The sequence below is a fragment of the Chitinimonas sp. BJYL2 genome, assembly GCF_027257935.1.
Lineage (GTDB): Bacteria > Pseudomonadota > Gammaproteobacteria > Burkholderiales > Chitinimonadaceae > Chitinimonas.
The window spans coordinates 111570-165518 of the sequence record NZ_JANZKW010000005.1 but is presented as its reverse complement, the minus strand read 5'-3'; the positions used below and the strand labels follow the sequence as shown (position 1 = coordinate 165518).

The following is a 53949-nucleotide window of genomic DNA, read 5'->3' as shown; positions in this document are numbered from 1 at the left end:
CTAATGATAGGGGCGGCCCATGTCCATTTCAAGAGCAGGGGATCGTTGGTGGATGAATATTGATGAATAAGCGCAGGGTCCAAGTGGTACGCGCTCAGTTGCCGTCGGCGCGGTGGCGCCAGCCAGCCAGTGCCAGGCAGGCCCAGCCAGCCAGAAAGGCCAGGCCGCCGAGCGGGGTGATGGCGCCGAGCGGTCGAATACCGGTCAGCGCCAGCAGGTAAAGACTGCCCGAAAACAGCACGATGCCTGCAGCAAAGGCATGCCCTGCCCAGTGGCCGTATTTGCCCAGCGGGCTGCCGGCCAGGCCCAGGGCAAGGAGGGCCAAACTATGCAATAGCTGGTAGTGCGTGCCGGTCTGGAAGACGGGCAGCATATCGGGGGGGAGGCTGTGCTTGAGGCCGTGGGCGGCAAACGCGCCGAGTGCAACGCCACTAAAGCCGCCGAGGGCGGCAAACAGGATCAGAGGGCGATTCACGGTGGATTCCGGTTGCGGGACAGGGGGAGAGCCTAAGCCAGATCGGCTTATTGGTGGTAAGGGTGCGACACCGTGGCGGCAAAGCTTTACAGCCCGAGGCAAGCCACGTACAAGCGCTCCCCACCGCAGCATTGGCTGACACAGACAGGTTCACTGCAGCATGAGTTCGCGTAACGACGAGTGGCTTGCCCGCAGCCGACAGGCCGTGTGGCACCCCTGTACCCAGATGAAGCGCCATGAAAGTCTGCCCATCGTGCCGGTGTCGCGCGGCGAAGGTGTGTGGCTGGAGGATTTTGAGGGCCATCGTTTTCTGGACGGCGTGAGCAGCTGGTGGGTCAACCTGTTCGGCCATGCCAATCCGCGTATCAACGCGGCATTGGTGGATCAGCTCGGCAAGCTGGAGCACGTGATACTGGCGGGCTTTACCCAGCAGCCTGTTGTCGAGCTATCGGAAAAGCTCGCTCGCCTGACAGGGCTGGGGCATGCGTTCTACGGTTCGGATGGCGCCAGCGCGACCGAAATCGCGCTCAAGATGAGTTACCACTATTGGCGCAACCGCGGCCAGGATCACAAGACGGGCTTTGTGAGCCTGCAGAACAGCTATCACGGCGAGACCCTCGGTGCACTCAGCGTGACCGATGTGCCCTTGTTCAGCGCCACCTACGCCCCCTTGCTGCGCGCAACGCACCGCGTGATGTCACCTGACTGGCGCCTGGCCGACGCAGGCGAGAGCGCCGAAGCCTATGCGCTGCGGGCGGCCGACGATCTGGAGAGGTTGTTCCAGCGGCAAGCCGGCGAGCTGGCCGCATTGATTGTCGAGCCCCTGTGCCAGGGCGCTGCCGGCATGGCGATGTACCACCCAGCCTATCTGCGTCGTGCGCGCGCACTGTGCGATGAATACGGCGTACACCTGATTGCCGATGAGATCGCCATGGGCTTTGGCCGTACGGGGACGATGTTCGCGTGCGAGCAAGCAAGCATCCGCGCGGATTTCATCTGCCTGTCCAAGGGCATTACCGGCGGCTACCTGCCTTTGTCGGCCGTGCTGACGACAGATGAGGTCTACGCAGCGTTTTACGACGACGATGTGACGCGCGGCTTCCTGCACAGCCATAGTTATACCGGTAACGCATTGGCCTGCCGTGCCGCGCTCGAAGTGCTGGCGATCTTTGCAGACGATGACGTGCTGGTGCAGAACCGCCAGACTGCCGCCGCCGTGGCGACGGACTTTGCCCGGCTGGCTGCGCACCCTGATGTGCGGCACCCGCGCCAGCTGGGGATGATCTGGGCCTATGAGGTTGCCAATGCGGAGCCGGGCTTTGCCGGCCGCTGGTTCAGCACAGCACTGGCGCGCGGCTTGCTGTTGCGACCGGTGGGCAATACGGTCTACCTGATGCCCCCTTATGTCATTACTCCCGCACAATTACGACAGGCCTTTGCCGTGATGCAGGATTTGCTCGATCAGGGGCTGCGCTAGCTCGCCTAGGGCGACGACTTGGGCTATGAACAATACAGGTATGCCATCGCGAATCTTATGACGCTCGAACTCACTGTGCCGGAGCCGATCAGCGGCTCGGCCATTTCGGTTGAAACCAACCCCAAGGCCGTGAAGGCCTGGCTGGTCTCCTTGCCGCCGGCCAATGTGCTGGAGACGGCACGGGCGATCTATGACGCTTTGACGACACTGAACCGGATCAAGCTCGATCAGGACGCGCGCTTCAAGCTGGTCGAGCACTATCAGGTTGCCATCGATCTGCTCGATGCGCCGCTGGAGGGTACCTATGCCTCCGCCGCGGCACCCGCCAAGGAGAAGGCCCGACAGGCGGCTGCGCTGGCGCGCAATCTGCGCCTCGAACTTTTGAATGCCTACAAGCTGATCCTGCGCGATCGTCTGTCGGCGCGGTTCAGCCTGGGTAACAAGCAGATTCCCGAGCTGATCCTGTCGCTGTTCACCAATCACAACAAGCTGCTGTGGGTGTGTGCGCGTAGCTACCTGCCAGTACCACCCGGCGTCTGGTATGAGATACACGCGCTCTTCCGCTACGTGATCCAGCACAAGCTCATTGATTTGCCCGAGAGTGCCGATCACCCGATCAAGACCATCGGCGGCATGTACAAACAGATGCTGCTGTTGGCGCTGGTGGACCCGTACCGTTTTCATCCGCTAGAGCATGAAAAGATCCAGGATCTGATCAAGAGCTACGGTGCCATGGCGAGCTTTCAGCCCATGAGCACCACGCCCAGCCCGGCAGGCTGCTTTTTGATCCGCCTGGAAAGCGATATGGCCCCGGAGTTCGTGGGTCAGCGGCCGCTGGAGGTGGATCGCAGCAATGCGATCCTGCTCGATACGGTAGAAATGGCCCGGCAGCTGCACAAAGCCATGGCCTCGGTGGAACAGAAGCTGCCCACCGTGAATGATCGCGCCAAGGCGCAGACCTGGATCGACCTGCTGCGGCGTGTATCACGGCAGTGGAGTATTCCCCCCAAGCGTACGTTTCCTCGCATCCGCGCCAATGCCAAGGTGGAGATGACGGGGGGCATGCGGATGACAGCCTTCTATCTGAATGGCTCGCAACCCTTGCTGCAACCGGTGGTGTTGGGTGATGAAATCGAAATCACCGAATCCGGCCCGCAAAGTGTGGCCGGCACCGTCTATGGGGCGCCGGACGCCTGGATGGTCATCAACGAAAGCCCCGGTGGCTATGCGCTGCGCTTGCAGCCCTTGCCCCAGCACGGCGGTTACCGTGTCGGGGATATCGTCGGCCTGCGTGCGCATCCCGGCGAGGCCTGGCTGGTGGGTTGCATCCGCTGGCTGCAGGCGATGGAGGATGCCGATACGGTGGAGGTGGGCGTACAGATACTGGCACCGGGTGGCGAGCCGGGCATGCTGCGCCCCACCATTGCTCATGCCGGTGCCACCTTCCAGCCCTGTCTGATCCTGCCCGAGGTGGCGCCACTCAAACAGCCGCCCTTGATTGTGGCCGCGCGTGGCTCCTTCGGCCCCATGCGCGAGCTGCTGATCTACACGGAATCCGGCGAGCGCACAGTGCGAGCCATGCGCCTGCATGAGCAGGCGGTGGGCTTTGAGTCCTTCGAGTTCGTGAGTTAGGCGTCAGCCTGACCGCGCTGCTTGCGGGCCAGCTCGGCCAGCGTGGTGTCCAGCGTCATGTCGATCTGCTGGAAGCGCTCGCTGAGTAGCTCATGCAGACTATCGCTGGCGCGAGGGGGGGCCACCGGGCGGGTCACCAGCAGGTGGTAGAGCTCAGCCAGGGTGATGCGTTCCAGTGCGGTGGCCAGCACCCAGCCATCTTGTCGGGTGGGCTGGGTCCAGCCTTTCTCGGCCAGCTTCTCCAGCAAGGCAAACAGTTCGTCCTGCCCCAGCGACAGGGCACGGCGCAGGCGGTGCACGCTCAGCGTCTTGCCATCGCGGCGGGCGTCGTCCAGTTTGAGCAGCAGGCGGGTTGCGTCATAGAGCTGCTGGCCCGGATGCGGCCGGCGTCGCCAGGCTTCACCGTGCCAGTAGGAGAGTGCCGCACTGAGTACCGCGCCCGCGAGCACGATCACCCAGATCAGGTAGAGCCAGATCAGGAAGATGGGCAGGCTGGCGAAGGCGCCGTAGATCAGCTTGAACGAGGCAAATTTCTTCACGTACAGCCCGAACAGTGCCTTCATTGCCATCAGCGCGCCGGTCGTGAATGTGGCGCCTGCCAAGGCATGCGAGGTCGGGACCGGGCAGTTGGGCACCATGCGGTACAGCAAGGTAAAGCCCGCCAGTGCCAGAAAGATGCCGCCGCTGCTGAGCACGAAGGCCAGCCCGGTGTTATCCACCTGTTCCGAGAGCCAGCCCGCCAGCGTCAGCCCCACGCCCAGCAGCAGGGGGCCCAGGGTCAACATGGCCCAGTAGGTCAGTGTCTTGGTCAGCCAGGGACGCGAGCGCTCGATGCGCCATATCCGGTTGAAGCTGCGATCGATGGTGTTGATCATCGCCAGCGCCGTGAGTCCCAGCGTGGCCATGCCCACGGCGGTTAGCTTGCCGGTGTTCTCGGTGAACTGGCGCATATACACGGTGATGATGCGCCCGGCCGAATCCGGCACCAGATTGGTCAGCAGGAAAATCTTGAAGCGCGTGGAGACATCTTCGAACATCGGGAAGGCGGCGATGGTCGTCAGCGCAATCGTCAGGAACGGCACCAGGGCCAGCAGGGTGGTAAAGGTGAGGCTGCCGGCGGCATCCAGACAGCGGGCTTCGCGCAGGCGCCGGAACAGGAACAGGGCGAAATCCAGCGGCGCAGGCAGATTGCTGATCAGTTGGCGGCGGTAGTCGGACAGGCTGGGCATGAGGCGGATCGGGCTTTCAGGAGCGGCACAAGGAAACAGGCAGCGCTGCGCTGTATCGTGCCGGGGCCCCTATAATAGCGCACCGTCCCAGAGAGACCTGACGCATGGCTGATCTGCTCGTCCTGTATTACTCGCGTCACGGCGCCACCCGTGAGCTGGCCCAACTGATCGCTCGCGGCATTGAATCCGTGCCGGGCTGCCAGGCGCGCTTACGCACCGTGCCGGCCGTGTCCACGGTGACGGAAGCCACCGCGCCGGCCGTGCCTGATGATGGCGCGCCCTATGTGGAACTGACGGACCTGCACGAATGCATCGGTCTCGCCTTGGGTAGCCCGACGCGCTTCGGCAATATGGCGGCACCGCTCAAGTATTTTCTCGATGGCACCAGCCGTGACTGGCTGGCGGGGACACTGGCGGGCAAACCGGCTGCCGTCTTCACCTCCACCAGCAGCCTGCACGGCGGCAATGAAGCGACCCTGTTGACCATGATGCTACCGCTGTTGCACCACGGCATGACGCTGGTCGGCATTCCCTACAGTGAACCGGGCCTGACGCTGACCCAGGGCGGTGGTACGCCCTATGGCGCCAGTCACCATGCCGGCCACGATGGCCGTCGCCCGGTCGACGAACATGAGAAAGCCTTGGCGATCGCCTTGGGCAAGCGCCTTGCCGAAACCGCACTCAAGCTGGCCAAACCCCTGTGAATGCCGCAATGAACACACAAAACCTGATCCGCCTGAGCCGTGATCTCACGGTGGCCAGCCTGCTGGCCCTGATTGCCCTGTGCATCCTGTGGGAAGCCTGGCTTGCCCCGTTGCGGCCGGGTTCGCTTTTGTGGATCAAGGGCTTGCCCTTGCTGCTGCCACTGCCCGGCGTGTTGCGTGGCCGCCGCTACACCTACCAATGGCTCAGTATGTTCGTGCTGGCCTGGTTTATCGAGGGCGTGATGCGGGCCTGGAGCGATGTGGGCACGATCCGTTATCTGGCGGTGCTGGAAATCATTCTCTCCGTGCTGGTGTTCGTGGGTACGGTGGTGTTTTCCCGCCTTACGCGTCAACCCGCCCAGCCCGCATGAACCCGTTCCCGCTGCTCAAACTGCTCGACGCCAGCCGCTTTCGCTCTGGTACCGAGCTGGCGGCCGAGCTAGGCATCTCGCGCGCCAGTGTGTCGCTGGCCTTGGGCGCGGCCGCGGAGCAGGGGGCGGCCATCCAGACGGTGAAAGGCCGTGGCTATCGGCTGGAGCGCGCGATCGACTGGCTGGATGAGGCCACGGTGGCGCAGGCGCTGGGTGGGGCAGCGTGCTATTTCGATCTGCAGGTCCACACCGAAATCGATTCCACCAATTCGGCCTTGCTCAAGGCGGCCCAGCACGGGGCGCCCAGCGGGCTGGTGTACGCCGCGGAGCGGCAGACCCAGGGGCGCGGCCGCCGTGGCCGGCGCTGGCAGGGGGAGTTGGGTGATGCACTGATGTTCTCCCTGCTATGGCGCTTCAACCTGGGTGTGGCCGATCTGTCAGGGCTCAGTCTGGCTGTGGGACTAGCCGTCGCACGAGCGCTGGAAGGCTTGGGTGTGGCGGATGCACGCCTCAAGTGGCCCAACGATATCGTGACCCTTCAGGGCGACAAGCTGGGTGGCATCCTGATTGAATTGTCGGGGGAGTCTGAGGGGCCGTCCGCAGTGGTGATCGGCATAGGCCTGAACCTGCGTTTGTCCGAGGCGGTGCGTGCCTCGCTGGACCAACCAGCCCAATCACTGACCTTGCTGGGTTACTCGGGGGGGCGTAATCGCCTGCTGGCGGCCGTGCTGGCCGAGCTGGCGCGGACCCTGCCGGCCTTTGAAGCCCAGGGGTTTGCCCCGCTGGTTGATGAGTGGGAGCGCCGGCACCTGATGCAGGGTGGCCCGGCACGATTGCTGCAAACGAATGGCGAGGTAATCGACGGCGTGGCATTGGGGGTGGCGCCGGATGGTGCGCTGCGCTTTGCGTGTGCCGGGGGCGAGCGCCGGGTGCATGCCGGTGAAGTGAGCCTGAGGCGGGTGGCATGAGCGGCGCCGCCACCTTGCTGCTCGATGCGGGCAACACCCGCCTCAAATGGGCACTCCAGCAGGGCGCTGTCCGTTTGCATCAGGGGGTGGCGGATTACGCCGATCTGTCCGCTTGGCAGGCCGGATTGGCCGCCTTGCCGGCACCGGCCAAGGCGGTGGGCTGCAATGTTGCCGGGCCTGCGCGCGCAGCGGCATTGGCCGCTTTGCTCGCCCCGCTGCCCATCGTCTGGTTGCAAGCGGCTGCAGAGCAAGGCGGCCTGCGTAACCATTACCGCGAACCAGCCCGCTTGGGCGCCGATCGGTGGGCGGCCCTGCTGGGTGCGCGTCGCCATCACACTGGCGATACGGTCGTCGTCATGGCCGGTACCGCCATGACTGTGGATGCGCTGAGCCGCGAGGGGGATTTTCTTGGTGGCATCATCGTCCCCGGTTTTCGTCTCATGCGAGCCGCCCTGGCCCAAGGCACGGCAGATCTGGGTTTGCCCGAGGGCGACGCCGTCGACTTTCCCCGATCCACGGGTGAGGCCATCGTGAATGGCGCCCTGCTGGCGCTGACCGGCGCCATCCTGCAGATGCAGCAGCGCCTGTCGCAGCGCACCGGTCGCACCGCCACCGTATTGTTGTCCGGTGGCGACGCCGACGTCTTGGCGCCCCAATTGCAAGCAGCACTGGCCGTGCCCTTGATCGCCGTTGATAATCTGGTGCTGGATGGTCTGGCGCAGCTTGGCGCCGGCGACATGCCCGAACAGGACGCCTGAATCCATGAAGTGGTTATTTCTGCTGCTGATCCTCGCCAATCTGCTGTTCTTTGGCTACACCCGGCTGGTAGAGCCCCCGCCGCCGGTGGACTGGCAATCCCGCCTCGTCAAGGCCGAGCAGGTCCGGATCGTCGTTCCGGCGCCGCCCAAGGTGGCGACCACGCCGGAGCTGACACCGCCCGGCACCGAGGACGCATTCCCCGATACCCCGGTGCCGGACGAGATCCCCGTGGACGCCGCCGCGACGCCGCCCGCATTGGCCTGCTTTGATTGGCGCGGTGTGTTGCCCGAAGACCTGCCCAATGTGCGAAAACAGCTGGCGGCACTCAAGCTCGGTGGTGAAATCAAGGTGCAGGCTGCGGAACCGGATAGTCCCAAACGTTACTGGGTGTTTATCCCGCAGCGCCCCAATCTGGCCGACGCCCAGAAGAAGGCCGATGAGCTCAAAGCCTTGGGCGTGGAGGACTTCTTCGTGGTCAACGATGGCAGCCGCTGGAATCATGCGATTTCACTCGGACTCTTTTCCAGCGAGGAGGCCGCCAAGCGGCGACTCGACGTGATTCGCGGCAAGGGTGTACGCTCGGCGATTGTCCGTGAGCGTGGTGACACACAGGGCAAGATCGTGCAGATCCGTCAGGTGCCCGCATCGGCCAAGGCCGCTCTGAGCAAGGCTGCAACCGGATTCAAGGGAAGCTCGGTGACCGCGGTTGATTGCTGATACGGCCCCCCCGTGGGCGCAACCCAACAAAAACGGCGCCAAGTGCGCCGTTTTGTTTTCTAGTCGCCGGTTCTCAGCGGCGGGTAAACATCAGGTCCCACACGCCATGGCCCAGATTCAGGCCGCGCTGCTCGAACTTGGTCAGCGGCCGCCACTCGGGGCGCGGTGCGTAGCCCTCGGCGGTGTTCTGCAGATCCGGATTGGCCGACAGCACCTCCAGCATCTGCACCGCGTAGTCTTCCCAGTCGGTGGCCATATGGATGTAAGCACCGGGCTTGAGCTTGCGCACAATGCCGGCCAGGAAGTCGGGCTGCACCAGGCGGCGCTTGTGATGGCGCTTCTTGGGCCAGGGGTCGGGGAAGTACAGATGGAAGCCGTCCAGTGAGCCATCGGCAATCATGTGCGAGAGCACCTCGACCGCATCGTGACGAATCACGCGGATATTGCTGAGCTGCTTTTCCTCGATCAGCTTGTACATATTGCCCACGCCGGGGCCATGTACCTCGATGCCGAGAAAATCCGTATCCGGCCTCGCCGCCGCTATCTCGGATGTAGCCCCACCCATGCCGAAGCCGATCTCCAGCACCTTGGGTGCGCTGCGACCGAAAGCGGTGTCCAGGTTCAATATTTCGTGCCGGTACTCAATGCCCCAACGCGGCGCACCCTCTTCCATGGCGCGGGTCTGCGCTTCGGAGAAATGGCCCTGGCGCAGCACGAAGCTGCGGATATGGCGATGGATGGGGTTTTCCATGGGTGATTCTTTCAATGTGCTGCGAGTCTTCGAGGTCAGCAATCAACAGACCGGGATCTAGATCAGCAGGCGGATGAACAGTGTAATCAATGCGGCGCTGAGCAAGCTGCCAACCATTAGGGTAAATAACCAAGCCAGGAGGCTGTCACCCCATATCCGCAGCAAGTGGAACAGACCATAGGCAAGCATGCTAGCCAGCGGTGCGGCGAGCAGGCCAGCGAGCAGGTGTCCCTTCAGGAACAACTGCCCGGCACTGAAAATGGCCACTATCAGCGGTGCATCCAAGCGACGATCCAGATGCTGGTCAAGTTTGGCCATGCCGAGCATTACCAACGCCAAGTACAGCATGGCCTTAGCCGATCATGCCGCCCGTGGGCGAACTTGGCGCACCGGCATACAGCTTGCGCGGCATGCGGCCGGCCAGGAAGGCTTCGCGGCCTGCTTCCACGCCCAGCTTCATGGCGCGGGCCATGCGGATTGGGTCTTGTGCGGCGGCAATCGCGGTGTTCATCAATACGCCGTCGCAACCCAGTTCCATGGCGATGGCGGCATCCGAGGCCGTGCCGACGCCGGCGTCCACGATGACCGGTACCTTGCTCTGGTCGATGATGAGCTTGAGGTTCCACGGATTGAGAATGCCCATGCCGGAGCCGATCAGGCTGGCCAGCGGCATGATGGCGCAGCAGCCGATGTCTTCGAGCTGCTTGGCGACGATGGGATCGTCGGACGTATAAACCATCACATCGAAACCATCCTTGACCAGCGTTTCGGCGGCTTTGAGGGTTTCGATCACGTTCGGGTAGAGCGTGTGCGGGTCGCCCAGGACTTCCAGCTTTACCAGCTTGTGGCCATCGAGCAGCTCGCGCGCCAGACGCAGGGTGCGCACCGCGTCGTCGGCGCTATAGCAGCCGGCGGTGTTGGGCAGGTAGGTGAATTCGCTGGCCGGCAGGTAATCGAGCAGGCTCGGTACGTTCGGGTCCTGACCCAGGTTCACGCGGCGGATGGCCACGGTGACGATCTCGGCGCCGGAGGCATCAATGGCGGCACGGGTTTCGGTGAAATCCTTGTACTTGCCGGTGCCAACCAGCAGGCGCGAGCCGTACTCAATACCGGCAATGGTGAGGGAGGTCGTCATGGGGAGGTCCGCTGTTCCGGGTTGGGGCGCTGTTTGGGCGCCATGATCAGGGTAGTGCAGTAATCGAGGAAGCCGACCGAGCGCCAGAAGGCCAGTGCGCGCTCATTGCGGGTGGGGACGTCCACACTGAGGCGCTTGTCGGCTGGCCAGTAGTCGCTGAACAGCAGGGCCAGCGCGCGGCGGCCGAGGCCGTGGCGGCGGCGATCGCCGGCCACAAAGAACTGGCGCAGATTGATGGAGGCGGCCTGCTCGCGATAGAGCGCGTAGGCGACGGTCTGACCCTGGTGGTCGAACAGGACGGCAGCGTATTCGCCACTGGCCAGCCAGTCGTGCAGGCGGGCTTGTAGTTGCTTCAGGCTGGCGATGGTGCCGTGGCCTTCGTCGTGATTGAACTGCTGGTTGAGTTCGGCCAGCAGCGGCACATCGGCCAGCGTGGCGCGGCGGCTATGCAGGGTGGTGTCGACCACGTTCAGCCCCCGCCCACTGCGACCACGATTTCCAGTTTGTCGCCCTCGGCCAAGTGGGTCGCGGCGTACTGGCTCTTGGGCACGATCTCGCCATTGCGCTCAATCGCGATTCGGCGACCAGCATGACCCAGCTCGATCACAAGCTGATCCAGCGGCAGGCCGGCAGGGAGCTGGCGGGCTTCGCCATTGATGCTGAGGGTAATCATCGGGGTGGGTAAACGAGGGAACAGGCGGGATTTTACAACGTTGCGGCGGATGTCGCGGCAGATCAGGACGGGATCAGGATTTGAGCCGGTTGATGCGGACCACGCTTTCCAGGCTGCGCAGTGATTGCATCACTTTGGCCAGATGCTGACGGTTTTCGACCTGAACGGTAAAGCTGATCTCGGTGTAGCGGTCGGCCTCGTTATCCATGCGTACGTTCTCGATATTGGCGGCGGCTTCGGAGATGGCGGCGGCAATCTGGGCCAGTACGCCGCGCTCATGCATGGCCAGTACCTTGATCTGCACATCGAACAGCTTGCCGGCGGGGACGTCCCACTCGACTTCGAGCAGCTTGTCAGGGTCGAGCTTATAACCGCGCCCGCTGACCTGCGGGCAGTCGTGGGTATGGATGACCAGACCCTGGCCTTGTTTGATCAGGCCGATGATGGGGTCGCCCGGTATCGGGTTGCAGCAGCGCGCGAACTGTACCGCCACGCCTTCGGTGCCACGAATCAGGATAGGGCCGGACTTGGCCTCGCCCACGGCAAACAGGCCGGCCAGCGTCAGCAGGCGTTGCGCCACTACCAGCCCCAGACGCTTGCCCAGGCCGATATCGGCGAGGATTTCCTCGCGCTTGCTGGGCGCGTTCTCGCGCAGGTAGCGATCCCAGGCTTCCTCGGGCAGATCGGTGGACTGGTTCATGAGGGCGCGAGCGGCCTGAGCCAGCAGGCGCTCACCCAGATGCACGGCTTCCTCATACCGCATGGTTTTGAGGAAGTGGCGGATATGCGAGCGTGCCTTGCCGGTGACGACAAAGTTGAGCCAGTTCGGATTGGGCCGTGCCGTGGTGGCGGTGATGATCTCGACCTGATCGCCGGTCTTGAGCACCGTGCGCAGCGGCATCAGGTCGTAATTGATGCGGGCGGCGATGCAGCGGTTGCCGACATCCGAGTGGACGGCATAGGCAAAGTCCACCGTGGTGGCGCCTTGGGGCAGGGTGAGGATCTTGCCCTTGGGGGTGAAGACATAGACTTCACCGGGGAAGAGATCGACCTTGATGTGTTCAAGAAACTCGACCGAATCCCCTGACATGGACTGGATTTCCAGCAGCGATTGCAGCCACTGGTGGGTCTTTTGCTGCACATCGCCAAAGCTTTCGTCGCCGGACTTGTACATCCAGTGCGATGCCACGCCGGCTTGCGCCACCTTGTGCATGTCGTGAGTGCGGATCTGTACCTCGATCGGGGTGCCGTAGGGGCCGGTCAGTGCCGTGTGCAGACTCTGGTAGCCGTTGGGCTTGGGGATGGCGATGTAATCCTTGAAGGCGCCGGGACGCGGCTTGTACAGCCCGTGCAGTGCCCCCAGTGCCAGATAGCAGGTGGAGACATCGTCCACAATCACGCGGAAGCCGTAGATATCGAGCACTTCGGAAAAGCTCAGATGCTTTTCGTGCATCTTTTTGTGGATGCTGGCGAGGTGCTTTTCGCGGCCATATACGGTGGCGTTGATCTTGGCGTCCGCGAGTTTCTGCTTGATCGCATCGAGTATCTTGCCGACCACCTCACGGCGGTTGCCGCGCGCCGACTTGAGCGCCTTGTTGAGCACCTCGTAGCGCTTGGGGTGCAGGTAGCGGAAGCCCCAGTCTTCCAGCTCCTGGTAGATGGCATGCAGGCCGATGCGGTTGGCGATGGGCGCGTAGATTTCCAGCGTTTCGGCGGCGATACGCTTTTGCTTGTCTTCCCGCACGGCATCGAGCGTGCGCATATTGTGCAGACGGTCGGCCAGCTTCACGAGGATGACGCGTACGTCGCGCGCCATGGCCATCAGCATCTTGCGGAAGTTCTCTGCCTGCGCTTCTTCCTTGCTCTGGAATTCCAGCTTTTCGAGCTTGGAGAGGCCGTCGACCAGTTCGGCCACATGCTTGCCGAAGCGGTCGCTGAGTTCGAGCTTGGTAACGCCGGTGTCCTCCATCGTGTCGTGGAGGAAGGCGGCCATCAGCGCCTGGGTGTCGAGATGGTGGTCGGCCAGGATGTCGGCTACGGCCAACGGGTGGGTGATATAGGGCTCACCGCTCTGGCGGAACTGGGTCTGGTGGCATTCGGCGCTGAAGCGGAATGCTGCCTCCAGCAGGGGGATATCCTCGGCCTTGAGGTAAGCAGAGGCCTTGGCGAGCAGGATGTTCGCATCCCGCGCCACTTGCTGGGCGTAGGCTTCGGGTACGGGCAGGTCGGCGGCTTCGACCATGGTGGGCAATCCGGGTGGGCAAGAGGCAAAAAAGCGGGCCAGGGGCCCGCTTTGCCTGCTGCCCCGCGCAATCAGCTGCGGGTGCGTTGCAGGATTTCGATGCCGATCTTGCCGGCGGCGATCTCGCGCAGGGCCAGCACGGTGGGCTTGTCACGGCCCACTTCATCTACCAGCGGCGTGGAGCCGTTGGCGATCTGGCGGGCGCGGTAGGCAGCCGACAGGGTCAGGTCAAAACGGTTCTGGATGCGATCCAGACAATCTTCAACGGTAATACGGGCCATGATGCTTTACTCCGGTGATATCCGGCCGACTGTTGCCGGCCGTGGTACTGAATGGTGTTCGGTGAGGCGTTCGGTGACGGCGGGTCGCCGTGCTAACCCTTCTGCAGGGCGTTGATCAGGGCGTTGTGGCGCACGGCCTGAGAGGCAAAGTGGCAGCGCTCGGCACGGACGATGCCGATGATGTCGCGCACGGCCTGATCGATGTGTTCATTGATGATCACGTAATTGAACTCGCCGACATGGCTGATCTCTTCGCGTGCATTGGCCAGCCGGCGCAGGATGGCCTCTTCGCTCTCGGTACCGCGGTTGCGCAGGCGCTGCTCCAGCACTTCGGCGCTCGGTGGCAGGATGAAGATGCCGACCGCCTCCGCGAAGTGGCGACGGACCTGTTGGGCGCCTTGCACGTCGATCTCCAGCAGGATGTCCTGGCCCTTGGCGATGACCTCGTTGATCCAGGTTTGCGAGGTGCCGTAGAGATTGCCATGTACTTCGGCGTGCTCAAGGAAGTCGCCGTGATCCACCATGGCGAGAAAGGTCTCGCGGCTGACAAAATGGTAGTCGCGGCCGTCTGCTTCACCTTCGCGTGGGGCACGCGTGGTGAACGAGATCGACAGCTGCACGTTCGAGTCGGCGGCCAGCAGTGCGCGTACAAGGGTGGCCTTGCCCGCGCCCGAGGGGCCCGCAACGATGAAAAGCTTGCCTTTGCTCATGGGGATCATCCCGTCGGTTCGCACTGCTGTTCAGGTTATCACAATGGTCAAGGGCATTCAGCCGCCTTGAGGCAGATTACTCGATGTTCTGCACCTGTTCGCGCATCTGCTCGATCAGGACCTTGAGTTCCAGCGAAGCCTGCGAGGTTTCGCTGGCGGCCGATTTGGCGCCCAGGGTGTTGGCTTCGCGGTGCAGCTCCTGCATCAGGAAGTCCAGCCGCTTGCCCACGGCACCGCCCTGCTTGAGGATGCGGCGCACTTCCTTGGTATGGGTGCCGAGGCGGGTGATTTCTTCGGCGATATCGATCTTCTGTGCAAACAGGGCGACTTCCTGACGTACCCGGTCGTCATCCAGTGAGCCCAGCGCATCGATCAGGCGCTGTTTGATCTTGTCATCGTAGGCCGCCACGATGGCGGGCAGGCGGGGCTGCACCTCGGCGACGATGGCGTCGATCTTGTCGAGACGTTCGATCATCGAGGCGGCCAGCTTTTCACCTTCGCGGCCACGCGTGGCGGTGAAATCGTCGAGCGCGATATCGAGCAGCTCCATAGCCGTGGCTTGCAGGGCATCCGGGCTGACCGAGTCGGTAATCAGCACGCCGGGCCAGCGCAGCAGCTCACCCATGCGCAGCTCGCCCGCCTGCGGTGCAATGGCGCGGGCCTCGTGGGTCAGCACCAGCAGTTGTTGCAGCAGAATGGTGTTGAGCTGCAGCTTGGGCTGGGTTTCGGCTCGGGTGGAGAAGCCGATCCGGCACTCAAGCTTGCCGCGCGATACGCGCCCGGCGAGCCGTTCGCGCAGCTGGTTTTCGAGCACGCGCAACTCGTCCGGCATGCGTAGCGTCAGATCAAGAAAGCGGTGATTGACGGCGCGCAGTTCCACACTCAGGAGGCCGCCGGCCAGTTCGCGGTTGGCAACGGCATAGCCGGTCATGCTCAGGATCATTCGGGGGCTCCGGGTGAGGTGGGCGGGCATCCAGGGGGCTGAACACCACAGCCGGCATGGCATCGCTTTGACTTTGTGGCACGGCAAAACCACAATGCGCCACAGACCAGCCAAATGTCATAAGCCGTGCTTTGGCCATTGGCAGTCCAAGAATCTTAACACACCGCGCCAAGCGCCCTGATGCCGCCGCCCAGCAACCAACCCCTCGCACGGGGCTATCAACTGCTCAACTACACTGTCGTCAAGCAATTGTCGGCGGGCGGCTTTTCCATCGTTTACCTCGCGCATGACGAGGCCGATCAGCCGGTTGCGATCAAGGAGTACTTGCCTAATGCGCTGGTGCTGCGCAACGAAGGCGACAAGGTCATGGCCACTTCGGCCGAGAACATGGCCTTGTTCCGACATGGCATGAAATGCTTCTTCGAAGAAGGCAAGACGCTGGCGCAGATCCGCCATCCCAATATCGTTCGCGTGGTCAATTTCTTCCGCGCTAACGATACCGTTTACATGGTGATGGAGTACGAGCGCGGCCGTACCCTGCAGAAGGAAATCCAGCTCACCGATGGCGGCGTGAAGGAGAACATGATCCTTTACGTGTTTGCTCACCTGCTCAATGGTCTGCGCGAAGTGCATCTGCACAAGATGCTGCATCTCGATATCAAGCCGGCCAATATCTATATCCGCCGCGATGGCAGCCCGGTGCTGCTGGACTTCGGTTCCGCGCGGGATGCGCTGTCTCCCTCGATCAAGAACTTCACGCCCATGTACACGCCGGGCTTTGCCTCGCCCGAGCAGTATGGCGATCGCGACAAGCTCGGCCCGTGGAGCGATATCTACGCGGTGGGGGCCAGCATCTTTGCCTGCATGAGCGGCATGGCACCGCAGGCGGCGGATGCGCGACAGCGCGAGGACAAATACCAGTCCGTGAAGAAACTCTGGGCCGGGCGCTATTCACCACGCCTGCTGGAGCTGGTGGACTGGTGCCTTGCACTCGATCACCTGCAACGCCCGCAAAGCGTGCGTGAAGTACAGAAAGCGCTGGTAGAGATTGCCAGCGAGCCCCTGCCCAAGCCGGGCGTGCTATCGGGCTACAAGAACAAACTGGTACAGCTGGGCAAGATGGAAATTCGCCTTGGCGGCAAGGGAGGGCAAAAATGAAATTCACCATCTATCAGGAAACCCGCCGCGGCGCGCGCCAGTACAACCAGGATCGCATGTGCTACTCCTACAGCCGCGATTCGCTGCTGATGGTGGTGGCCGATGGCATGGGTGGCCATTTGCATGGTGAAGTCGCCGCGCAGATCACCGTGGAGCTGATGGCCGAGCTGTTCCAGAAGAAGGCTCGCCCCACCATCCAGAACCCGCACCAGTTCCTTACCGATGGCTTCAACAAGTGTCACGACGCCATCCTCAACTACGCGGCCAACCACAGCTTGCTGGAAACACCACGCACCACCGTGGTGGCGGCCATCATCCAGGATGGCCTGGGTTACTGGGCGCATGTAGGGGATTCGCGGCTCTACCATGTGCGCGCCGGCAAGGTGCTGAGCCGCACGCGCGATCACTCCAAGGTGCAGCAGATGGTCGATCTGGGTCAGCTCACCCCGGAGCAGGCCGAGCGCCATCCCGAGAAGAACAAGATCTACAACTGCCTGGGCTCGATTTTCCCGCCCGATGTGGAAACCGGCGGCAAGGTGCCGCTGCTCGACGGTGATTCGGTACTGCTGTGTACCGACGGCCTGTGGGGCCATATGGAGAGCGACGAGCTGGCGCAGATGCTGACCGGCTATCCCGCCCTGTACTCGCTGCCCCAGATGCTGGACCGGGCCGAATCACGGGGCGGCGCGCATGGCGATAACCTGACCGGTGTGGCCATCAACTGGCACGAGGACGACGATGCCAGCAGCAACGACAGCCTCTCGACCAACAAGCTCGCCGACGGCGAAATCACCTTGCGCCTGAGCACTCTGGCGGCCGACAAGACGCTCAAGGAAAGCAAGGAAATCACCGAGTCGGATATCGAGGCTGCGATCCGCGAGATTCAGGACACCATCAACAAGTATTCGAAGTAGGGTTGGACCTGGATCGTAGGGTGCATGCACCCTGCGCCTGGATCGGCGTGTCCTCACTCTCCGGCCCTGCTTGACGCCTGCGGTATACTTAGCGCCTTGATTTTGCAAAGGTATCGCCATGCGCCCCTCCGGCCGTGAAACCCAGCAGCTCCGCGCTGTCCGCATCACCCGCCAGTTCACCCGTCATGCCGAAGGCTCAGTCCTGATCGAGATGGGTGACACCAAGGTCATCTGCACCGCTTCGGTGGAAGAAAGCGTACCGCCCTTTCTCAAGGGCAAGGGCGAAGGCTGGGTCACCGCCGAATACGGCATGTTGCCGCGTTCCACCAACAGCCGCATGAAGCGCGAAGCCGCCAGCGGCAAGCAGAGCGGCCGTACCCAGGAAATCCAGCGCCTGATCGGCCGCAGCCTGCGCGCCGTGGTCGATATGAAAGCGCTGGGCGAGCGCCAGATCACCATTGATTGCGATGTGATCCAGGCCGACGGCGGCACCCGCTGCGCCAGTATTACCGGCGCGTTCGTGGCGCTGCACGACGCCATCAGCGGTCTGCTGCGCGAGGGCAAGCTGGCGGCCAACCCGATCCGTGAGCATGTGGCTGCGGTGTCGGTCGGCGTCGTCAACGGCCAGACCGTGCTGGATCTCGATTACATCGAAGACAGTGGCTGCGATACCGACATGAATGTGGTGATGACCGGCTCGGGTGGTTTCGTGGAGCTGCAAGGCACGGCCGAGGGCACGCCGTTCAGCCGCGACGAGATGAATGCGCTGCTGGCGCTGGCCGAGGCAGGTATCAATGAGTTGGTCGCGATCCAGAAAGCCGCTCTGGCGGGTTGAGCATGAGCGTCTCACCTTCCCGCCGCGTGTGTCTGGCCCCGATGCTGGACTGGACCGATCGGCACTACCGCTATTTCCTGCGCCAGATCACGCGCCATACCTGGCTGTACACCGAGATGGTGACGACGGGGGCGATCATCCATGGTGATCAGCGCCGTTTTCTGGATTTTTCGGATTGCGAGCACCCGGTCGCCTTGCAGCTCGGCGGGTCGGAGCCGACCGATCTGGCCACCTGCGCCAAACTGGCGGCCGACTGGGGCTATGACGAGGTCAACCTCAACGTCGGCTGCCCCAGCGAGCGCGTCCAAAACGGCTCCTTCGGCGCCTGCCTGATGGCCGAGCCGCAGCTGGTGGCCGATTGCGTGAAAGCCATGCGCGATGCGGTGAGCATTCCGGTCACGGTCAAGCATCGCATCGGCATCAACGAGATCGAGCATTACGAATACCTGCGCGATTTTGTCGGCGCGGTGGCGGAGGCCGGCTGCGAGGTGTTCATCGTGCACGCCCGCAATGCCATCCTCAAGGGCCTCTCGCCCAAGGAAAACCGAGAGATTCCGCCGCTCAAGTATGACTATGTGCACCGCCTCAAGCGCGATTTCCCGCAGCTGGAAATCATCCTCAATGGCGGTCTGGCCGACTGGAATGAGGTCGATGCCCAACTGGCGCATGTGGATGGCGTGATGATCGGCCGCATGGCATATCACGACCCTTACCAATTCGCCGAAGTGGACGCGCGTTACTACGGTGACGACAGCCCGGTGCGCAGCCGCGCCGAGGTCGCCATGGCGCTCAAGCCCTACATAGCCGAGCGCATGATGGATGGGCGCAGCCTGCCCAAGCATATCCTCCGCCACGTGCTGGGGCTGTACCAGGGCAAGCCGGGTGCGCGGAGCTGGCGGCGAGTGCTCAGCGACAGCAAGCTGCTGGCCGCCAACGATATCGGCATCCTCGACGCGGCGCTGGCCGAGGTCGAAAACCCGCGCCATCTGATCCAGGCCTGACACCATGCGCACTTTGCTTGCCCTGCTGATGAGCCTGCCGCTATTCGCGGCCGAACCGGTGTTGTTGGCCACCATGGGCAACAAGGCCTCGGTCTCGTTTGGTGACAAGCCGGTGACCATGGTGGTCGGCAGCAGCCGCGAGGGCGTGAAGCTGATTTCGGTGAGCGCTGATGCGGCCGTATTCGAGATTCTTGGCAAGCGAAAGACGGTGGCGCTGGGCCAAAGCTTCTTCGCGCCCGGTGGTGGTGAGGGCGGCAGTGTGCGCGAGGCCGTGCTTTACGATGCAGGCGGCGGGCATTTCATCGCCCAGGTCAGCATCAATGGCGGTGGCGTGCGCGGCCTGATTGATACGGGCGCCACCTTCCTGTCGCTATCGTCGGTGCACGCGGCCTCCTTGGGTATCAAACCGGATCGCCGCCAGCCCGTGACGCTGAGCACAGCACAGGGCGTCAGGCAGGCTTGGCGTATGAAGGTTGATCTGGTTCGCATTGAAGGGATTCCGCTCTACAACGTGGACGCGGTCATCACAGACGGTAACTTCCCGGCGGTGGCGCTGGTGGGCATGAGCGTGCTCAGTCAGCTGCATGTCCAGCACGAGGGCGACCGGATGAAACTGAGGAAAAAATACTGATGCGGCAAACCGCCAACGCCCTGAGCCAGTGGTCGGTCTGGCCGCCGGCCCTGGCCGTGGTTGTCTTGCTGGTACTGGGCGGCTGGGCCGTGCAGCGCTGGCTGGGGCAGCCTTGGTCCTGGGTGTACCTGCTATGCCTGCCCTTGCCGGGCTGGTGGCTGCTGCCACGCTTTGCTTACCGCCTGTGGGTGGCCGAAGGCGCACTGTACTGGCGCTGGGGGCAAGGTCATCTGGGTCGCACGGGTTCGTTACCCTTGGACCAGATTGCCAGTGCCGAGGTACTGCCCTTGCCGGATCAGCCCCGCCGGCCTTATCGCACCCTGGCCGAGGGCGAGGTCCATGGCGGCAGCTTCAATCCGGGCTTCAATCGCGGCATCAAGGTGGTCAGTACCTCGGGCGAGGTGCGCTGGTTCGGCCTGCCCAAGCCCGATGAGTTTGCCGCTGCATTAAAGGCGGCGCGCCCCGCCGAGTCTTCCGCTTCTACGCAGGAACAACCATGAAAAAACTCGTCCTCGCCAGCAATAACGCCGGCAAGCTCAAGGAATTCGGCCGCCTGCTGGCCACGGTAGATATCGAAGTCATCCCGCAGAGCCAGCTTGGCGTGAGCGAGGCGGACGAGCCGCACGCGACCTTTGTCGAGAACGCGCTGGCCAAGGCACGCCACGCCGCGCGCGCAACCGGCCTGCCGGCCCTGGCGGACGATTCGGGCATCTGCGTGCCGGTCCTCGGTGGCGCACCGGGCGTGTACTCGGCCCGCTATGCGGGCGAACCCAAGTCCGACGCCAATAACAACGCCAAATTGATCCATGATCTGGCGGCACATAGCGACAAGCGCGCGTTCTATTACGCCGTGCTGGTGCTGGTCCGTCACGCTGACGACCCGCGGCCGCTGATCGCCGAGGGCCGCTTCGATGGTGAAGTGATTGCCGAGGCGCGCGGCAGCGAAGGCTTCGGTTACGACCCGCACTTCTGGGTGCCGGCGCTGGGCAAAACTGTGGCCGAGCTGACGCCTGACGAGAAGAACCCCATCAGCCATCGCGGCCGCGCACTGGCGGCGCTGCTGGCCAAGTTGCGGGAAGACGGACTATGAGCAGCCCCTGGCCCAAATGGCTCAAGGACGACGGCGCCGTGGTGAGCTGCTTCGAGAAGGTCAAGGTCATGGAAGAGAATCTCGACGAGATTCGCCAGATGACGCAGGACGCCTTCGAGGATGGCCTGTTGATGGAAGTGAACGAAGCGCAGATGCGCGAGGCGCTGCACCGCATGGTGGACGAGCTGATCAACCCCTACGGCAAGCCCTGAGTACCTTATGAGCATCCCGATCCAGCAGCTGCCGGCCGGCAAGCCCACGCCCGCCTTGCAACCGGTCAGCCGCAGCAACTGGGGCCTCACGGCGCTGCCGCCGCTGGCGCTGTATATCCATTTCCCCTGGTGTGTGCGCAAATGCCCTTATTGCGATTTCAACTCGCACGAAGCCAAGGGTGGGCTGGACGAAGCCGGCTATGTGGAAGCGCTGCTGCGCGATCTCGAACACAGCCTGCCGCTGTTCTGGGGCCGGCCCATCCACACGATTTTCATGGGTGGCGGCACACCCAGCCTGTTTTCGCCGGAGGCCATGGACACACTGCTGGCCGGCATCCGCGCGCGTGTCAAACTACTGCCCGATGCCGAGATCACGCTCGAAGCCAACCCGGGCACGGTGGAGGCCGACAAGTTCAAGGGTTACCGTGCCGCCGGCATCAACCGGCTGTCGATCGGGATCCAGAGCTTCAATGCCGAACACCTCAAGGCCATCGGCCGCATCCACGATGCCGACGAAGCACGCCGCGCCGCTGCGCTGGCTGCCGAGACCTTCGATACCTTCAACCTCGACCTGATGTTTGCGCTGCCGGGCCAGAGCATCGAACAGGCCTTAGCTGATGTGGACACCGCACTGAGCTTCGCGCCTACGCACCTGAGCTGCTACCACCTGACGCTGGAACCGAATACCTGGTTCTACCGCTACCCGCCCGAACTGCCCGATGACGACACCGCCGCCAGCATGCACGACGCCATCGAGGCTCGCCTGCTCGCCGCCGGTTTCGACCACTATGAAACCAGCGCCTACGCCCGCCCCGGCCACCGTGCGCGGCATAACGTCAATTACTGGCAGTTTGGCGATTACGTGGGTATCGGTGCCGGCGCGCACGGCAAGCTGAGCTTTCCCGACAAGGTGATCCGTCAGGCGCGCTACAAGCAGCCGGCGGCCTATCTCAAGGCCGTGGCCGAAGGTAACGCCGCGCAGATCGATGAAGCGGTCGACCTGGCTGAGCTGCCGTTTGAATTCATGCTCAACGCGCTACGCCTGAGCGATGGCTTCCCGGTGGCGCTATTCAGTGAACGCACCGGCTTGCCGCTGAACACGATGGAAACTGCACTCAACGAAGCCGAACGCCTTGGCCTGATCACGCGCGACTTCCGCGAGATCAAACCGACCGAGCAGGGGCGGCGTTACCAGAACCAGTTGTTGCAGCTGTTTCTGGGCTGAGGCCGCGGCGTTCAGTACAGCGTGGCTTTGCTGACCATCAGCCAGTACACCACCATCAAGCCCCCAAACGCGGGGAAGCCCAGCGCGGTCCAGATGCGTTCATAACGCCAGTAGCGTGCGGGCAGGGCTGTGCCATCGCGTGCGGCGATCTGGGCCATATCGCGCATGCGTAGTTGCAGCCAGACCACGGGCAGCCAGCAGGCGCCAGCCAGTGCATACAACGCCAGCGATACGGTGATCCAGCTGCTGCTGCTGGTGGGCCAGCCCGCCAGATGCGCCATCCACAGCCCCGATATCGGCTGGAAGATCACTGACGGCGTGGTGAACCACCAGTCGGCCCGCACCACCCAGCGGCTGACGACGGCAATGGCTTGCACATTGCCGCTGCGGTTGGTGACGAACAGATAGAAAGCCGTGCCAAAGCCAGTGCCGACCATGAGGGTGGCCGAGAGGATGTGCAGCCACTTGAGCAGGAGATATTCCATCGTCAGCGTGCCTTGCTGGGGGTGGGAGAGAGGGCGATCAGCACACCCAGCAGCGCCAGGATAGGCAGGTTCTTGCTGATCGGGCCGAAAGGGTGCAGCCACTGGTCTGGCAGGGTCAGGCTGATATAGACCGTGTAGGCGAGCACGAGGCCCAGTTGCACCTGCCAGAGTCGTCGGCTCGGGTGGGTGAGTGTCAGCACGCCCAGCAGGAAATCCAGACCGATGCCGGCGTAGAGTGCGGGCCCTTGCCAGCCGGCGGGCAGCCCGGCGTCTGCCAGCAGTTGCAAGCCGATCGGGCTGGAGCGCCAGGATGCCCAGACCGTCCATAACCATACAAAGGCCAGCGAGGCGATCAGCAGCCACTGCCAGGTGGCGATCACGGCGCCGCCGCGCAGGTGCGGTCGGGCAAAGTGGGCGGCGGGCTGCAGCGGTCGGGCGAGCAGCTGCGCACAAGGCTGGGGATTGGCAGCACGCGCGTGGCGCAGCATGTGCAGGCTTTGCGGGCTGAGCAGGCTGTGTGCTGGTGCCAGTCTGACGGCGAGCGCGCAACACCAAGCGGGTACGGACCAGACCCGTGCCGGTCGCATGCCCATGCCCTTGCGTAGGGCTTGCAGGTAATCCGCCAGCGGTAAAGACGCTGCGCCCACCGCATCGATGATCCGCCGGCCGGGTTGGGCGGGGTCGATAAGCGCGAGTAGCAGAGCGATCAGGTCATCCAGGTGGATCGGTTGCACCGGGCCTGCTCCGGCGGGCACCGCCAGTATGGGCAAGGTGGCAAGCTGGCGGAACAGCTGGCTGCTTGCGCCGTGATCGGCGTACACCAATGAAGGGCGTACGATCAGCCAGTCAACGGGCAGGGCCATCAAGCGGGCGTCGGCCTCGCCCTTGCTACGCCAGTAATCCACAGCGGCGTGCGAGTCAGCACCCAGCGCCGACACCTGGAGGATGCGGCGTATGCCGGCTTCGCTGGCTGCGGTAAACAGCGCCAGCGGTGCCGCGACATGGAGGGCGGCGAAGGATTGCCCTGGTGACTCGGTGAACAGACCGGCTGTGTTGATCACACAGTCGACGCCATCGAGCAGTGGTACCCAATCGGCCACCGCGCAGTGGGTCTGCAGGTCGACGGCCCGCCACTGCAGGTTTGGGTGGGGCTGGGCTGGCGGGTGCCGGCACACGGCCCGCACCCGGTGACCCTGTTCCAGCAGCCGCGCCAGCAAGGCGGTACCGATCAGGCCGCTGGCGCCGGTGAGCAGGATGTTCATGCGCTGGCACCGGGGAGTGGCGATACCGCGACCAAGCGCCGCCAGACTGTACGTGCCAGCACCAGCAGAGCCGCACAGTGACCGATCAGCATCCACAGGAAAGCTTGCTTGAGTTCGACGGCCAGATTGGCGTGCGGATTCAGGTCGGCTCGCCAGACCACCAGCATCAGCGGTGCCATGAACTGCAGGAGCGCCAGGATCTTGATCCAGAAGGCGCCGCCGGTGCGGGGGCAGGCCTCGGCCAGTAGTGCCTGCAGCACATCACGCAGATAGACCACCACGAGCAGACTCAGCAGCAGCGAGGCGATGATTTCAATCGCAAACACGGTCAAGGCATGCATGATATTCTCCTGCGGTTATTTCTGTAAGAACAGAAAGTAATGGCTAAAAAGCATCAGCGATAGCGTGCACTGCATACACCGTCCGGACAGCGATAACCCAGCCATCGGCTCGCCCGGTAACGGTTGCGTGCAAACCAGCGATAGGCTGCCTGCCACGCGGGGCGGGCAAACGGCAGGCGTAGTGGCCATACCAGCCAGGCCTTGCCAACCGCGGTGTAGGCGGCGGCGATGCAATCAATGCCAATGAGCATGCGGCCATCGTCGCGCAGGCCATGCAGTTCTGCATCCATGGCCGCCCAAGTGGTGCCGTAGTCCGCCGCATCAAAGCCCGCCGCCTGCATATCGATGAAGGCCAGTCGGCCGAGGCGATCGGCCCGGCGCAGCCGTGTCATTTCGGCATCGCACAGCGGGCAAAGGCTGTCGTAGAACAGGGTCAGTACGGGTGCGGCAGGCATGACGGTCTCCTAGTGATTCAGCCGGGTTCGTCGGTAAGGAAGCGGGCGACTTTGCCCCCCATCTTGAGAAAGCGCTGCAAGGTTGCCGGGGGCAGACCTTTGAAGTCATCGTAGGCGTGCATCAGCAGCTCCAGGAACATGAGGACTTCGTCCATGCGGGCGCGGGTTGCGGCATCGAGTTGCTGATCGCTGCCTGCATCCAGCGAGCATTCGCGCAGCACGGTCAATGTCGGGTCGAGCTCCCGCTTCTTGCGCTCTTCCATGATGATGCGGAAGATTTCCCAGACATCCTGCAGAGCGCTGAAATGATCGCGGCGATCGCCCAGTACATGGTGCACGCGGATCAGCCCCCAGCTTTGCAGCTCTTTGAGACTGGTGCTGACATTGGAGCGGGCCACACCCAGGGTGTCGGCGATTTCTTCGGCATGCAGGGCGGTGTTGCTGAGGAACAGCAGGGCATGGATCTGCGCCACTGTCCGGTTGACGCCCCAGCGGGTGCCCATTTCGCCCCAGTGGAGGATGTATTTCTGCATGGTCGGGCCGAGTTGCATGATGCTGTTTCCGTTATTTCTGTCGTTACTGAAATTAAAGTATCAATCTTCTATGGCGTCAAGCGATGGCTCGCCTTCATCTTGATCTGGCCGACGTACGGTGGACCACTTTGCAGGCTCGGGCCGAACCGGGACAATAGCGGGCATGGGTCCACCCGCACTCGTCAGATGGCCGGGCGAGCAGGCGCAGGGCGATGGACCAGATCCGGGTTGATATCAAGGCCCCTACCTTTTCCCGAGCGAGCACATCATGACCAAACAGATCATCCATACCGACCACGCCCCCAAGGCCGTGGGTACCTATTCGCAAGCTGTAAAGGTGGGTAACACCGTTTACTTGTCGGGCCAGATCGGTCTGGAGCCGACCTCGGGTGAAATGCTCGAAGGCTTCGAGGCGCAGGCGCACCGCGTGTTCGAGAACCTGCGCGCGGTATGCCGTGCTTCGGGCGGCGACCTCAAGGACATCGTCAAGCTGGGCGTGTTCGTGACCGATCTGAGCAACTTTGCGCTGCTCAACGAAATCATGGGCCAGTACTTCCACGCGCCTTACCCCGCCCGCGCGGCGATCCAGGCGGCTGCGCTGCCCAAGGGCGCGCTGGTGGAAGCGGATGCGGTGATGGTGCTGGGCTGATATCTCGCGTTACGCCAATGAAAAAGGGGATGCTCAGGCATCCCCTTTTTCTTGCTTGGTCCAATCAGGCAGATCGGCGCTGTGCTTCAGCTTGTGGCTGCGCTGCCGCTGCCTCGGGTTTCACCAGCCAGCCGAATACCATCGTGGCGGCCATTGCGCCGGCCAGTTGCGCGATGATGAACAGGGGCGCATCGATGGGTCGAATGCCGGCAAAGGTATCGCTGGCAGCTCGAGCCAAGGTCACCGCCGGGTTGGCAAACGAGGTGGAGGCGGTAAACCAGTAGGCGGCGACGATGTAGCCCGCCACCGCGTAGGGCACGGCCGCGGGTCGCTGCTGGGCTGTGCCGAAGATGACCGCCAGCAGGCCGAAGGTGGCCACAAACTCGCTCCACCACTGGCTGATACCGGTGCGTGCATGCTGCGAAGCGAACACCGCGGGCTCACCGAACATGGCATGGGCGGCAATGACCCCCGCAAAGGCACCGATGACCTGTGCGCCGACATACAGCAGCAGCTCACGGCCCTCAAGCTCGCGCCGCCACCACAGGCTCAGCGAGACTGCCGGGTTGAAATGCGCGCCCGAGATACCGCCGAACGCAAGGATCAGCGCAATCAAGCCGCCGCCTGTCGCGATGGCATTGGCCAGCAGTGCCAAGGCGGTGTTCCCGCCTGACAGGCGCTCGGCCATGATGCCTGAACCCACCACGCAGGCCAGCAGGAAGGCGGTGCCCAGCGCCTCGGCGACAAGGCGACGAGAGAGGCTGTAGCTCACGATTGCGCCAGCCGCTGCAACTCGGCCTTGAGTGCCAATTTGTCGAGCTTGTCGATCGGCAGGCTGGTGAACAGGCGCAGACGGTTGCTGATCAGGCTGGCCGTGTGAGCAAAGGCGGCCAGCTTGGCGGCATCGTCGCCCTCGGTGGCCGAGGGGTCGGCAAAGCCCCAGTGTGCCGTGGTCGGGTGGCCGGGCCAGATCGGGCAGACTTCGCCGGCGGCGTTATCGCAGACGGTGAAGATGAAGTCCATCTGCGGTGCCCCGGCTTCGGCAAACTCATCCCACGTCTTGCTGCGCATGCCGGTGGTGTCGATACCCAGCTTCTCCAGCGTGGCCAATGCAAACGGGTTGACCTTGCCCGAGGGCATGCTGCCGGCGCTGTATGCCTTGAAGCGGCCTTGGCCGATCTGGTTCAGCAGGCCTTCGGAGAGAATGCTGCGCGCCGAGTTGTGCGTGCACAGGAACAGTACGTTGTAGATTTTGTCGCTCATGGTCTTGGGCTTGGGGCTAGGTGGGAAATCGGGTTCAACAGCAACCAGTGCCTGTGCTGCAACTGGCTTCGCCGAGTTTGATGCGCGGCTTGGCTGCCGGGGCGCAGCAGCTGTCGCCGGTTTCGGGGGTGTTGCCGTAGACGGCGACCTCCCCCATCGAGTGGAAGGCCTCCCAGACCACCCCTTGGGGGTCGGTGATCCAGTGTTTGTTCGATTGCGCGTAGCAGCACTGGGCGCCAGGTTCGGCGATGGCGTGTAGCTGGCCTTGTTGCGCGCGCGCGGCGATCTCGTCCAGCTCCTCAGCGCTATCGACCTGGATGCCGAGATGGTTGACGCCGTGCTTGGCCGAGCGCGTCGAGATCGCGAAATTCACGCGCGGATCATCGAGCATCCATTTGGCGTAGTCGGGCTTGCTGACCGTAGGCTCGGCAGCGAACAGGGCGTTGTAGAAGCGGATGCTGGCGGTGAGGTCGTCAACCGAGATGTGAACATGCAGGCGTTTCATGGTGATGTCCTTTCGGGTTCAGCAGCAGGTTTTTGCGTTGGCGTCGGTATCGCACTGACTACCGGCACAGCAGTTTTCGGTCAGGAAACCCAGCAGGGCATTGATGGCGGCAAAGTCGGCCGAGTAGTAAATGAAGCGGCCTTCCTGGCGTGCCTGTGCAAGCCCGGCGTGGCTCAGTTCCTTGAGGTGGAATGAGAGCGTGGCGGGTGCGAGATCGAGCTGCTCGCCGATCTTGCCGGCTGGCAGGCCATTCGGGCCTTGCTGCACCAGCAGGCGGAAGATGGCGAGGCGGGTTTCCTGGGCCAGGGCGCCAAGCAGATTGACGGCAGTTTTGTTTTCCATAATTCCAAATTAATGGAAATGTGGAATTAATGCAAGCAGCGGTGATGGTTTTCTGCTTGAAACAGGGATGGATGCGCCTTGCAATCTGCCAGTTGGTGCTGGGTTCTACTTGTTTGTGAAAGCGGTTTCATTACAATGAGTGTCTCCATAAAAACCAGATAGAGAGACAACCATGCACCCGCCCAAGTCCACTGCTGTATATGTCCTGAGCCTGCTGCTGGCGGGCTGTGCCGATGGCGGCACCTCCGCCCCCGTCGTACCTGCGCCCGTTCCGGCACCTGCACCGACACCGCTGACCGTGCCGGCCAACTATCAGCTGGTCTGGGCGGATGAGTTCGATGTACCAGGTCTGCCGGATGCCAGCCGCTGGGATTACGACACGGGCCGCAATGCACTGGGTTGGCATAACCGCGAGCTGCAGTATTACAGCCGCGCGCGGGCGGAGAACAGCGTGGTGCGTGATGGCAAGCTGATCATCACGGCGCGCAAGGAAAGCCTGACGACGATGCCCGATTACGGTGGCCAGAAATACAGCTCGGCACGCCTGTTTACCCAAGGCAAGGCGCAGTGGACTTATGGTTTTGTGGAGGTGCGTGCCAAGCTGCCTTGCGGCAAGGGCAGCTGGCCGGCGATCTGGATGCTGGGCAATGGTGAGTGGCCTGCGGCGGGCGAGCTCGACATCATGGAGCAGATCGGCCATGAGCCGACCAAGGTATTTAGCACCGTCCATACCACCAGCGGTTCTGGCGGCAACGGCAAGGGGGCGGCAACCCAGGTGCCGGACGCCTGCGGGGCCTTCCATAACTACCAGATGCTGTGGACCACCAACGACATCCGCTTCGGCATTGATGGGGTTGAGCATTTCCGCTACGTCAACGCCGGTACGGGCGTGAACCAGTGGCCCTTCGACCGGCCGCAATACCTGATCCTCAATATCGCCATTGGCGGTGATCTGGGCGGTGCCGTGGACGACAGCATCTTCCCGATCCAGTTCGAGATCGAGCACGCCCGCGTCTATCAGGCACGCCCCTAGGCATATCCCGGATGAAACAAGGGCTCCTGCGCAAGCAAGAGCCCTTGTTTCATGGAGTAGCGATGGGTTAACGCCAAGTGTGGCTCAATCGGCCAGGCGTTGCCCTGCGGCGTCGAAGCCGTGCACATGCGCGGTTTGTACGGCCAGTTGCAAGGCTGCGCCATGGCTGAGATGACGCCCCGCCTCGCCGAGCTTGAGCACGACCGTGCCGGCCAGCCCCTCGACGCGTGCATGGATCAGCGTGATGTCGCCCAGATGCTCGGCAAGCTCTACCTGCGCGGGGATGCCAGCCTGATGCGGGTCGGCCAGTTGCAGGTGTTCCGGGCGGATGCCGATGGTGTGGGTCTGGGCGGGCAGGGTAGCGCTCAGGCTGTCCCACAGTTGCCGGTAGGCGGCCGGGGCATCGGCTTCGGGGTGGGGGATCAGATTGATACGGGGCGAGCCGATGAAGCTGGCCACAAAGGTGGTCGCCGGGCGCTCATACAGGCTTAGCGGCGAGCCGATCTGCTCGATGCGGCCCTGATGGAACACGGCAATCCGGTCGCCCAGTGTCATGGCCTCGGTCTGGTCGTGGGTGACATAGATCATGGTGGCGCCAAGCTGCTTGTGCAGCCGTGCCAGTTCGATGCGCATGTCCACCCGCAGCGAGGCATCCAGATTCGATAGCGGTTCGTCGAACAGGAACACCTTGGGTTTGCGCACAATGGCGCGGCCGATGGCCACACGCTGGCGCTGGCCGCCGCTGAGCTGGGCGGGGCGGCGATCCAGCAGCTCGGTGAGGCGCAAGGTGTCGGCGGTGCGTCGCACCTGTGCTTCGCGCTCGGCCTTGGGCACGCCGGCCATCTTGAGCGCAAAACCCATGTTCTCCGCCACCGTCATGTGCGGATAAAGCGCGTAGCTCTGGAACACCATGGCGGCGCCGCGGTCGGCGGGACGGAGATCGTTGGCGCGCTGCCCATCGATCTGCAATTCCCCCTCGCTGATATCTTCCAGCCCGGCAATCATCCGCAAGGTGGTGGTTTTGCCGCAGCCGGAAGGGCCGACAAAGACCAGAAACTCGCCATCGCGCACATCCAGGTCGATGCCCTTGATGATGTGGGTGTCGCCATAGCGCTTGTGCATGCCGCGAAGCGTAAGTTGGGCCATGTCAGGCTCCTTGATGCTGGCGTTGCAGGAAGGCGCGATACCAGAGTGCGCTGTCCTTGAGGGTGCGTTGCTGGGTGGCGTAGTCCACATGCACGATGCCGAAACGCTTTTCGTAGCCCGAAGCCCACTCGAAGTTGTCCATCAGGCTCCACACCATATAGGCGCCCACCGGCACGCCGCTATCGATGGCGATGCGCACGGCGGCGATATGGTCTTGCAGATAGCGCACCCGTGCTTCGTCCTGCACCTGTCCACCCACCCAGGGATCAGGGAAGGCACCGCCGTTTTCGGTGATCCACAGGCTGGGCAGCATCGGGTAGTCACGGTGCAGACGCTGCAAGAGCTCAGTCAAGCCGGCGGGGTAGACTTCCCAGCCCATTTCGCTGACTTCCTTGCCGGCGGCTTTAGGATCCCAGTGGCCGTCGGCACTCTGTACCGAGCGCGAGTAGTAGTTCACGCCGAGGAAATCGATGGGCTGACGGATATCGTCCATATCACCTGCGTGGACGACAGGTGCCTTGTCACCCAGCGCGGCCAGTACATCGGCGGGGTAGTGGCCGTGGCATAGCGGGTCGGTATACCAGCGGAGCAGCTTGCCATCTTCGAGGCGCGCCTTGGCGCGGTCGGCCTCGCTGTGCGTGGCCGGGTGCATGGGGGCAAGATTCAGCACGATGCCCAGCTTGGCCTGGGTGCCCTCGGCACGCAGCGCCTGAACGGCACGGCCATGGCTGAGCAGCAGGTGATGCGATACCTGGATGGCGTGGGCTTCGTCCTTGATGCCGGGGGCGAAGATGCCCTGATGATGGCCGAGCATGGCGGCTACCCAGGGTTCGTTATGGGTGACGATGGAGGAGAGGCGGTCGCCGAAACGGCGCTGGATCATCAGCGCGTACTCGACGAAATGATCCACCGTACTGCGCGCATGCCAGCCGCCTTGATCCTGCAGGCCCTGTGGCAGATCCCAGTGGTTCAGCGTGGCATGGGCCTGCAGGCCCCGAGCCAGCATGCCATCGATGAGGCGCTCGTAAAAATCCAGCCCCTTCTCGTTCCATGCGCCGTGACCCATCGGTTGGACGCGCGGCCAGCAGATCGAGAAGCGGTAGGCATCGACGCCCAGATCCCGGATCAGGTCCAGATCGTCGGCCCAGCGGTGGTAGTGGTCGCAAGCGATGTCACCGTTGCTGGCATCGGCAATCACGCCGGGCTGCTCGCAGAAGCGATCCCAGATGGACGGGCCTTTGCCGTCGAGCTTGGCGGCGCCCTCGATCTGGAAGGCACTGGTGGAAACACCCCAGACAAAGTCGGGCGGAAAGGTAAGCGAGCGGGTCGGATCGGACATGGGCTTGATCTGTTCTGGGTAAGAAATGATGTTGTTGGGGCGATCGTTGCCGCCATCCTCGCGCAGCGCTGCGGTATGGGTGGCAGCACGCATTCCTTGAGGCTATTTCACAGCGCCTGCGGTCAAGCCGGCGATCAGCTGGCGCGAGGCAAGGGCGAACAGGGCGATCAGGGGCACGGTGGCAATGGCCGCACCGGCAATCAGTGCGCCCCACTCGGTGTCGACCGGGTTCTGCAGCAGGCGCAGGGCCAGCGGCAGGGTGAAGTTTTCGGGCGTACGCATCACGATCAGCGGGCCGACAAAGTTGTTCCAGCTGCCGATGAAGGCAATCAGGCCCAAGGTGCCCAATGCCGGTTTGAGCAGCGGCAGCACGATGCGGGCATAGATGCCCATCTCGCTGCAGCCATCCATGCGCGCGGCCTCGATGAGTTCACGCGGGACCGCACTGCTCACGTACTGGCGCATCAGGAAGATGCCGAATGCACTGGCGGCGCCAGGCAGATAGAGCGCGCGCGGCTGATCGATCCAACCCAGCAGGTCCATGATCATGAAACTGGGGATCATGCTCATGAAGCTAGGGAGCAGCATGGTGCCGAGCACCAGGCCGAACAGTGGCTTCTTGAAGCGGAACTCGAACATCGCAAAGGCGTAGCCACCCATGGAGCAGAACAGCAGCGTGAGCGCTGTGGAGATCAGGGCGACATAGAGGCTCCATCCCAGATTGCGCCAGAACGGGATGCGCTCGGTGAGGATGGCAAAGTTGGCGAGCAGATCGTTGCCGAACCATAGCGGTGGCGGCACCGCGAAGATCTCGGTCCGTGAATGCGTGGCGAACACGAACATCACGTAGAACGGCAGGATCATCAGCACGGCGCCCAGGCCGACCAGCAGGCGGGCACCCAGCGGGGTCATGGTGTGTCTGGAGAGGCTCATAGCTTGCGTCCCTCGCCGAAGGCGCGATGGGTGGCGACCGTGGCCATGGCCAGCAGGGCAAACAGCAGCCAGGACATGGCGCTGGCGGCGCCGAAATCATTGAAGTCGAAGGCCAGTCGATACAGGTACACCGCACTGGTCATGCCGGCCTGGTCATTACCGCCGCGGCCGTTGGTGAGGATGAAGGGCTCTTCAAACAGCTGCAGGCTGCCAATGATGGAGAGCGTGATCCCGAACAGCATCATCGCGCGCAGGCCCGGCAGGGTGATGTAGCGGAACTGCTGCCAGCGGCTGGCACCATCCATGGTCGCGGCCTCGTACAGGTCGCGGGGAATGGTCTGCAAGGCGGCCAGGTACAGCACGGCGTTGAAGCCGACAAAGCGCCAGAACACCACGGTGGCAATGGCCGGCTTGAGGCGATCCGGGTCGTTGAGCCAGTCGATGGCGCTAGCCGGCAGGATGGCGGACAGCAGGGGCAGCTCCCGCAGCGCGCCGATGGCGGCATTGATCAGGCCGTAGTCGGTCGAGAACAGCGAGCTGAACAGGATGGCGATGGCGACGGTCGAGGTGATGTAAGGCATGAAGTACACGCCGACCAGCAGATTGCGCGAACGCTGCAACATGCCATTGAGTGCGCAGGCGAGCGGGATGGCCACCAGATGTTGGGGCAGCGCGCTGGCCACGCCGAGCCACAAGGTGTTGAACAGCGACTTCCAGAACCACTCGTCTTGCAGCGCGAAGACAAAGTTGCCGATGCCGACCCATTCCATGGCTCCCAGTCCGCTGGTCGGCTCCCAGCGGCTGAAAGCCAGGACCAGCGAGAACAGCAGGGGGAACAGGCCGAAAACCGCAAACAGGATCAGGAAGGGCGAGAGCAGCCAGTAGGGTGCCGAAGCCGGGGTAATGAGGACGCGTTTCATCGGTTCGCTCGCAACTTCAGCAGGCGCTCGGCATCGGCCAGCGCGGCGCCGATGTCCTTGTCGCGCAGCAGGACCTTGTCCAGCTCGGTGTTGATGACCTCGTCGGCAAAGCCATCCTGGCGGTGTACGGCGACGGCCGTGATCTTTCTGGCCGCATCGCGCCATACCCGGCGGGCGGGCTGGCCACCCAGGAAAGGCAGAGGCTCGTCGAAGAACGGGTCGTCGAAGGTGTCGACCAGGGCGGGGAAAATGTCGTGGGCCTGAAAGGCATCCAGCAGCAGCTTTCGGTTGAGCGTGAGGTGCTGCATCAGGTCCCAGGCCAGTATCCGGTTGGCCGGATCGGCCTTGGCGGGCAGGGCATAGAAACTGCCGCCGTACGCTGCGTAGGCGCCTTCGGGCAATTGGGCGGCACGCCACAGGCCGCGTGTCTGGGGGGCGAGCCAGGAGCCCAGAAAGCCGGCGAGCCAGGCGCCGATCATCTGCGTGGCGATCGTGCCGCGGCGGAAACCCTCGGTCCAGTCGCTGGACCAGTTGTAGACGCGCGCATCGAGTCCGGCACGGCGCACGGCGCGGGCCATTTCAAACGCGCGGACAAAGCGCGGGCTGCGTACGAGCACACGGTTGTCGCGGCTGAAATACAGCCCCTCGCCCGGCTGCACGCCGGTACGGATGAGGATGTCTTTCATGTCCCGCGCATGGGCCAGCAGATAGGCGCCAGTGCGCGCGCGGATCTGTTGCCCGGCTTGCAGGAAGCTGGCCCAGGAGCGGGTCAGGTCGGCTTCGGTAAGGCCGGCTTTCTGCAGGATATCGTGCCGGTATAGCAGGGTGCCCGGGCCGATATCGGAAGGCAGTGCCACCAGCTCGCCGCGGTGGTTGTGGGCTTGTTCCCAGGTATAGGGAACGAAGCGGGAGCGCAGCTTTTCGCCATCCAGCGGTGACTGGCGCAAGTCCAGCAGCCCGCGACCTTGCGAAAACCGGCCCACATAGCCCACTTCCAGCGCCATCAGGTCGGGCAGGTGGCTGCCGGTGGAGAGCGCGGTGATCATGGCCGTGTGGTGGTCGTTCATCTCGCGGCTGATGACTTCGACCTCCACGCCGGGATGCCGGGCCTTCCAGGCCGGCAGGGCGGCTTTGACGATGGCGTCGAGCTTGGGATAGGCCGCTACGGTCAGTCGCCTGGGTGGTGTGCCGCCGTTGCTGCGGGTCCACAGGCCCAAGCCGGCGGCCAAGGCCAGACCCAGTCCGGCGCGTCGTTTTGCGTCCACGTTCAGGCTTCCTGTCTGGCTGCGGGCGGTGCCCGGTGGGTTGAAAGAGGTGCGTTACTGCAATTCATGAAAGCGCTTTCATGATAGTGGAGCAAGAACTCCAATGTCAATGCTTGCCCGTTGCTGATGGCAGCTTGGCCGGCCGGTGGGTGAGCGCCTAAGCGGTGGCCGGCGCGGGCTGGGCACGGACCGGTGTGCAGAGCCGTTCGATATAGGTCTGGTGTGCCGGCAGACTTGCGACGGTGCGTTCCACCTGCTGGTGGATCTCGCCCAGAAAGTGCGTCAGCTCGGCATCGCCCATGAGATCGGCGACCGGGTGGTAGTGCCGCGGCAGGATGCCCTGCCCCAGCATCACCTGGATCCAGGAATTCTCGGCAAACAGCTGGTCGCTGGGGCGGAACACGCGCGCGGATTCGGCGAACAGCGCAATGCGGTGTTGCAGGGTATCTGGCAGCGACGTCTCGCGGCAGTGACGCCACAGCGGCGAGTCCTCGCGCTGGTTCACGTGGTAGTGCAGGATGATGAAGTCGCGGATGTGCTCGACATCGTATTGCGTCTGCCGGTTGAACTCGGCCACATCACACGCGCGGATGCCGCCGGCGGGGAAGAGCTGCATCAGGCGGATCGCCGCACGCTGGATCAGGTGGATGCTGGTGGATTCGAGCGGTTCCAGGAAGCCACTGGCCAGACCCACGGCGACACAATTGCGCTTCCAGACTTCGGTGCGCTGGCCGGGGCGGAACTTGAGCACGCGTGGCTCGATCAGCACCTCACCCTCAACATGGCGGCGCAGCATCTCGGGGGCATCGGCGTCGTCGAGCAATTGGCTGCTGTATACCAGCCCGTTGCCGACCCGGTGCTGGAGCGGAATCTGCCATTGCCAGCCAAAGGGGTGCGCGATGGAACGGGTGTAGGGGCGCGCCGGGCGCACCGAGGCAGTCTGCACCGCCACGGCACGATCACAGGGCAGCCAGTGCGACCAGTCCTCGAAGGGTACGCCCAGCGTCTCGCCCAGCAGGAGTGAGCGAAAGCCGGTGCAATCGATGAACAGATCACCCTCTACGCGCGTACCGTTGGCCAGTTGCAGGGCCAGGATGTCGCCTTCCGGGCCATCGCGCAGCACGCTGGCAATCTTGCCCTCGACGCGGATCACGCCGTTTGCCTCACTCATCTGGCGCAAGTAGCGTGCGTAGCGACCGGCATCAAGGTGGTAGGCGTAGTTCATGCCACCCCGAGGCAGGTGGGCAAACCGGTCCATTTCGGCGGCCCGTAGCTCCAGGCAGTAGTCGCCGTAGGGACGTGCCATGTTCTGCTTGTGCGCCTTGAGCCAGAAATGCTGGAAACCGGCCGACCAGTGATCCTTGCCAGTCATGCCGAAGGAGTGGATGTAGTTTTCGCCGATCTGCTTCCAGTTCTCGAACTGGATACCCAGCTTGATGGTGGCCTGGGTCGCAGTCATGAACTCGACTTCATCAATCCCCAGCAGCTCATGAAAGGTGTGCAGTGCCGGAATCGTGGCCTCGCCTACGCCCACCGTGCCGATTTCCTCGGATTCGACGAGGCGGATCTCCAGTCGGGCACCCAGCAACTTGCTCATCAGGGCGGCCATCATCCAGCCGGCTGTGCCGCCACCGGCGATCACGACACGACGTACAGGCGAGGAGGGTTCGAGCTGGGCGGTATCCATGGTGGTATCCGATCGCTAATCAGCGGTTGAGTTTTTTCAGTAGCAGCGCACGGACGCGCCGCATGGCGGATTCGTTGAAGCGGCCGAGCAGGCCCTTGGCGGCATCCGGTACATGAGCGGCCGTCTCGGCGTTGGCATCGAAGACATAGTGGTTGAACTGCGCGCGCCAAGCCTCGCGTTCATGCGCGGGAAGATCGCGTACGGTGGCCATGGCCAGCCAAAGGGCGCTCACCGGGGAATCGGCCCAGGCCGGGGTGCGGCGCCACCAGTAGTTGATGAGCGCGCTGAAGGTATCCAGCGCCTCGACGTGATGCCACCAAAGGCTGGGAATGAACAGCGCGTCGCCCGCGGCTAGCTCTACGGTGATTGCACGTGCCAGGGCCTGGCGGTACCGCGGAAAGCGGTCGAAATCCGGCTGGTTGACATCGACAAGGCTCACCGGCTGGCCTGCCGGCGTGTGTTCGACCGGACCGATATACAGGTCACCGACCGCGTCGGGTGGGAACAGCGTGAAGCGGCGACGGCCGCTGGCCACGCAGGCAAGGTTGTCCGGCCAATCCTGATGGGTCGCGATACGCGTGCGATTACCGAGCCAGAGACTGACCAATGGATCTTCCACGCCCAGGTGCAGCGGATGCGTATCCAGCAGGCCGGGCAAGCAGGTGTCTACCGTGGTGGAACCCATGTAGACCGCACCCGCATCAGGCTGGTCGACACGCGCAAGCAGGGTGTCGAGGACGCGGTCGAACGGGGCGTACTCACGCACGAAGTTGAAGCCGCTGAAATCCGGGGTGTAGAAGAATCGCCCCCCTACTTCGGGTGGTGCGACCCAGATGCCGACCGTGGCACCCTGCCAGTGGGCGCGTAACACATCGGCAGCGGCAACGGCGCTGCGCTGTGCCGCCTGCACCAGTGGCCAGTGGGCCACAAGGCCGCGCAGCACCACCGGCGTGGTGCTGTCCAGGACTTCAGGTGGCAGCTGACCGGGTGCGACGGCGTGCACGGCGTGATCCTTAGCGACCCTGGCGACGGGCACGTTCGATCAGATCGCGGAAGCGACCGATCGAGGCAATGGCCATGGTGATCGGCAGCAGGTAGCCGGCCTGATGCAGCGCGGTCACGGCCTCCGCGGACAGGGTGGCAAATCGTTCTTCGTGAATCACATAGAAACCGCCAAGCCGGCGCACCGTGCCGTCGTCCTGTTCGATATCCAGACTCATTGCTTCGAGCAGTTCGTAATGGCGCAGGGCCTGGATGAAGGCCGGCAGGGTCTGCAGACCCTCGTGCAGGGCCTGAAGCACGGCAATGCGTCGTTCCAGCAGTTCGGACTGACCGCCGTGGGGCAGGAACAGCGGCTCGCCGTCGGTCTCGCTCAGGCGGGGGCTATCCAGATCGATATGGACCAGCCACTCGTCGCCGTCGCGGCCGACCAGCAGCGGTTGCCGCTCGATGGCGTAAGGCAGGTGGTGGGCCTCCCAGCCTTGGGGGCCGAGAAACAGATTCTGACCTTCCTGCAGACCCAGCATGGCAACGGGCTGGAACCCCGCGCTGTCGTTGCTGGGTTGGAAGACGATGGGATAGTGCGCCTGCAAGGCGCGGAACTCGGCGGGAATGGTCGGGACGCTCACGACCGCATCACCCAGCGCGGCGCTGACATCGGTGCGCAATCGCAGGTGTTGGTGTTGCACGTTGTTCAGTAGTTCGGCACGCATGACAAGTCTCGAAGTGTGCATCGGCGGGCGGGTTGCCCGTCACGGCAAGATGCGGGTAAAGGTACTGCCATTGTGCCAGCCAGGGCCATGACGCCCGGCGTGTTCACTGCGGGAAGGATCGCCGCCCCGGATCGGGATCTGCTCCGGGGCGGCGATGACCATCCGGACTTGGTCCTTGCGGCCCCGGCATGCAGCACCGGGGCCGAGGGCTCAGCCTCAGAAGGTGTAACGCGCACCCATCATGAAGCGACGGCCGGTCTGGGTGTAATACAGCACCTGTTCCTTGGCACGGCCATGGAGGCGCTGGGTTTCGTCGGTCAGGTTGATCACCTCGAGCTGGAAGCCCAGGTTCTTGTTCCACTTGTAACCCACGTTCACGTCCCACTGACCGTAAGCCTCGGTATAGACCGGGTTGGGCAGACCGCTACCGTCGAAACGTGCGGTGAGGAACTTGTCACGCCAGTTGTAAGCAGCACGCACGCTGAGGCGATCATCCTCATAGAAGCCAACCAGGTTGGCGGCGTCGCCCAGGCCTTCGAGGGCGAACTGCTCCTTGAGGCTGGCGTTGTCGTACTTGAGGCCCGACTTCACATAGGTGTAGTTCGCCGAGATGCCGAAACCGGTGTTGCTGAACTGGTGCTGGACATTGAACTCCGCACCGTTCAGGTCCGCCTTCTTCTGGTTGGCCGGTACCGTGATGTCGAAGGTAGCGATCGGGTCATTGGCCTGACCGGCGATCGTACCCGTGGCATTGCCATTGCTGTCCACCCCGGTCTTCACCACACCTTGCGTACCGTTATAGGTATTGAGGATGTAGTTGCGGATACAGGTCAGATCGGTGGTGACGCAGCCCTTGGTCACGGCTTCCTTGAACAGGGTGCCATTGGCCGGCGTACGCAGGTTGAACGGCGTGGCCTGCAGGGTCGAGGTGCCGATGTAGTTGCTGATGTTCTTGCGGAACAGACCCAGTGCCACGTAGCTGCCACGGGCGTAGTAGTGCTCCAGCGACAGATCGAAGTTCTTGGCCAGCAGCGGCTTGAGGCCAGGATCGCCCTGGGCACCCGTACCACCGGTAATGCGGGCCAGTTGATTCAGCGTCTGTCCGCCCTGGATATCGCCCCAGCCCGGACGACCAATGCTCTCGCCATAGCTGAAGCGGGCCTTGGTGCGATCGGTAAGTTCGGCTTCCAGATCCATGCTGGGCAGCGTGTAGTTGTACTTGCCTTCCAGCGTGGTAAAGCCGGGCTGACCGAACTGCACCGAGAACTCGTTGTTGGCCATCCAGGTGATGCCGGTTGCCGTGGGCACCAAGGCGCTCGACTTGACCTTGGTCTGCTCATGGCGCAGGCCGAAGGCGGCGGACAAGGGTACGACCCATTCCCAGTCGGTGCTGTATTGCACGTAGACGCTCTTCGAGTCTTCCTGCGTGCGGCGGTCGGTGGTGAAGTCGCTGGAGGCCTTGAAGAGTTTGTCGCTGCCATCGGCCTTGACGGCGGCATCGCGCACGGCGCCGAAGTCATAGACGAAGAAGCCGTTGAACAGGTTGGCGCCGTTCGAACCCATCAGCTGGCTGAAGTATGGTGCCAGCGGTTGTGCGACGTACAGATTATCGGGGTAGTCCGCCGGGCTGGTGCGACCGCCCCAGCTGTCTTGCTGCACATTGGCGTAGGCCGAGCGGTTCTTCACCTTGGTGGTGCTGATGCCGAAGTCCAGTTTGGAATCGTTCTCGAGCGCGTACTTGCCCTTGAACTGTGCCTGTTCGACTTCGGCCTTCATGTAGCTGTTGCGGAAGGACGAGCCGGTCACCAGCATTTTCGAGGGGTCCAGCGTGGCGCTGGCGATGCTCAGCACCGGGAAAGGCTGGGAAAAGTCCACCGTGGTGGTGCCGCGATTGAACATGGCGCCGCCCAGCACGGCATTGCTGCCGAAGGGGCTGTCCGCACCCGAAATGGCACTGGAACGGTGCATGTCGAAGTCCAGCTTGAGCTTGGCATTCGCCTTCCAGGACAAGTTGAAGCCGGCTGACTCGTTCTTGTTGCGCGTGCCGAAGTTGGCGCTGCCCATGGCCACATCGCTGGTCGCCGGGGCAATGATTTCCGTGTACAGCAGGGGCGCGGCGACCGGGCCGTTGGTCCAGGTCGTGGTGGTGGGGCCGAAGTTGAACCAGGCCGAGAGATCGTTACGGCGAGTCTGGATCTTGTTTTCCGAGTAGGTGTAATCCACCGTGGCCGTCAGATCCTTCATCGGCGCGTACTGCAGGGTGAGCTGACCATTGGTGCGCTCACGCTGGATGCCGTTCACGCTGTAGTTCAGGTTCTGCGGCACCGAGTAGATATCCCCAGCCTTGGGGCGATTGGTAATGCGTTCCGAGCCTGGCTGGCCCGGTTGGGGAATGGTGCCCCAGTTGTTTTCGTCACCCTTGAAAGCGCGCCAGCCATTCGGTACCGAGGCCTGGTTGTAGCCCAGATCGCGCTTTTGGTAGCTGCCGCTGAGGGCGATGCCGAAGGTGCCATCGGCAAACACATTGCTATAGATGCCGGACACTTCCGGTGTGTAGTCATCGCCTTGCAACAGTTCCGGGAGGCGGTCATTCGAGCGATCGTTCACCACCTTGAGGCCGAAGCTGGCGATTTCGCGCTTGGTTTCCAGCGGGCGAGCCGTCTTGATGTTGATGACAGCGCCAATGCCACCGGCCGGATTCTCTGCGCGGCTGGTCTTGTAGACCTCCATGGCAGCAATCGACTCGGAGGCCAGGTTGGCGAAGTCAAACGCACGGCTGTTCGACGGACCGGTCTCCCCTAGGCTGGATGCCGGCATCTGACGGCCATTGAGCAGGACAAGGTTGAAGTCAGGACCCACACCGCGCACGGTGACTTTGGAGCCTTCGCCGATCGAGCGATCAATGGCGACGCCGCTGATACGCTGCATGGCTTCGGCCAGGTTGGTATCGGGGAACTTGCCGATATCTTCGGCCACGATGCCATCCACCACGCCCTGGGCGTTGCGCTTCATGTTCAGGGACGAGTTCAGGCTGGCACGAACACCCGTGACGACCACGACCTCCGATTGCTGGGAGGCCTCCTTGGGGGCCGCCTCGGCTTCCTGGGCGTGCAGGGCGGCGGGGGTGAGCAGTGCCGCGCAGGCGGCAGCGATTCGGGTAAGCGGGACGCGAGGGCGCAGGGGTACGGCGGGCTTCATGCTGTGTGTCTCCTGTTGATCTTGGTGGTCGGGCTTCGGCATGGCCTCCGATATCCAGCCCTGCACTGAAAGCGCTTTCATATATTAGCGCAAATGCTCGAAATGTGAATCGAGCCGCACCGTCATGATGCATGTATGCAACATTGTGGTGCGTAAGCTATTGCTGTGTAAGTGCTTTTTCCTGAAACCGATTTCTTATCGGTGGTCAGCGTGCAGGCTGCCGGGCGATGCTGGCCACGGAATCGCGCTCCACCAGTCTGGGCGCCGGTAGTTGCAGATCGGGCTTGTTGCCAGCCAGCAGCGTCAGCATGGCTTGTGCGGCCATGCAGCCCAACTCAAGGCTGGCCTGATGTACCGTCGTCAGCGGGGGCGTCATGTGGGCCGCGAGCAGCAGGTCATCCACGCCCATCAGCGACACATCTTGAGGAATCCGCAGGCCGGCTTTGTGCAGGGACACGGCAGCACCAAAGGCCATCTGGTCATTGGCGGCAAACAGGGCGGTGAAATTACGCCGGCTGGCCAGTAGTCGCTCAGCAGCAAGACGGCCGCTGTCTTCCTGATAGTCGCCCGCCTCGACCAGTTCCGGGCGGAAGGCAATACCCGCCGCGGCGAGCGCATCCTGATAACCCGCCAGTCGCTCGCGGGCATCGGGGTGGCCCGGATCGCCACTGATATGGGCGATATCACGGTGGCCGCGAGCGATCAGGTGCTGCGTTGCCAGTCGTGCCCCCTCGCGGTGATCAAAGTCCATGGCATAAAGGCCCGGCCCCTTGAGGGAGCGCCCGGTCACCACGGTCGGCAGTTTCTTGGCCAGTGTCCGCAGTGCGTTATCGCCCATGCGGCCACTCAGAATGATCATGCCATCGACACGCCGGCTCAGCAGGGTATCGATACAGCGCTGCTCTACGGCGACCTTCCAATGTCCGCTGACAAACAGCGCGCTATAACCTGCCGCACCCAGTGTTTCTTCAATCCCGCGCAGGGCGACACCATAGAAGGGGCTGTCGATGAACTGGGTCACTACCCCGATGCTCATGGTCCGGCCGCCTGCCAGTCCGCGTGCGATTGGGTTGGGCACATAGCCCAGCTCGGCAATGGCCTTATCGACGGCGGCCCGCTTCTCGGGGCTGACCACGGCGGTACCATTGAGGATGCGGGACACCGTGCTGGGTGAGACGCCGCTTGCTTGGGCCACCATGCCCAAGGTCACAACGCCATCATGCGTAGGAGTAGCAGAAGAAGGGGATTTGGCCATGCGTCTGACGATCTGGAAGTGGTGTCGGGCGGATTGCTGAAACCGGTTGCAGCAATTGTACGACGCAGGCGGCAGTCTTGCCGCCTGCTGTGATACGCCAGCGCCAGGAGACTCAGGGCGCGGTGCTGGCTGCAGCGGGTGCGGGGGTGGACGGCGCCGGCGCTTGCGGCGAGGCTGGTGCTGGTGCTGGTGCTGGTGCTGGTGCTGGTGCTGGTGCTGGTGCTGGTGTAGGCGCCAGTACCGTCAACAGGGCAGCCGTTTCTGCATCCGGTTCGCCATCAAAGCGGGCGGGCCGATAGCGCATCTGGAACGCGGTCAGGACATTCCGGGTTTCCTTGTCGAGCAGGCCGCTGCTCGGCACGGCGTAGCCCACGCGTGCCAACAACTGCTGGAACCAGGCCACATCCGGCAACTGTGCGGCATGCGCAGGCAGGGCCGCAACTACCTTGGCCTCATCCGGCCAGCGGCCCACGCCGGCCTCGGCCAGCTTGCGCCAGGGGAACAGGGGGCCGGGGTCGGTTTTGCGCTGCGGCGCGATATCGCTATGACCCAATACGTTTTCGGGCTTGATCTGATGCCGCTCGATGATCGAGCGCGAGAGCGCGATGACCTTGTCGATCTGTTCTGGCGCATAAGGTACCCACACCCGGCCTTCCGGGGTGTCGTGAAAGCCCGCGTTGACGATCTCGATGCCGATCGAGTTGTCATTGATATTGGTCTGCCCCTGCCAGTAGCTGACCCCCGCGTGGTGCGCCCGCCGGTCTTCGTCGACCAGACGGTAGATTACCGGCGGTGCATCGCCGACCAGATAGTGGCTGCTCACGCTCTGCTCGGTGAGGGTTCGGAGCGAGTCGGGGAAGTTGAGCACGGTGTAGTGCATGATCAGATAACGAACCCGGCTCGATTGCCCCTTGGCCTCGTAATGGGCATCGATGCGTGGCACGGTGGCACAGGCGGCGAGCATGAGGGTGAGCAGGGCAAGGGACAGGCGGCGCATACGGGTCTCTGACGGAAGCGTGTATCGGATCGGGCCGGGCAGCCACACCTAAAGTTTTATGAACCAGCGCTTGCGCCACATGGCCCAGGCCACCCCAAGCATGACCAGCGTGAACAACAGGGCAAACATCAGGGAAGCGTTCTCGGGCGCCAGGCCCGAGTGCTCGACCGGGGCGTAAAGCCAAGCCTTTAGGCTGACAGGAGCGCTATCCGGTCCGATCTTGATGGTGCCCAGCAGGCGCCCAACCATGCCAGACAGCGCGAAGATGAACAAGGCGTTCATGCCCAGCATGGTCAGCGGGAAACAGGCGCGCGCGAGCCATTGGCGGGCGCGGGCAGATGGTTGGCCGTCGAGCAGCCAGTAGCAGCACGCCAGCCCCAGGCAGCCCCAGCCGCCCATGAATACCGCGTAGGCCGGCGTCCAGAGTGATTTGTTGATGGGCAGGTGCGCCAGATCTAGCGCTGTACCCGCGAGCAGCAGCGTGACCCCTGCCACGAACAGCCAGGTGCAGCGTTCCGCAACAGAGGTTTGTAACGCGATGAGACGGCCGGCCCAGACGCCAATCAGCTGGGTGACCAGCGCCGGTAAGGTAGACAGCAAACCCTCCGGGTCCCAGGTTTTCACCTTGGCCCATAGATGCCCTTCCATCAGCGCCCGGTCGACCCAGGCGCCGAAATCGCGACCCGGTAGCGGCTCGCTGTTAAAGCAGCCGCCCGGCAGGTCGCAGACCTGTCCGTATCGCATCAGTACGCTGTAAACCAGCAGGGCGGCCATTGCCACCAACAGCTGTCCGCGCAGGCGCAGGTAGATGACCACCGGCGCCGCTAGCGCCACCACAAGGCCAATGCGTTGCAGCACACCGGGAATCCTTACTTCAGCAAAGTTGAACATGGGGAACAGGTTGAGAAATAGGCCGATGGCGATGATGAGCGCCGCGCGTCGCCAGCACTGCAGGAGCACGCCGAATCGGCTATCGGCCTGTCGCTTACCCAGCGACAGGCTCATGGCCACGCCGCCGATAAACAGAAAGAAGGGGAAAATCAGGTCGGTGAAGGTCCAGCCATGCCATTCAGCATGCAACAGCGGGGAGTAGACGCTGCTCCAGCTGCCGGGGTTGTTGACGAGCAGCATCGCAGCGATCGTGAAGCCGCGAAAGACATCGAGTGACAGCAGGCGTTGGCGGTCGTCCATGGGGTGCGCAGGCGTAGGGTGGGAGGCATGATTGTGGCGTAGCTCGCCACCTTCGTGCGCCCTCGCTTTGGTGTGAGGATAGGGGGGCGTCATCGCCGGCCTGGAGCCCGCGCATCCTTGTCGTACAAGGGTTCTGGCCGGCATAGTGGTACAGGTACATAGCTGCCGGTTATGCATGTCCGCGCAAGCACTATGCCGTTGCGACGGTCTTGCTGCGCAGAGCGTGACCCGAAACGCCGCAAGAGCGGGGCTTTTTGTATCTGGTGGCCAGTCGCGGAATCGAACCACGGACACGCGGAATTTCAATGATCTGCGTTTTCTAGGATCCATGCGGCTTTGAGGCGGATTCCTGCTCCGCAAAGGCATACTGAGGCGTCCTGAAATCCCCTTGTAACGCCTATTGGTTGCTGATCGACAAAGTGAAACCCGATCCCAACCTAGTGGCCGTGGTGTTCGGCTTCATCGGCTATGCGGCTTATGCGGCTCAGCAGGTGGCGGGATTCTTCTTTGGAAGCAGCCGCGGTAGCGACGAGAAGACGAGGGCGATGGCTGATGCGGTAATGGCGCTAGGAACGCTTTCTTAGTTTTTCGGCCAGACTTTTGTTCACGATTCGCATATTTTTTTGCCTGAGAACGCAGCTCAAATCGTGCTTCTTAACTCAGCCGCGAGGCATTTCGTTGGAATTGTTCCTGAGAGCACCTCAACGAAAAGTTTAAAAATGGGTGTAAACGGTTTACACTTCGCTGGTGCATGAGGTGCACCGCGTAGTGCAAAAAGAACCCCACCAAGTTGGCGCTTGGCGGGGTTTGGTAACGCGGTCAGTTCCTCAGCTGACTTGTTCGGTAAGTTTCAAAAGTGCTGTGATCCATGCCGGCCCTACCGTGAGGATCACTACAAGAAGCTCAGTCTTTCGACTGGGCTTTTTGTTTGGCGGTTTATCTTCATCGTTCGCAGACAAGAGGATCTCCTTGTGTCTACTTGATGAGGCGTCAACCCCCCCGCGACGCGGGGCAGTCCCCACATCTGCTGACAATTATACACGCGGGCTTGGTCTGCAGATGGTGCTTGCAGGCGACACCTGGTTTGGGGGCGAAATCGCTGCGGGCCAAGTAGAAGGGCCCGATGCGAGGGAACGCGACCGGGCCCAGGCTCAACTCCGGCAGTAGGAGTTGCAGAGCTGAACCGGGGCGAATCCTACTTCCAGTTCGGCCTAAGCGAATCACCAGTTTCTGCTCAAGTTTTCAGCAGATCGATGTATCGCTGCGTCGACTATGCAACAGAGAAATTTCTGGCCCAGTTATCCACTGTATCTGTGGATAGAACTCATCCCCTAAGGCCTGTCGGTCATATCGTATGTTTCATCCATATGATATGGATCATATGGCCCATATGAGGGCTGCTAGTGCAGGATCGCACAGAGCCATTCCTGCACGTACCCGTGGCCTGGTCACCGTCGCCCTCATGCTCGAACCCGATGAACCGGATATGCGCGTCGCCGATCGACACCAGCCGCGCCTCGTAGAGGTAACGGCACTCCCCCTTGCAGCGACCCGCTGGCATTGCGGACGTGAAATTCCAGCGTGTTGACTGACCAGCCATCCTCGATTTTGGCGCCGAAGGTGGTGATGTGCCCCTCGATCTCAATGCGGAAGCTCGGCTTGGCGGGCAGGCGCTTTCCGTTTTTTCGCAGGATGTTGAGGCGGACGTGCATGCCGCCAAGCATAGCAAAAAGGAGATCGATAGTTCTCTATGCGAATAGCGATTCGGTCTCGCCCTTCTTGGGCTTCTGGTCGGCAAAGCTGGTGAACTCGGCCAGCGGAGCAAGGCTCAGGAACGTGCGTGCCATCTCGGTATCGGCCTGTAGCCAGGCGTCGTATTCGCTGGGCGGCACAATCATCAGGGAACGCTTCTCGTCACCGGGGCGGTGGAAGTGACCCATGATCGGGTGGCCATCGGCGTTGATGGTGAGCAGGCTGAACGAGAACTCGGACCCGCGTTCCGGGTGGGTCCATTGCTCCCAGATCCCGGCTACGCAGAAGTCGGCCTCGTCCTGCCGGCGAATCTGCCAGCGCACGGCCTTGCCAGTTTCCCAGTTGGGCTCGTAGAACCCTTGCATAGGCACTAGACAGAACTGCCGGCGCTTCCAGGCGCTGAGGTAACTAGGCTTCTCGGCCACCGTCTCGGTGCGGGCTTTGTAGGTCTTCTTGCCGAAGCTGTCGTCCTTGGCCAATGGCGGAATCAACCCGAACCTCCCCAGCAACACATCCCGCCCCTTGCTCTCCCCGTGTGGCACGCGCACGATGGGTGCGATGTAGCCGGGGTAGGTTTCATCCGGGTAGCTGTCGGGCGCGATCAGGCCATCAGCGATGGCCTGCAGGTGATCAGAGCGGGTGGGGCGGTAGTTGGTGCACATGGCCTATTTGGCAGGCTTGAGCTTTTCCGGGTCAATGGTGCACAAGCTGGTTGGTGTATCCATCGGGCCAACACTCAGGATTTCCACAATCCCGCCCGCAATGGTGGTCACCTTGAGAGGGAGAATATTTGGCGTTGGGCCGGTATTGTAGGCATTCCAAGAGATGTGGCCCTTTTCGGGAATCGAGCCGAAATATCGTTTCCCTTGGTATTCCGCCTCGATTTTGGGCTTCTTACCATCCCAGATCACACTGAGCCCGGAACTCCCGCAGTAAAAAGTGACAGGACGTGGATAAATGCCAGCGATGAATTCCCACAAGGCGATCAATACCACCAGTGCCCCAATGATGTAACCAGCATAAGCCAGCTTGAAAACAGAACCAGTGTTATCCATTCATCAATCCTCTCTCAAGGGTTCCGGCCGTGAGTTGCCCGGTACATTTCTTCCATTGTCTCGCAGGTACCGGCGAGCTACCCACTCATGCTTTGAATAGCCTCCAGACTTATCCGCAGTAGATACGCCAAGAGCTGCTGAAAACCATGCTGTCTGATGATGGGTTACTACTTCTGTCCATGGGCTCTATGCGGACATCGCCAGTGAGCTGCAGCAGTTCCAACAGGTCACGGTTGGCCATCGTCGATTCTTCGAACCCATCCGGCAGTCGAACGATGTAACGGGTGAAGCCAGTCATGCCCCCCATGCGATTGCGTGCATTCACCTCACCGCACCAAGTGTTCTTATTTGCCGACGACTGAAATACTCCGCGAAACTCCGCGGAATCAGGATCGTTGAGTGAATTCACTATCAGCTGCTTTTGAAGATAGCGCGGCGTTTTTGTGTAGTACGCATAAGCAGCAACGCTGGCTGCAATGAGACCGCCCACCACTGCCACTGAAATTAAGTATTTCTTGAGCTGCATTTCATTCCTTCCTGCTACATAAAATTAGCTGGATTTCCCACCTTGTGAACCGATCATTTTCAAGATGCTGTCTTCCAATGAGCCGGTCCCGGCTGTTTTTTCCATGTAGTTCATCTGACCAAAGTACTTGGCCACCAAGTCAATTCGAACTTGATCTCTCTGCTCTTTGGTTAGGTCGGCTAGATATGGGCCTAAAGAGTTGGTTTCCACGTAAAATTTTCTATGGTAAATCGCGACCCGTCTGTGTCTGTCTGAGATTACCGCCGAGTAGATGCCCATAATCAAAAGTCCAATACTGACAATTGATCGTGAACCAACTGTGGCGAAATTTACGTCCAGAACTTCGCAATTGTGTGCTCTTGAAAGTTTGATCCAGTGGAACCACTCGAATTGAGGTGATGCAACTATACATCGATCATATGCATAAAGAATTATGGAAACAAGAAATGTGAGGATGAAAAAACAAACAGAGATAATCATCCATTTCGACGAAAGTTTGAATTCATCGTCTGAAATCTTGATGTTCTCATCAGCTACTAACTCATTGACGCGCATTTGAGTTAGTCCTGTAATATTGGATGCAAGTCCCTTTATCAGCTGTTCATTTGCTTCTGCGGTTTCCACCGCTAGCTGTAGCTTCTCTGTCGCCTTGTGGACGTTGGAGTCAACTTCGGATTCTTTTCGTCTAATAAACTCCTCGATCGCTTTACTTGCTCGTCGAATTGCCTCGGCCGTGTATTCCTGCTCATCGTTTCCGCTGGAAAAAAGCGAACTTTCCCGCATGTGGCGGATGGTGTCGCCTATGCTTAATCGTCTATTCGGTGCGTGGTTTTTATAAGTCGCGCTGGATGTTGATAGAACCTCATTTGCTTCTGACATTAGTATTTCAATACTATCTTTGGTGATCCTTTGGGTGTCGATGCTTGTCAGTAGCTTTATTAGTGAGGTTGCTATTTTTGCTGCATTTTTCGAGTTGAATTGTGAAATGCTGGTTAAGTCCCCGGATTTTATGATTCGGTTGACTCGGTTAAGCCATGCGCGCAACTTCCTCGATATTGGTAGTCGCTCGTCTTTTTGAGAGCAGCTAATAATGAAGTTGTCGAAATGAGCAATCGCGTTATCGATTATTTTGGCAATATCATTAATGTCAATCAGTTCTGCCATTTGATGCTAATCCTCTTCAAGCCGTCAGTTGAGTACCGGTGTCCACCAGCAAATGCAGTTCTCACCGGCGATGACGGCTTCGCACTTCGATGGCGGGTAGATAGGTAATGCGGTCACAGAGTAGGAGCCAGCGAAGTGCTTGGCGTGATCGCAATAGTCTAGGAGGACAGTAGGGTGAATCTGAATGGCTTGGATGAACCGGCGACGGCGATACTCAGCGATGTCGCGGTTCCACGCTTCTGTGCTTTGCCGCTGCAATTCCGAATAGTCTAGCTTCGGAGACCGCTCGCCCCGCGCCCTCTCGGCATCCTCGGCCATCGCGGCCGTCATCATTCGGTTCTCTGTCTCGTTGGAAAATCGCTTGATGTAGATGGTTTCTTTGCAGGGGCGACACTTTGACTGCCTGCTGGGCATGGCTTTGAGGCCGTACCCGCAGTAGGGGCAGGGTAACAATCCTGGCATCGCGTTTCCTCCTCAGAAAATGCGTTAGGTCCAGCTCTCCAAAAAGGTGAGCAATGCCCTCCGCCTCGCGGCTGGGAGCTTGCGATAGATAGTCAAAAGGCATGATTCATCCGCTGGTAACGCTTCATATTCTTTTGTTGGTTCACGCACTGACGGCGTATCGAACCTCATCCCTCCTCTGCCTGTGGCCAGCCATTCGAACGACACGCCACAGAGCACTGCAATCTGCGACAGGTTGTCGGTATCCGGTCTGATCTTGTCCGCTTCCCAGTTGGTCACTGTGGGCGCCGAAACTGCCATGCGCCTTGCGAACTCGGCTTTGCTGAAGCCTGCGAACTCACGCGCGTGCGTGATCCGCGTAGCGACTGGGTTTGCTTTCATTGGGCGAATTCTAGCGTTAGCTACCGGCAAACAAAGTTTGTTATTGACTAACACTGAGCCATCAGAAAACTTAGTTATCAGCTAACTAAGTGAGCTTGATATGAGCCCGCTGCGAACTCGACGTGAAGCCCTGTGCATGAGCCTGTACGACCTGTCTGAAAAGGTTGATGCATCAGTGCCCCATCTATCGAACATCGAAACCGACAAGGTTCGCTGTTCCCCGGCGCTGGCTGAGCGCATCGCCAAGGTCCTGGAAATTTCCGAGCTGGAAATTCTGTATCCCGATCGCTACACGCAGCCGGCCGCAAACGCCCCCATGAACGTCTCCTCCTCCACCGCGTATCCGTGCTCGCAAGCAGTCGCTCACCGTGCACGCGCTCAAGCTCCTGGTGAATGAGGAGGGAAGGCCGCTGACCTACCATGCCCTGCGAAGCCGCTTTGACCGTGCGCGCATCGAAGCCGCCAAGCAGAACATCGGGCTGGCCAGCGAGATCCAGCACTTTCAGTTCCGGGATCTGCGCGCCAAAGCGGGTACCGATACGACCGAATCGTCCGGCGACATTCGCAAGGCACAGAAGCAGCTCGGCCATACAACCGTGACGACGACCGAGCGTTACGTGCGAGATAGAAGGGGTGCTTTGTCCGACCCGACAAAGTAGGAATTGCGGAGCACGCGCAGAATTGCGGAGCAAAACGAAAAGGGCTCACATTGCTGTGAGCCCTTCTGTATCTGGTGGCCAGTCGCGGAATCGAACCACGGACACGCGGATTTTCAATCCGCTGCTCTACCAACTGAGCTAACTGGCCGTCGAGAGAGGCCGCATTAAACAGGAAAGCCTGCGGAGCGTCAAGCGGCTTTGCCGCCAGCCTATAGAGCCAGACGCCGGTCAGTAGGGTGGAGGATGGCAATTTCTCAGCGTGCGGGTGGTTTTTGCGGTGGCGTCGAGACTGCTTTGGTGGCGCTGGCTTTGGCTGCAGCTCCTCGGCGGGAGAGCAATTGCAGCAACTGGTTCAGCTCCTGGGGGGGGCGCTGGTAAACCTCGCGCAGGTTGCCACCGGCCGGGTCAAGCGTCTGGCCGACCTTGAGGTACATGGCGCGGGCATCGGGCGGAGGCAGGCTGACCTCCAGTGTGCTGGCCGAGAGCTTGGTCGGGGTGATGCTGGCGCCGGCGATGTCGTGGCCTTTGTGGCGCAAACCGTTGACCCAGATGATGGGCTGCTGATCGTTCTTCTGGACCATGCCGTCTAGCCGCAGGGTACGCGCCGCGCGTGCAGGATCATCGCTGTCCATGATGCCGGCGCGGATACGGTCCAGCTCCGCGCGTTCCGAGGGCGAGAAGAACAGTTTCCCCAAGGCATCGGGAGGCGGGGTGTCGGCGTGCGCGCTCAGGCTGAACAGCCAGAGCGGCAAGAGGTAGCGCAGGGAACGCTGCATGGGCTGGCTCATGGCGGTGGTGGTGCCACGGGGGGCTTGTCGAGGGTGATGATCTCGCCTTCGCAGGCGCTTTCGAGCAGATAGGGCCGCACGGCATTGCTGCCATCGGCGCGTAGCAACGAGCACTGGCGGATGATGGCGGCGCCTTTCACTGTTTTGAGCCGGGCCAGCATGCGCAGCAGATCCACCTCGTGCAGCAGCTTGGCGGTCAGTGTGAGCTTGCTGGCATAGAACTGCAGGTTCTCCAGCGGCTCCGGCGTGACCGGTGCGTCTTCGAGGGTGCGCCGTGGTTCGATCTTGAGCGTGAGTTCAGCCGGATTCCCTGCCGCGTTCAGGGCGGTGAAGTATTCGATCCAGGGAAGGCGCTGCTCCGGGCCGATCACGCCGCGTGCGCGCATTTGCAGGATAACGGCCTGATACGCGTCGATATTGGCTCGATCTGCCACCGCGGCCGCGGCTCGCGCCTCGGCCTCGCTGACTTTCATCGATGCGCGGTCAAAGCGCGCCTGGGCTTGCTGGCGCAAGGTCCACCCCGCCCAGGCGGTCGCGGCGCCGACCAGCAGGCAGACGCCGGCTGCCATCAAGGGTTTGCGCAGCAGTCGGAGATCGGCAAGAGACCAACTCATAGCGCGGTCTCCTCTTGCGGCGCGGGAGAGGGATTCAGCGGCAACGTGAGCTTGAGGGTGAAGGGCGCGCCCGCGCTGGCGGTGCCGGTGGTGCTGCCCAGATCTACCGTGCCTTCCGGGCGCGTGTCGATGGGGAGCTGCAGCTTCTCGACTGTGGCATCGGGACGCACCTGCAGCGCTTGTGCTATTTCATCCACAATGGCCAGCGCCTCCCGGTAACGCAACTGATAACCGATTAGCTGGCCCCGGATGCCGATGATCAGGTAACGCCCGGTTGGCGGTGCGGCAGCACCCTCGACGGGCATTGGGGCGGCTGCCGGAAGCGGGGCGCTGCTCGTGGCGCCCAGCAGTCCGGCGGGCATGGCGCTTGGCTGACTGCTGATCATCCAGACCAGGGCATCGAGGTCCAGCATGGGGTAGCGGTTGACGATCTCGGTGATCGGGCTCAGGCCATCGGCCAGCGCGGGCCATTCCTCGACAAGCTGACGGTAACTCTGCACCACATGCTTCATGCCCGTGGGGCTGAGCTCTCCTTCCTTGATATCGGCCTGATTGGCGGCATAAGTGGCTTCGGCGGTGGCCGTGCGCTGGTCGAGCGCGCTGATGCTGCGATCCAGTGCCTGGCTGTCTTGCCAGAGGTAGGCGCCCGCCAGCAGGCCGCCCAGCAGCAGGAGGGTGCCGCCGACAAACAGGCCGCGACCGATCTGCCAGGCAAGGTACGGTTTGCGCTGTGCCGGCGTGGCATATTGGTTGGGCGGGGCGCGCTTGGCGATCAGGCGCAGCCACATCGGCTCTGCCATGGCCACGCCGGGATCGCTGACGCTGCCCAGCGCATGGGCCACCTGGACCAGATCCAGAAAGTGATAGTGGATCAGCTCGGAGTCCGGGCAGCGTGCCCGTAACTGGGCGCAGGCCTCGGTGCTGCACAGCATCACCACCTGCATGGCCTCGTTACGCTCCAGCGCACGCAGGCTGGCGAGGAACTGGCGTGCCCTGGCGGCTTCGCTGATCAGACTGTCGCTGAGTGCTTCGAGGCTGTCGTCATCAATGGTGGTGAGCCGCGAGAATCGTAGCGCGCCGTCCGCGATATAGGTCTGCCGCAGTCCGCTGCCGGTTTGCCGGCTGACAATCAAGGCCTTGTGCGGGATGGCCTTGGCGCCGATGGCGTAGCGGCTGGTCAACAGCGCGACCGAGTGAATCGCGGCAATCCGCGCGCCGGCCTGCATTAGCGGCATGACCCAGCGATCCAGCGGGGTCGGGTTGGTCAGCGCAGTAAACAGGACGCGATGGTCGCGGCGCCCTTCGGCCTCTCTGCCCTGAAAGGCATAGCTGCGATAGCCGGACTCCCGGTACAGCTGCTGCAGACGGCGTTCGACCATCAGGCGGCGATCACGCGGGTTGGCATGCGGGATCGTCTCGATCCGGTAATCCTCTTCGAGCAGATCGAACAGCAAGTGCCAGTGAGCGTCGGGATACTGCGCTACCAGCGTTTCGAAGGCGGCCATGCCGTCCAGGTCCGCCGGGCAGCGCGCGTACTCGGCCAAGGACTTGCCGGCAGCGCGCCAGACGGTGGTGCCGAGGTCGTTGACGAACAGGTAGAAGCGGGTAATCGCCATCAGATCTTGATCTTGGTCAGCAAGTCGTAAATCGGCCCCAGCACCGACAGCATCACCGAGCCGAGAATGAAGCCTAGCACTACGGTCATGACCGGTTCGATCAGCGACTGTACGCGCTCGATCGATTCCTTGACTTCGCGATTGTAAAAGTAGCTGACATTGCGCAGGGCACTATCCAGACCGCCCGTGTTTTCACCGACGCGTAGCATGCGGATCACCAGCGGTGGGAACAGACGCACTTTTTCAAAGCTGGCGGCAACGCCCTGGCCCTCGGTAATCAAGCCGCGG

Annotated in this window: 63 protein-coding genes and 1 tRNA gene (1 of these 64 cut by a window edge); 21 read left to right on the top strand and 43 right to left on the bottom strand. The window is 62.2% G+C overall.

Annotated elements, in window-relative coordinates; all coding sequences use genetic code 11:
• Positions 1-94 precede the first annotated feature (94 nt).
• Positions 95-475 carry a DUF423 domain-containing protein gene (locus O9X62_RS14800; RefSeq protein ID WP_269533703.1) on the bottom strand — a complete coding sequence of 127 codons (381 nt, stop codon included), beginning with the start codon at positions 473-475 and terminating at the stop codon, positions 95-97.
• 160 nt (positions 476-635) lie between these two features.
• Here O9X62_RS14800 and bioA point away from each other — a divergent pair, with 160 nt between their 5' ends.
• Both bioA and O9X62_RS14790 read left to right on the top strand, forming a co-directional pair.
• Entirely contained in the window at positions 636-1952 is a 1317-nt protein-coding gene (gene bioA, locus O9X62_RS14795) for an adenosylmethionine--8-amino-7-oxononanoate transaminase (RefSeq protein ID WP_269533702.1), read from the top strand.
• A gap of 57 nt (positions 1953-2009) precedes the next feature.
• Positions 2010-3584: a hypothetical protein gene (locus tag O9X62_RS14790; protein WP_269533701.1), complete on the top strand. Its 1575-nt coding sequence runs from the start codon at positions 2010-2012 to the stop codon at positions 3582-3584.
• Here O9X62_RS14790 and O9X62_RS14785 read toward each other — a convergent pair.
• Complete coding sequence (locus tag O9X62_RS14785) at positions 3581-4813, bottom strand: YihY family inner membrane protein (protein ID WP_269533700.1); 1233 nt, start codon at positions 4811-4813, stop codon at positions 3581-3583. The genes O9X62_RS14790 and O9X62_RS14785 overlap by 4 nt on opposite strands.
• A 104-nt stretch (positions 4814-4917) precedes the next feature.
• Between O9X62_RS14785 and wrbA the strand changes: the two genes are divergently transcribed.
• Genes wrbA through O9X62_RS14760 form a run of 5 tightly spaced genes read left to right on the top strand, consistent with a single transcriptional unit; the run spans position 4918 to position 8332 of the window.
• The gene (gene wrbA, locus O9X62_RS14780) at positions 4918-5517 is read left to right on the top strand and encodes an NAD(P)H:quinone oxidoreductase (RefSeq protein ID WP_269533699.1); all 600 of its coding nucleotides are present in this window, start codon (positions 4918-4920) and stop codon (positions 5515-5517) included.
• 8 nt (positions 5518-5525) lie between these two features.
• The gene (locus tag O9X62_RS14775) at positions 5526-5888 is read left to right on the top strand and encodes a DUF2069 domain-containing protein (RefSeq protein WP_269533698.1); all 363 of its coding nucleotides are present in this window, start codon (positions 5526-5528) and stop codon (positions 5886-5888) included.
• On the top strand, positions 5885-6856 hold the full coding sequence (locus tag O9X62_RS14770; RefSeq protein ID WP_269533697.1) for a biotin--[acetyl-CoA-carboxylase] ligase: 972 nt from the start codon (positions 5885-5887) through the stop codon (positions 6854-6856). The genes O9X62_RS14775 and O9X62_RS14770 overlap by 4 nt, the downstream gene beginning before the upstream one ends.
• Entirely contained in the window at positions 6853-7614 is a 762-nt protein-coding gene (locus tag O9X62_RS14765; RefSeq protein WP_269533696.1) for a type III pantothenate kinase, read from the top strand. The genes O9X62_RS14770 and O9X62_RS14765 overlap by 4 nt, the downstream gene beginning before the upstream one ends.
• Positions 7615-7618: 4 nt before the next feature.
• Positions 7619-8332 carry an SPOR domain-containing protein gene (locus tag O9X62_RS14760; RefSeq protein WP_269533695.1) on the top strand — a complete coding sequence of 238 codons (714 nt, stop codon included), beginning with the start codon at positions 7619-7621 and terminating at the stop codon, positions 8330-8332.
• A gap of 73 nt (positions 8333-8405) precedes the next feature.
• Here O9X62_RS14760 and trmB read toward each other — a convergent pair whose 3' ends face one another.
• The 9 genes from trmB to O9X62_RS14715 all read right to left on the bottom strand — a co-directional run bounded on the left by trmB (position 8406) and on the right by O9X62_RS14715 (position 15067).
• Positions 8406-9083 (bottom strand): tRNA (guanosine(46)-N7)-methyltransferase TrmB, encoded by a 678-nt coding sequence (gene trmB / locus O9X62_RS14755; protein WP_269533694.1) that lies wholly within the window; start codon positions 9081-9083, stop codon positions 8406-8408.
• 57 nt (positions 9084-9140) lie between these two features.
• Positions 9141-9401, bottom strand: coding sequence for a hypothetical protein (locus tag O9X62_RS14750; RefSeq protein ID WP_269533693.1), 261 nt, complete (start codon positions 9399-9401; stop codon positions 9141-9143).
• Between the two features lie 34 nt (positions 9402-9435).
• Complete coding sequence (locus O9X62_RS14745; protein WP_269533692.1) at positions 9436-10218, bottom strand: thiazole synthase; 783 nt, start codon at positions 10216-10218, stop codon at positions 9436-9438.
• Complete coding sequence (locus tag O9X62_RS14740; RefSeq protein ID WP_269533691.1) at positions 10215-10685, bottom strand: GNAT family N-acetyltransferase; 471 nt, start codon at positions 10683-10685, stop codon at positions 10215-10217. The genes O9X62_RS14745 and O9X62_RS14740 overlap by 4 nt, the downstream gene beginning before the upstream one ends.
• 2 nt (positions 10686-10687) lie before the next feature.
• Positions 10688-10891, bottom strand: coding sequence for a sulfur carrier protein ThiS (thiS, locus tag O9X62_RS14735; protein WP_308446490.1), 204 nt, complete (start codon positions 10889-10891; stop codon positions 10688-10690).
• A 73-nt stretch (positions 10892-10964) separates the two neighbouring features.
• On the bottom strand, positions 10965-13133 hold the full coding sequence (locus O9X62_RS14730) for a bifunctional (p)ppGpp synthetase/guanosine-3',5'-bis(diphosphate) 3'-pyrophosphohydrolase (protein WP_269533690.1): 2169 nt from the start codon (positions 13131-13133) through the stop codon (positions 10965-10967).
• A gap of 71 nt (positions 13134-13204) precedes the next feature.
• Positions 13205-13414 (bottom strand): DNA-directed RNA polymerase subunit omega, encoded by a 210-nt coding sequence (gene rpoZ / locus O9X62_RS14725; RefSeq protein ID WP_269533689.1) that lies wholly within the window; start codon positions 13412-13414, stop codon positions 13205-13207.
• 92 nt (positions 13415-13506) lie between these two features.
• Positions 13507-14124 carry a guanylate kinase gene (gmk, locus tag O9X62_RS14720; RefSeq protein ID WP_308446489.1) on the bottom strand — a complete coding sequence of 206 codons (618 nt, stop codon included), beginning with the start codon at positions 14122-14124 and terminating at the stop codon, positions 13507-13509.
• 76 nt (positions 14125-14200) lie between these two features.
• Entirely contained in the window at positions 14201-15067 is an 867-nt protein-coding gene (locus tag O9X62_RS14715; protein ID WP_269533687.1) for a YicC/YloC family endoribonuclease, read from the bottom strand.
• 180 nt (positions 15068-15247) lie between these two features.
• Here O9X62_RS14715 and O9X62_RS14710 point away from each other — a divergent pair, with 180 nt between their 5' ends.
• The 9 genes from O9X62_RS14710 (at position 15248) to hemW (ending at position 22133) form a co-directional block, all read left to right on the top strand.
• Positions 15248-16225 carry a serine/threonine-protein kinase gene (locus O9X62_RS14710; protein WP_269533686.1) on the top strand — a complete coding sequence of 326 codons (978 nt, stop codon included), beginning with the start codon at positions 15248-15250 and terminating at the stop codon, positions 16223-16225.
• Complete coding sequence (locus tag O9X62_RS14705) at positions 16222-17139, top strand: PP2C family serine/threonine-protein phosphatase (protein WP_269533685.1); 918 nt, start codon at positions 16222-16224, stop codon at positions 17137-17139. Before O9X62_RS14710 ends, O9X62_RS14705 begins: the two co-directional genes overlap by 4 nt.
• Positions 17140-17257: 118 nt before the next feature.
• Positions 17258-17974, top strand: a complete 717-nt coding sequence (rph, locus tag O9X62_RS14700) for a ribonuclease PH (protein WP_269533684.1) — start codon at positions 17258-17260, stop codon at positions 17972-17974.
• A gap of 2 nt (positions 17975-17976) precedes the next feature.
• Positions 17977-18975 (top strand): tRNA dihydrouridine(20/20a) synthase DusA, encoded by a 999-nt coding sequence (gene dusA, locus O9X62_RS14695; protein WP_269533683.1) that lies wholly within the window; start codon positions 17977-17979, stop codon positions 18973-18975.
• Positions 18976-18979: 4 nt separating this feature from the next.
• Positions 18980-19606, top strand: coding sequence for a TIGR02281 family clan AA aspartic protease (locus tag O9X62_RS14690; RefSeq protein WP_269533682.1), 627 nt, complete (start codon positions 18980-18982; stop codon positions 19604-19606).
• On the top strand, positions 19606-20106 hold the full coding sequence (locus O9X62_RS14685; RefSeq protein WP_269533680.1) for a hypothetical protein: 501 nt from the start codon (positions 19606-19608) through the stop codon (positions 20104-20106). Before O9X62_RS14690 ends, O9X62_RS14685 begins: the two co-directional genes overlap by 1 nt.
• Positions 20103-20696 (top strand): RdgB/HAM1 family non-canonical purine NTP pyrophosphatase, encoded by a 594-nt coding sequence (rdgB, locus tag O9X62_RS14680; RefSeq protein ID WP_269533679.1) that lies wholly within the window; start codon positions 20103-20105, stop codon positions 20694-20696. The genes O9X62_RS14685 and rdgB overlap by 4 nt, the downstream gene beginning before the upstream one ends.
• A complete protein-coding gene (locus tag O9X62_RS14675; RefSeq protein WP_269533678.1) occupies positions 20693-20908 on the top strand; it encodes a hypothetical protein in 216 nt (71 codons plus the stop codon). The genes rdgB and O9X62_RS14675 overlap by 4 nt, the downstream gene beginning before the upstream one ends.
• A gap of 7 nt (positions 20909-20915) precedes the next feature.
• The gene (gene hemW, locus O9X62_RS14670) at positions 20916-22133 is read left to right on the top strand and encodes a radical SAM family heme chaperone HemW (RefSeq protein WP_269533677.1); all 1218 of its coding nucleotides are present in this window, start codon (positions 20916-20918) and stop codon (positions 22131-22133) included.
• Positions 22134-22144: 11 nt separating this feature from the next.
• Here the strand turns inward: hemW and O9X62_RS14665 are convergent, their stop codons facing one another.
• Genes O9X62_RS14665 through O9X62_RS14645 form a run of 5 tightly spaced genes read right to left on the bottom strand, consistent with a single transcriptional unit; the run spans position 22145 to position 25227 of the window.
• Positions 22145-22618 carry a DUF2269 domain-containing protein gene (locus O9X62_RS14665; RefSeq protein ID WP_269533675.1) on the bottom strand — a complete coding sequence of 158 codons (474 nt, stop codon included), beginning with the start codon at positions 22616-22618 and terminating at the stop codon, positions 22145-22147.
• Positions 22619-22620: 2 nt separating this feature from the next.
• A complete protein-coding gene (locus O9X62_RS14660; protein WP_269533674.1) occupies positions 22621-23880 on the bottom strand; it encodes an SDR family oxidoreductase in 1260 nt (419 codons plus the stop codon).
• Positions 23877-24221: a hypothetical protein gene (locus tag O9X62_RS14655; protein ID WP_269533673.1), complete on the bottom strand. Its 345-nt coding sequence runs from the start codon at positions 24219-24221 to the stop codon at positions 23877-23879. The genes O9X62_RS14660 and O9X62_RS14655 overlap by 4 nt, the downstream gene beginning before the upstream one ends.
• A gap of 53 nt (positions 24222-24274) precedes the next feature.
• Positions 24275-24676, bottom strand: a complete 402-nt coding sequence (locus O9X62_RS14650; protein ID WP_269533672.1) for a thiol-disulfide oxidoreductase DCC family protein — start codon at positions 24674-24676, stop codon at positions 24275-24277.
• 17 nt (positions 24677-24693) lie between these two features.
• On the bottom strand, positions 24694-25227 hold the full coding sequence (locus O9X62_RS14645; RefSeq protein ID WP_269533671.1) for a GbsR/MarR family transcriptional regulator: 534 nt from the start codon (positions 25225-25227) through the stop codon (positions 24694-24696).
• Between the two features lie 250 nt (positions 25228-25477).
• Here O9X62_RS14645 and O9X62_RS14640 point away from each other — a divergent pair, with 250 nt between their 5' ends.
• Positions 25478-25858 (top strand): Rid family detoxifying hydrolase, encoded by a 381-nt coding sequence (locus O9X62_RS14640; RefSeq protein ID WP_269533670.1) that lies wholly within the window; start codon positions 25478-25480, stop codon positions 25856-25858.
• A gap of 64 nt (positions 25859-25922) precedes the next feature.
• Here the strand turns inward: O9X62_RS14640 and O9X62_RS14635 are convergent, their stop codons facing one another.
• From O9X62_RS14635 to O9X62_RS14620, 4 genes are read right to left on the bottom strand one after another with little or no spacing between them, the layout of a single operon-like run.
• Positions 25923-26630, bottom strand: a complete 708-nt coding sequence (locus tag O9X62_RS14635) for an MIP/aquaporin family protein (RefSeq protein WP_308446488.1) — start codon at positions 26628-26630, stop codon at positions 25923-25925.
• The gene (locus tag O9X62_RS14630; RefSeq protein ID WP_269533669.1) at positions 26627-27121 is read right to left on the bottom strand and encodes an arsenate reductase ArsC; all 495 of its coding nucleotides are present in this window, start codon (positions 27119-27121) and stop codon (positions 26627-26629) included. Before O9X62_RS14630 ends, O9X62_RS14635 begins: the two co-directional genes overlap by 4 nt.
• A 34-nt stretch (positions 27122-27155) precedes the next feature.
• Positions 27156-27626 (bottom strand): ArsI/CadI family heavy metal resistance metalloenzyme, encoded by a 471-nt coding sequence (locus tag O9X62_RS14625; protein ID WP_269533668.1) that lies wholly within the window; start codon positions 27624-27626, stop codon positions 27156-27158.
• Between the two features lie 18 nt (positions 27627-27644).
• Positions 27645-27968: a helix-turn-helix transcriptional regulator gene (locus tag O9X62_RS14620; protein WP_269533667.1), complete on the bottom strand. Its 324-nt coding sequence runs from the start codon at positions 27966-27968 to the stop codon at positions 27645-27647.
• A 172-nt stretch (positions 27969-28140) separates the two neighbouring features.
• On the opposite strand from O9X62_RS14620, the gene O9X62_RS14615 reads away from it, so the two are divergent.
• Positions 28141-29001 carry a glycoside hydrolase family 16 protein gene (locus O9X62_RS14615; protein WP_269533666.1) on the top strand — a complete coding sequence of 287 codons (861 nt, stop codon included), beginning with the start codon at positions 28141-28143 and terminating at the stop codon, positions 28999-29001.
• Between the two features lie 84 nt (positions 29002-29085).
• Here O9X62_RS14615 and O9X62_RS14610 read toward each other — a convergent pair whose 3' ends face one another.
• From O9X62_RS14610 to O9X62_RS14555, 12 genes are all read right to left on the bottom strand, one after another.
• Positions 29086-30147 (bottom strand): ABC transporter ATP-binding protein, encoded by a 1062-nt coding sequence (locus O9X62_RS14610; RefSeq protein WP_269533665.1) that lies wholly within the window; start codon positions 30145-30147, stop codon positions 29086-29088.
• A gap of 1 nt (position 30148) precedes the next feature.
• Complete coding sequence (locus tag O9X62_RS14605; protein ID WP_308446487.1) at positions 30149-31579, bottom strand: GH1 family beta-glucosidase; 1431 nt, start codon at positions 31577-31579, stop codon at positions 30149-30151.
• Between the two features lie 9 nt (positions 31580-31588).
• Positions 31589-32419 (bottom strand): carbohydrate ABC transporter permease, encoded by an 831-nt coding sequence (locus O9X62_RS14600; RefSeq protein WP_269533664.1) that lies wholly within the window; start codon positions 32417-32419, stop codon positions 31589-31591.
• Positions 32416-33339, bottom strand: coding sequence for a carbohydrate ABC transporter permease (locus tag O9X62_RS14595; protein WP_269533663.1), 924 nt, complete (start codon positions 33337-33339; stop codon positions 32416-32418). The genes O9X62_RS14600 and O9X62_RS14595 overlap by 4 nt, the downstream gene beginning before the upstream one ends.
• Positions 33336-34604: an ABC transporter substrate-binding protein gene (locus tag O9X62_RS14590; protein ID WP_269533661.1), complete on the bottom strand. Its 1269-nt coding sequence runs from the start codon at positions 34602-34604 to the stop codon at positions 33336-33338. The genes O9X62_RS14595 and O9X62_RS14590 overlap by 4 nt, the downstream gene beginning before the upstream one ends.
• A gap of 157 nt (positions 34605-34761) precedes the next feature.
• Positions 34762-36291, bottom strand: a complete 1530-nt coding sequence (locus tag O9X62_RS14585) for a tryptophan halogenase family protein (RefSeq protein ID WP_269533660.1) — start codon at positions 36289-36291, stop codon at positions 34762-34764.
• A 19-nt stretch (positions 36292-36310) separates the two neighbouring features.
• Positions 36311-37294, bottom strand: a complete 984-nt coding sequence (locus tag O9X62_RS14580; RefSeq protein ID WP_269533659.1) for a cupin-like domain-containing protein — start codon at positions 37292-37294, stop codon at positions 36311-36313.
• A gap of 10 nt (positions 37295-37304) precedes the next feature.
• Entirely contained in the window at positions 37305-38003 is a 699-nt protein-coding gene (locus tag O9X62_RS14575) for a SapC family protein (RefSeq protein ID WP_269533658.1), read from the bottom strand.
• Positions 38004-38219: 216 nt separating this feature from the next.
• Positions 38220-41201, bottom strand: a complete 2982-nt coding sequence (locus O9X62_RS14570) for a TonB-dependent receptor (protein WP_269533657.1) — start codon at positions 41199-41201, stop codon at positions 38220-38222.
• A gap of 205 nt (positions 41202-41406) precedes the next feature.
• Entirely contained in the window at positions 41407-42456 is a 1050-nt protein-coding gene (locus tag O9X62_RS14565) for a LacI family DNA-binding transcriptional regulator (RefSeq protein WP_269533656.1), read from the bottom strand.
• Positions 42457-42568: 112 nt separating this feature from the next.
• Positions 42569-43453, bottom strand: a complete 885-nt coding sequence (locus O9X62_RS14560; RefSeq protein ID WP_269533655.1) for an N-acetylmuramoyl-L-alanine amidase — start codon at positions 43451-43453, stop codon at positions 42569-42571.
• 48 nt (positions 43454-43501) lie between these two features.
• Positions 43502-44644: an acyltransferase family protein gene (locus O9X62_RS14555; protein ID WP_269533654.1), complete on the bottom strand. Its 1143-nt coding sequence runs from the start codon at positions 44642-44644 to the stop codon at positions 43502-43504.
• A 404-nt stretch (positions 44645-45048) separates the two neighbouring features.
• Here O9X62_RS14555 and O9X62_RS14550 point away from each other — a divergent pair, with 404 nt between their 5' ends.
• Positions 45049-45228, top strand: coding sequence for a hypothetical protein (locus O9X62_RS14550; protein WP_269533653.1), 180 nt, complete (start codon positions 45049-45051; stop codon positions 45226-45228).
• 876 nt (positions 45229-46104) lie between these two features.
• Here the strand turns inward: O9X62_RS14550 and O9X62_RS14545 are convergent.
• From O9X62_RS14545 to O9X62_RS16045, 6 genes are all read right to left on the bottom strand, one after another.
• Positions 46105-46356, bottom strand: coding sequence for a hypothetical protein (locus O9X62_RS14545; protein WP_269533652.1), 252 nt, complete (start codon positions 46354-46356; stop codon positions 46105-46107).
• 36 nt (positions 46357-46392) lie between these two features.
• A complete protein-coding gene (locus O9X62_RS14540) occupies positions 46393-47058 on the bottom strand; it encodes an SOS response-associated peptidase (protein WP_269533651.1) in 666 nt (221 codons plus the stop codon).
• 3 nt (positions 47059-47061) lie between these two features.
• The gene (locus O9X62_RS14535) at positions 47062-47451 is read right to left on the bottom strand and encodes a hypothetical protein (RefSeq protein WP_269533649.1); all 390 of its coding nucleotides are present in this window, start codon (positions 47449-47451) and stop codon (positions 47062-47064) included.
• A 109-nt stretch (positions 47452-47560) separates the two neighbouring features.
• Complete coding sequence (locus O9X62_RS14530; RefSeq protein WP_269533648.1) at positions 47561-47977, bottom strand: hypothetical protein; 417 nt, start codon at positions 47975-47977, stop codon at positions 47561-47563.
• 24 nt (positions 47978-48001) lie between these two features.
• Positions 48002-49141, bottom strand: coding sequence for a hypothetical protein (locus O9X62_RS14525; RefSeq protein ID WP_269533647.1), 1140 nt, complete (start codon positions 49139-49141; stop codon positions 48002-48004).
• Between the two features lie 486 nt (positions 49142-49627).
• Positions 49628-49984: a helix-turn-helix domain-containing protein gene (locus O9X62_RS16045; protein WP_374708403.1), complete on the bottom strand. Its 357-nt coding sequence runs from the start codon at positions 49982-49984 to the stop codon at positions 49628-49630.
• A gap of 100 nt (positions 49985-50084) precedes the next feature.
• Here O9X62_RS16045 and O9X62_RS14520 point away from each other — a divergent pair, with 100 nt between their 5' ends.
• Positions 50085-50381, top strand: coding sequence for a helix-turn-helix transcriptional regulator (locus O9X62_RS14520; protein ID WP_269533646.1), 297 nt, complete (start codon positions 50085-50087; stop codon positions 50379-50381).
• On the top strand, positions 50353-50643 hold the full coding sequence (locus O9X62_RS14515) for a tyrosine-type recombinase/integrase (protein ID WP_269533645.1): 291 nt from the start codon (positions 50353-50355) through the stop codon (positions 50641-50643). The genes O9X62_RS14520 and O9X62_RS14515 overlap by 29 nt, the downstream gene beginning before the upstream one ends.
• 72 nt (positions 50644-50715) lie before the next feature.
• Here the strand turns inward: O9X62_RS14515 and O9X62_RS14510 are convergent.
• The 5 genes from O9X62_RS14510 to O9X62_RS14490 form a co-directional block, all read right to left on the bottom strand.
• Positions 50716-50791 (bottom strand) — tRNA-Phe (locus tag O9X62_RS14510).
• A gap of 106 nt (positions 50792-50897) precedes the next feature.
• Entirely contained in the window at positions 50898-51419 is a 522-nt protein-coding gene (locus O9X62_RS14505; protein ID WP_269533644.1) for a hypothetical protein, read from the bottom strand.
• Positions 51420-51427: 8 nt separating this feature from the next.
• Positions 51428-52045, bottom strand: coding sequence for a hypothetical protein (locus O9X62_RS14500; RefSeq protein WP_269533643.1), 618 nt, complete (start codon positions 52043-52045; stop codon positions 51428-51430).
• Positions 52042-53661, bottom strand: a complete 1620-nt coding sequence (locus O9X62_RS14495; RefSeq protein WP_269533642.1) for a hypothetical protein — start codon at positions 53659-53661, stop codon at positions 52042-52044. The genes O9X62_RS14500 and O9X62_RS14495 overlap by 4 nt, the downstream gene beginning before the upstream one ends.
• On the bottom strand, positions 53661-53949 hold the end of the coding sequence (locus O9X62_RS14490; RefSeq protein WP_269533641.1) for a type II secretion system F family protein. The gene runs 914 nt beyond the window's last position; 289 of the gene's 1203 nt are visible here — the last part of the coding sequence; its start codon lies off the right edge, out of view — the gene reads right to left on this strand; its stop codon occupies positions 53661-53663. Before O9X62_RS14490 ends, O9X62_RS14495 begins: the two co-directional genes overlap by 1 nt.

What these genes read in the sequence shown, in the direction of transcription:
- bioA (WP_269533702.1), top strand. Translation starts at nt 636, where the DNA reads ATGAGTTCGCGTAACGACGAGTGGCTTGCCCGCAGCCGACAGGCCGTG.
- O9X62_RS14790 (WP_269533701.1), top strand. Translation starts at nt 2,010, where the DNA reads ATGACGCTCGAACTCACTGTGCCGGAGCCGATCAGCGGCTCGGCCATT.
- O9X62_RS14785 (WP_269533700.1), bottom strand. Translation starts at nt 4,813, where the DNA reads ATGCCCAGCCTGTCCGACTACCGCCGCCAACTGATCAGCAATCTGCCT.
- wrbA (WP_269533699.1), top strand. Translation starts at nt 4,918, where the DNA reads ATGGCTGATCTGCTCGTCCTGTATTACTCGCGTCACGGCGCCACCCGT.
- O9X62_RS14775 (WP_269533698.1), top strand. Translation starts at nt 5,526, where the DNA reads ATGAACACACAAAACCTGATCCGCCTGAGCCGTGATCTCACGGTGGCC.
- O9X62_RS14770 (WP_269533697.1), top strand. Translation starts at nt 5,885, where the DNA reads ATGAACCCGTTCCCGCTGCTCAAACTGCTCGACGCCAGCCGCTTTCGC.
- O9X62_RS14765 (WP_269533696.1), top strand. Translation starts at nt 6,853, where the DNA reads ATGAGCGGCGCCGCCACCTTGCTGCTCGATGCGGGCAACACCCGCCTC.
- O9X62_RS14760 (WP_269533695.1), top strand. Translation starts at nt 7,619, where the DNA reads ATGAAGTGGTTATTTCTGCTGCTGATCCTCGCCAATCTGCTGTTCTTT.
- trmB (WP_269533694.1), bottom strand. Translation starts at nt 9,083, where the DNA reads ATGGAAAACCCCATCCATCGCCATATCCGCAGCTTCGTGCTGCGCCAG.
- O9X62_RS14750 (WP_269533693.1), bottom strand. Translation starts at nt 9,401, where the DNA reads ATGGCCAAACTTGACCAGCATCTGGATCGTCGCTTGGATGCACCGCTG.
- O9X62_RS14745 (WP_269533692.1), bottom strand. Translation starts at nt 10,218, where the DNA reads ATGACGACCTCCCTCACCATTGCCGGTATTGAGTACGGCTCGCGCCTG.
- thiS (WP_308446490.1), bottom strand. Translation starts at nt 10,891, where the DNA reads ATGATTACCCTCAGCATCAATGGCGAAGCCCGCCAGCTCCCTGCCGGC.
- O9X62_RS14730 (WP_269533690.1), bottom strand. Translation starts at nt 13,133, where the DNA reads ATGGTCGAAGCCGCCGACCTGCCCGTACCCGAAGCCTACGCCCAGCAA.
- rpoZ (WP_269533689.1), bottom strand. Translation starts at nt 13,414, where the DNA reads ATGGCCCGTATTACCGTTGAAGATTGTCTGGATCGCATCCAGAACCGT.
- gmk (WP_308446489.1), bottom strand. Translation starts at nt 14,124, where the DNA reads ATGAGCAAAGGCAAGCTTTTCATCGTTGCGGGCCCCTCGGGCGCGGGC.
- O9X62_RS14715 (WP_269533687.1), bottom strand. Translation starts at nt 15,067, where the DNA reads ATGATCCTGAGCATGACCGGCTATGCCGTTGCCAACCGCGAACTGGCC.
- O9X62_RS14710 (WP_269533686.1), top strand. Translation starts at nt 15,248, where the DNA reads ATGCCGCCGCCCAGCAACCAACCCCTCGCACGGGGCTATCAACTGCTC.
- O9X62_RS14705 (WP_269533685.1), top strand. Translation starts at nt 16,222, where the DNA reads ATGAAATTCACCATCTATCAGGAAACCCGCCGCGGCGCGCGCCAGTAC.
- rph (WP_269533684.1), top strand. Translation starts at nt 17,258, where the DNA reads ATGCGCCCCTCCGGCCGTGAAACCCAGCAGCTCCGCGCTGTCCGCATC.
- dusA (WP_269533683.1), top strand. Translation starts at nt 17,977, where the DNA reads ATGAGCGTCTCACCTTCCCGCCGCGTGTGTCTGGCCCCGATGCTGGAC.
- O9X62_RS14690 (WP_269533682.1), top strand. Translation starts at nt 18,980, where the DNA reads ATGCGCACTTTGCTTGCCCTGCTGATGAGCCTGCCGCTATTCGCGGCC.
- O9X62_RS14685 (WP_269533680.1), top strand. Translation starts at nt 19,606, where the DNA reads ATGCGGCAAACCGCCAACGCCCTGAGCCAGTGGTCGGTCTGGCCGCCG.
- rdgB (WP_269533679.1), top strand. Translation starts at nt 20,103, where the DNA reads ATGAAAAAACTCGTCCTCGCCAGCAATAACGCCGGCAAGCTCAAGGAA.
- O9X62_RS14675 (WP_269533678.1), top strand. Translation starts at nt 20,693, where the DNA reads ATGAGCAGCCCCTGGCCCAAATGGCTCAAGGACGACGGCGCCGTGGTG.
- hemW (WP_269533677.1), top strand. Translation starts at nt 20,916, where the DNA reads ATGAGCATCCCGATCCAGCAGCTGCCGGCCGGCAAGCCCACGCCCGCC.
- O9X62_RS14665 (WP_269533675.1), bottom strand. Translation starts at nt 22,618, where the DNA reads ATGGAATATCTCCTGCTCAAGTGGCTGCACATCCTCTCGGCCACCCTC.
- O9X62_RS14660 (WP_269533674.1), bottom strand. Translation starts at nt 23,880, where the DNA reads ATGAACATCCTGCTCACCGGCGCCAGCGGCCTGATCGGTACCGCCTTG.
- O9X62_RS14655 (WP_269533673.1), bottom strand. Translation starts at nt 24,221, where the DNA reads ATGCATGCCTTGACCGTGTTTGCGATTGAAATCATCGCCTCGCTGCTG.
- O9X62_RS14650 (WP_269533672.1), bottom strand. Translation starts at nt 24,676, where the DNA reads ATGCCTGCCGCACCCGTACTGACCCTGTTCTACGACAGCCTTTGCCCG.
- O9X62_RS14645 (WP_269533671.1), bottom strand. Translation starts at nt 25,227, where the DNA reads ATGCAACTCGGCCCGACCATGCAGAAATACATCCTCCACTGGGGCGAA.
- O9X62_RS14640 (WP_269533670.1), top strand. Translation starts at nt 25,478, where the DNA reads ATGACCAAACAGATCATCCATACCGACCACGCCCCCAAGGCCGTGGGT.
- O9X62_RS14630 (WP_269533669.1), bottom strand. Translation starts at nt 27,121, where the DNA reads ATGAGCGACAAAATCTACAACGTACTGTTCCTGTGCACGCACAACTCG.
- O9X62_RS14625 (WP_269533668.1), bottom strand. Translation starts at nt 27,626, where the DNA reads ATGAAACGCCTGCATGTTCACATCTCGGTTGACGACCTCACCGCCAGC.
- O9X62_RS14620 (WP_269533667.1), bottom strand. Translation starts at nt 27,968, where the DNA reads ATGGAAAACAAAACTGCCGTCAATCTGCTTGGCGCCCTGGCCCAGGAA.
- O9X62_RS14615 (WP_269533666.1), top strand. Translation starts at nt 28,141, where the DNA reads ATGCACCCGCCCAAGTCCACTGCTGTATATGTCCTGAGCCTGCTGCTG.
- O9X62_RS14610 (WP_269533665.1), bottom strand. Translation starts at nt 30,147, where the DNA reads ATGGCCCAACTTACGCTTCGCGGCATGCACAAGCGCTATGGCGACACC.
- O9X62_RS14605 (WP_308446487.1), bottom strand. Translation starts at nt 31,579, where the DNA reads ATGCGTGCTGCCACCCATACCGCAGCGCTGCGCGAGGATGGCGGCAAC.
- O9X62_RS14600 (WP_269533664.1), bottom strand. Translation starts at nt 32,419, where the DNA reads ATGAGCCTCTCCAGACACACCATGACCCCGCTGGGTGCCCGCCTGCTG.
- O9X62_RS14595 (WP_269533663.1), bottom strand. Translation starts at nt 33,339, where the DNA reads ATGAAACGCGTCCTCATTACCCCGGCTTCGGCACCCTACTGGCTGCTC.
- O9X62_RS14585 (WP_269533660.1), bottom strand. Translation starts at nt 36,291, where the DNA reads ATGGATACCGCCCAGCTCGAACCCTCCTCGCCTGTACGTCGTGTCGTG.
- O9X62_RS14575 (WP_269533658.1), bottom strand. Translation starts at nt 38,003, where the DNA reads ATGCGTGCCGAACTACTGAACAACGTGCAACACCAACACCTGCGATTG.
- O9X62_RS14570 (WP_269533657.1), bottom strand. Translation starts at nt 41,201, where the DNA reads ATGAAGCCCGCCGTACCCCTGCGCCCTCGCGTCCCGCTTACCCGAATC.
- O9X62_RS14565 (WP_269533656.1), bottom strand. Translation starts at nt 42,456, where the DNA reads ATGGCCAAATCCCCTTCTTCTGCTACTCCTACGCATGATGGCGTTGTG.
- O9X62_RS14560 (WP_269533655.1), bottom strand. Translation starts at nt 43,453, where the DNA reads ATGCGCCGCCTGTCCCTTGCCCTGCTCACCCTCATGCTCGCCGCCTGT.
- O9X62_RS14555 (WP_269533654.1), bottom strand. Translation starts at nt 44,644, where the DNA reads ATGGACGACCGCCAACGCCTGCTGTCACTCGATGTCTTTCGCGGCTTC.
- O9X62_RS14545 (WP_269533652.1), bottom strand. Translation starts at nt 46,356, where the DNA reads ATGCACGTCCGCCTCAACATCCTGCGAAAAAACGGAAAGCGCCTGCCC.
- O9X62_RS14540 (WP_269533651.1), bottom strand. Translation starts at nt 47,058, where the DNA reads ATGTGCACCAACTACCGCCCCACCCGCTCTGATCACCTGCAGGCCATC.
- O9X62_RS14535 (WP_269533649.1), bottom strand. Translation starts at nt 47,451, where the DNA reads ATGGATAACACTGGTTCTGTTTTCAAGCTGGCTTATGCTGGTTACATC.
- O9X62_RS14530 (WP_269533648.1), bottom strand. Translation starts at nt 47,977, where the DNA reads ATGCAGCTCAAGAAATACTTAATTTCAGTGGCAGTGGTGGGCGGTCTC.
- O9X62_RS14525 (WP_269533647.1), bottom strand. Translation starts at nt 49,141, where the DNA reads ATGGCAGAACTGATTGACATTAATGATATTGCCAAAATAATCGATAAC.
- O9X62_RS16045 (WP_374708403.1), bottom strand. Translation starts at nt 49,984, where the DNA reads ATGAAAGCAAACCCAGTCGCTACGCGGATCACGCACGCGCGTGAGTTC.
- O9X62_RS14520 (WP_269533646.1), top strand. Translation starts at nt 50,085, where the DNA reads ATGAGCCCGCTGCGAACTCGACGTGAAGCCCTGTGCATGAGCCTGTAC.
- O9X62_RS14505 (WP_269533644.1), bottom strand. Translation starts at nt 51,419, where the DNA reads ATGCAGCGTTCCCTGCGCTACCTCTTGCCGCTCTGGCTGTTCAGCCTG.
- O9X62_RS14500 (WP_269533643.1), bottom strand. Translation starts at nt 52,045, where the DNA reads ATGAGTTGGTCTCTTGCCGATCTCCGACTGCTGCGCAAACCCTTGATG.
- O9X62_RS14495 (WP_269533642.1), bottom strand. Translation starts at nt 53,661, where the DNA reads ATGGCGATTACCCGCTTCTACCTGTTCGTCAACGACCTCGGCACCACC.